The sequence below is a fragment of the Streptomyces sp. NPDC017520 genome, assembly GCF_044329855.1.
GTDB lineage: Bacteria > Actinomycetota > Actinomycetes > Streptomycetales > Streptomycetaceae > Streptomyces.
On record NZ_JBIRKB010000001.1, the window covers coordinates 112,827 to 169,058 of the forward strand.

A 56,232-nucleotide genomic window follows, 5' to 3' on the forward strand; every position below is an offset into this window, starting at 1 on the left:
CTGGCCCGTCACCGTCACCAGGTGCGTCGTGCTCATCGGGCTGTCCAGGAGCATCAGAACGCTCGCCCGCCCGGCACCGAGCAGCTTGGCCAGTGCCTCCGGAGCGACGGTTCGCTCCTGCTCCGCCAGCGTGCCCGAGCAGGGGTACACCACGGCGTTGCGGTGGACCGCGCCGAGGGAGTCCGGACGGTCCGTGGAGATCCACCCCCTGCGCGCCGTGACCGGCACGAAAAGCAGCTGCGCGCCGATCAGTTGCCGGGGAGGGAAGGCGCGGGTGTTGATCTGCAGCCGGTTGCTGCCCAGCCATCGCATCTCCGGATGCATGCCGTCCAGAGCCGCCGCCCAGCCCAGTCGGCTCAACTGCCGTGCCCGCGCGACCACATCGGCCTCGATGACGCGCCGCCGTCGCGGCCAGTCGGGAGCCACGGCCTCCCGCCACACCCACTCCAGCAGGTCGGCGATGCGCTCCGGTAGATCGGCGCGCAGCAACGGCGCCGGCAGGGGCCCCCGGTGAGCGATCTCCAGGTCGGTGCGCGCGGTGTCGCCCGGCGTCCGGCGGATCCGCGCCAACTCGTCGTGGAACTCCGCAGCCGCACCGACCGGCCCCGGCCCCGGCCCCGGCCGCGGAACGCGGCCTCCGGCCACTGGATAGGGCCCTCGCCCGACAGGTCGTCGGGCCCCTTGCCCGACGGGTCGTCGGGCCCCTTGGACCGCAGGTCGCTGGAGTAGTCCTCCAGCGGCGAGAGGCCATGGTCGAGGCGGGTCTCCGACGGACCGCGGACCGCGGACCCGTTCGCCCCGCCGCTGCGAACGCCGTCCCGCGTCCAGCCGTCCGGCAGCGAAATCCGCGGCCGTTCACCGCCCTGCTGCGAGAGGAAACCCTCAGGGCGCAGGGCCCGGCGTCCGCCCTCGAAGCACGAGCGCTTTGCGCCAGGCGGCCTTGAAGTGGCGTGAACAGATATTGCCCGTCCCGTCACGCCATGCGCACTGTGGAAGTGCGGGAGCGCTCCCACACCCTCGACTCCGCCGGTTTCTCCGGCTCCACCGAAGGAAGAGATCATGAATTGTCATGTACGCAACACACGTCCGTGGCGCACTCTGACGCTTGTCCTGAGCACCGTCGCAGCGGTGCTTCTCAGCATGACCGCCTGGAGCGGCACAGCCATGGCTCACGGGTCGGTCGTCGACCCGGCATCACGCGCCTACGACTGCTGGCAGCGCTGGGGCAGCGACTTCCAGAACCCGGCCATGGCACAGCAGGACCCGATGTGCTGGCAGGCGTGGCAGGCCAACCCGAACGCCATGTGGAACTGGAACGGCCTGTACCGCAACGGCTCCGCCGGCAACTTCCAGGCGGTCATACCGGACGGACAGCTGTGCAGCGGCGGTCGGACCGAGGGCGGTCGCTACAACGCGATGGACACCGTGGGCGCATGGAAGACCACGAACATCACCGATGACTTCACCGTCAAGCTGTACGACCAGGCCAGCCACGGCGCGGACTACTTCAAGGTCTACGTCAGCCGACAAGGCTTCGACCCAACCACCCAGGCGCTGCGCTGGAGTGACCTCGAACTCGTCGCGCAGACCGGCAGGTACGGGCCCAGCCAGAACTACTCGATCCCCGTGAGCACGTCTGGCTACACCGGTCACCACGTCGTCTACACGATCTGGCAGGCATCGCACATGGACCAGACGTATTTCCTGTGCAGCGATGTGAACTTCGGTTGACCTCTCCGCTCACCGGGTGTTCCCGCCGGACGCCACACGCCCGGCGGGGCTCCCCTGTCCCGACGCCCCCTGAGGTCCCGCCGCGTCCTGACGTCCTGCCGCCCCCCCTGACGTCCTGCCGCCCCCCCCCTGACGTCACGCCGCCCCCTCGCATTCCGCCGCCCCCTCGCGTACCGCCGCCACCGCCGTGCAAGCGTCCTCGATTCCGGAGCCGACATGTCGCGACACCGCTGGACCGGGCAGTTCCTGCTGGTCCTCCTGTTGACCACTCTCACCGCGTTGCCCGCCGCCGCCCAGTCCCTCGCGGCAGCCCCTCCCGCGACGGCGACCACCACACCGACCGACGCGGTGGCGAACTCCGCCTCCGTCCCCCTTCCCTCGCTCCGCGCGACCACCACCCAGGTCGCCTCCGGACTGAGACGGCCGACCGCCGTCGTCGCACCCGATGACGGCACGGACCGCTTGTTCATCACCGAGAAGTCCGGAACCGTACGTGCCTACCACCCCCGTACCGGCCTCGCCCAGGAGCCGCTCATCGACATCACGTCGGCCGTGGACGAATCGGGCAACGAGCGCGGCCTGCTCGGCATCGCCGTGCCGCCCGACTACGACGACAGCCGCAGCGTGTACCTGGCGTACACGGCACTGCCCGACGGTGCGGTCACCCTTGCCCGCTACCGGCTCGACGACTCCCGCCTGGAGGTCCTGCTCTCCCAGCCGCACTCCGAGTTCAGCAACCACAACGGGGGCCAGCTGGCGTTCGGCCCGGACAGCCACCTGTACTGGAGCATCGGTGACGGCGGCGGTTCCGCGGACCCCCTCCGTGCCGGGCAGCGGCTGGACACCCTGCTGGGCAAGATCGTGCGCATCGACGTGAGCCGCAGTTGCGGCCGGCTGCCCTACTGCGTGCCCGAAGACAACCCCTTCGTGGACACTCCCGGCGCCCGCGACGAGATCTGGCTGTACGGGCTGCGCAACCCGTGGCGCTTCTCCTTCGACAGCGTCGACGGCTCGATGTGGATCGGCGACGTCGGCCAGGGCCGGTGGGAGGAGGTCGATCACATCAGGCCCGGACAGGGAGGTCTGAACCTCGGCTGGTCCTGCTACGAGGGACTGGAGAAGTTCAGCGGCGGGGACTGCGACGCCGGCGAAACGTACACCGCGCCGGTCTTCACCTACTCCCCGTACACCGGCGGCTGTTCGGTCATCGGCGGTCACGTCTACCGGGGCCGGAGCCACGCCGACCTCGTAGGCGGCACGTACATCGCCACCGACTACTGCTCCTCCACCGTCTGGGCGCTGCGCCCCGATGGCGAAGGCGGCTACGAGCAGGCCGAGATAGGAGAGATGCCCACCCAGGTGACGGCGATCGGTACGACCGTCGACGGGGAGCTCTACGCGGTCAACGACCTGCCGGGCGGCCTGCACCGCGTGTCCTTCGCCCAGGAGGAACCCACCTGCCGAGTGCAGCCCACCGTGCGGGCATGGGGCACGGGTACGACGGTCGACCTGACGATCACCAACACCGGCAGCACGCCGGTGAACGGCTGGACGCTGAAGTTCCCGCTGGCCCTCGGGCAGACCGTGACCTCCGACTGGAACACCGACCTCACCCAGGGAAGCAACACGATCGCGGCCACCAACACCTCGCACAACGCCACGATCGCCCCCGGCGCGAGCATCACCCTCGGCTATCTCGCCGCCCATACCGGCGACTCGTCGCCACCGCCGCGCTTCACGCTCAACGGGGACGCCTGTGCGGTCGGCCGCTGAGATCAGCTGCTGCGGCAGGTTTTCGTCAGCGCGGTCCTGGAGGACCATGAGCGACTCGGCTTCGGGACCAGGGACCCGCCCGAGGCCGCGCTCAAGGACACGATGGCCCACACGGAGCAGTCGACCGAACGGGCCGCGCTGATCGAACTCGCGCTCCGAGCTTGGGATAAGCGGCGCTTGGGCCCCCAAGGCGTCCTGAGCTGCGCTCTCCCACGAGACGGCCGAGATGGCCATGGCCTGGGGAGGCCGCACCTGTCCGCTGTTGTCCGTTCTGCTGGGCACGGTTGGGGCACGAGGATAGTGGCGCGGCGGGCCTTGCCAGCGGGCGTGCCCGGGGTGGGCCGGCGCGTCAGAGAGGGACGATGCGGACCTGGTCTCCGCAGAGCTTGGTCATGTCGTCGCTGTCGGAGGTCAGGATGGCGGCGGGTTTCGGCTGGCGCAGGGCGACCTCGGCGACCGTGGCGTCGATGGCGTACTTGTGTCCGTGCAGCCCAGCACCTCTGAGCAGCTCCGCTGCCGCCTTCGCTGCCTGTTCGGTGACGGGCTCCACCTTGACGCGGGACAGGGCCCAGTTCAGGCGAGGCATGTTGGTGCGGGAGTGGCTGACTTCCACAATGGTGTTGGCCCCGATGACCAGGTCGGCTCCCATGTCGTGGAAGACCTGAAGCATGGCGAGCAGCTTGCGGTCCTGAGTGATCCAGGCGGAGAGCCCTTCGGAATCCAGGACGACGGTTTCGACGCGCTCGCTCACGCGGCGTCCGCGCCCGTGGAGGTGCCGGTGGGTCCGAAGATCTTCGCGCGAGCCTCGGCGAGCTCCTCGTCGCTGAACGGCCCGTGCTCCTCCTCATGCCGACGGAGGTCCTCGCCCAGGAGCTGGTGCCGGATCTGGCGGGCCACGGCCTCCGCCACGTAGCCGGAGACGTTGTCCGTGAGCTTGCGGAGCTCCGCCACCTGGTCGCTGGGGAGCGTGACGGTGATGCGAGTGGTTGAGGGCATAAGTCAAAGCATACTGGAGTATGCGCATGATGGCTCGGGTCTCAGGCCCCCAGCCGTGACGCCCGCGGTGGCATGATCCGGGTGGATACATGGGGGCGGTCGCTCTCCGGCCGTCCGTAGCGAGTGAGGCTCCGGGCCGGTGCCGCTGGACGGCAAGCAGCAGGCCCCCTACGGCTTGATGTTCTGGTTCACGTGGAACAGGTTGCTGGGGTCGTAGGCCCTCTTGACCTCTACGAGGCGTTCGTAGTTGCCCCGGTAGTTGGCCCTGATCCGGTCCTGGTCGTCCTCGGCCATGAAGTTGATGTACCCGCCTTCCTCCGAGTGCGGAGCGGTGGCCTGGTAGTAGTCACGCACCCAGGCGGTGTTGGCCTCGTTGTCGGCAGGGTCCGGCCACATTCCGGCGATGACGGTGGCGAACGTGGCATCCCGGTAGGCGAAGGCCGTGTCCTGCGATGCCACGCGGTGGCAGGCCCCGTTGATCGGGTAGATGTGCACCGTCGAATTCATGGCGGGTAGCCGAGGCCCGTGATCGAGGTGTGCTGTGATCGCCGCATCACTGAGCTCTGTCACGAAGTTGGCCTTCCAATAATGCTGCAGGCCAGGCGGCACCAGCGCGTCGAACGCGCTGTTGAGCGCGGAGTACGGCATCGGGCCTACGTGCTCGGCAACCACCGGTGCGATATCGCGGAACCGCTGGACGGCGCGCTCTCCCTCATCCATGGGGCCGGCCCAGCACGCGACGATCAGGATGAAGGTGTCGCCGTGCCGGTTCTCAGGTATGAACGGCAGAGGTGGGGCGATCTGGAAGGCGGGGAAGCCGCCGAGTTCCTCCGGGGCGTCGGCGATGATTTCGCGGAACGAACGCAGAACCGTGCCGGCATCCTCCAACTCGTACAGGATGGGCCCGCCATAGATGTTCTCGACCGGACTGAGCCGGAACTCGAACGATGTCACCGCGCCGAAGTTGCCGCCGCCGCCGCGGATGGCCCAGAAGAGGTCGTCGTGTTCTTGCTCGCTCGCGACGAGTAGCTTGCCCTCCGCAGTCACCACATCGGCCGAGATCAGGTTGTCGCAGCTCAGGCCCAGGCTGCGGGTGAGGTATCCGATGCCGCCACCGAGGGTGAGTCCCGCGACGCCGGTGGTGGAGACGATCCCGCCCGTGGTCGCCAGACCGAACGCGTGCGCCGCCGCGTCGAAGTCGCCCCAGGTCGCTCCGCCGCCCACACGCGCGGTCCGTCGCTGGGGATCGACGCGGACGCCTCTCATGCCGGACAGATCGGCCACCACGCCGTCGTCGCAGGTCCCGAAGCCGGGCACACTGTGCCCACCACCACGCACCGCGAGGTCCAGGTCGTTGTCACGTGCGAAATCGACCGCATTCATGACATCGCCCGCATGGGCACACTGCACGACGGCAGCCGGTCGCCTGTCGATCATGGCGTTGTAGACCTTGCGCGCCTCGTCGTAGCCATCGCTGTCAGGAGTGACTACCGGCCCCCGTACGCGTTCCCGCAACCGTTCGATCGATGAGCTGTTCACCAACCTCACTCCTTGCGCGTCGGTGCCGCGAACTCCCGAGACACCCAGCCCTCAGCACCGAGATCGGCCCATGCTCCCCCGGTCACTCTCCGACCCGGCTGTGCCTGGCCTGGTTCCCTTCCACGCTACGCCCATGAGTCGGATGCTCAACTCGACAGCTTCGGGAACATCCACGCGGCACCAACGGTAGGGACCAGGTCGACGGCATGGGTGACTCGGAGGGCCTGGCCGCCCGGCACCCCCGGTGGCCGGTCTCGTAGGTCCAGCATCAGAGGTAAGTGAGCGATCCGCCCTTCTGCGGCACCCGTGGCCGGAGTTGAGCGTGATCGCTGAGGGCCCGCGGCCGTGTACTCGCCATGAGGGGCGAGGGGCGGGCGCGGATCCAGGCGGGGCGCCCCGGGCGCGCAGGGCGAGCGTTCCGGGGTGATGGCGTGTCTCAGGGGGCGAGCAGGGCGTCGAGCATCTTCCGTGCAACCAGGGTCAGTTCAGCCGGGTCCGGTGCCGGGCGGCTCGCGGCCGGGGCGCCGGCGAGGCGGTCGTACAGCAGGCCGTCGGTCCAGGCGACGAGCAGGTCCGCCGCCTGTGCCGGGTCGGGGGCACCGAGCGACGTCAGCAGCGCGGCCGCCCTGGAGCGTGCGGCCCGGCCGGCGGTCTCCAGGTCGGCGCGGAGCTCCGGGCGGCGGGTCGCCTCCAGGCTCAGCTCGAAGCGGGCCAGCTGCCGGTTGCGCTCCACGGTGAGCCAGTGGTGCAGCAGTGCGGCCAGAGCCTCGGCGGCCGAGTCCGGGTCCGGGGTGCCGTACTCCGTTTCCCAGCGGTCCGCATCGGCGACCGTCAGGGCGGACAGGCGGAGGTAGCAGGCGCCGATCAGGGCGGATCGCGTGCGGAAGTAGTACGACGTGCTGCCGGCGGGCAGCCCCGCCGCCGTGTCGACCGCGCGATGGGTCAGGCCTCGCAGCCCGGCGGCGGCCACGGTGGCGATGGCCGTGTCGGCGATCAGGTCCCGGCGATCGGGGAGGGGAGTAGACATGCTCGGCACTCTATAGGTGTAGAGTGCCGAACATGACCCTCTACGAATGTAGAGGGTGTTGGTGGGGGCGGGAGGCGGTCAGTATGGGTGTTCGTCATGCTGTTGTGGCCGGAGGGGGGATCGGAGGCCTGGCCGCAGGGGTGGCGCTGAGCCGCCGGGGGTGGCGGGTGACCGTGTGCGAGCGGGCTCCCGTCCTGGCGGGTATCGGTGCCGGCATCGTGCTTGCCCCCAACGCCCTGCGCGCCCTGCACTCAATCGGCCTGGGGCCTGAGGTGTCGGTGGGTGAGCCCCTGGTCGGTCCGCTCGGGCTCCGTACCCCCGACGGCGCATGGCTGAGCCGGGCCCAAGCCACGGCCTCCCGCTACGGTCTTCCCTCGCGGGCCGTGCATCGCGGCTTCCTGATTGACGTCCTCGCCGCCGCCCTGCCGCCCGGCGCGCTGTGCCTGGGCGTCTCGGTGAGCGGTGTGGACGACGCCGGGGGCGCGGTGGTGGTGCGTACGTCGGCGGGGGACCTGCGCGCCGATGCAGTCGTGGCGGCCGATGGGCTGCGCAGCGTGCTCCGCGGGCAGCTCTTCCCGGGCCACGCCGGTCCGCGCCACGCCGGTGAGACCGGCTGGCGGGCAGTGCTGTCCGACGTCGCCCTGCCCGCGTTGCCGGCTGCCGAGACCTGGGGGAGAGGGGAGCGGTTCGGGATCGTCCCCCTCGGCGACGGACGGGTCTATGTGTACGCGACCGCCGTCACCGGCCCCGGTACCCGGCCGACCGACCACTCCGCAGAGCTGAGCCGGCGCTTCGGCGCCTGGCACGATCCGATACCCGTACTGCTGGAGCATCTGGAGCGTCGTAGGCCCGCCCCTGTGTGCATACTCCACCACGACCTCTACGAACTCGCCCCGCCGCTGCCCCGGTTCAACTCCGGCCGGGTGGCCCTGCTCGGTGATGCCGCCCATGCGATGACGCCCAACCTGGGCCAGGGTGGCTGCCAGGCCATCGAGGACGCGGTCGTCCTGGCCCACCTCCTCGCGGGCGATCCCGACGTACCGGCCGCGCTCGCCGCCTACACGGAGGCCCGACACGGGCGCACCACGCGGATCAGCCGCCACTCCCGACGCATGGGGGACCTTGCCCGGCTCTCCCACCCTCTGGCGGTGTCCGCCCGGAACCTCGCCGTACGCGCCACGCCCTCGGCGGTCACGAGGAGAGGGCTGGACACCCTCCTCGGCTGGCAGCCCCCACCCGGTCCGGCCCCGGTTCCCGGTCCGGCTCCGCACCCATCCTCCGCCCCCGCCACACACCCGTCCGTCGATACCGAGGAGCAGTCATGAGCAGGGAGATTCCCACCCGGACTTCCGCCGGAGCGGACCCGGTGCGGCTCTTCAGAGCAGGCGCCTACGGATTCGTTCTCCTCGGGGTCGGCCACCTCGCTCTCTCCGCCGCCGAAGCCTCGGCCACCATGACACCGGAGCGACGAGCGGCCGACACGGCCCTGCGGGAGTCCAGCTTCGCCCTGCTGGGCCTGGACCGCACCGCCCTTGACGTCACCCATGGCATGAGCATCGCGATGGCGCTCTTCGCCGTCGCCTGCGGCCTGCTCATGCTCGCCGCCGTCCGTCATGCCCCCGCCCTCGTCCAGCGGCGTACCGTCTTCGGAGGGATCGCCCTGCTGGTCTCCCTGACCGTTCTGGCAACATCGCTCCTTCTGCTGCCAGTTCCACCGATCGTCATCCTCACCGTCACCAGCTGTGCTTTCGCCCTCTCGCTGCGGAGGGCCGCCGCAGCTTGACGTACGGGCGGCCATGCACGGTCGGCACGCTGAGGCGCCGTGCGCCCTCAGGCACCGAGGCGGGCTCACACCCTTCCCGGGCACGCTGCCGGACCCCTCTTGGCCGGTGCCGTCGAGGACCTGCGGGCAGAAGCCCGGCTCGACGCTGCCCGCAGTCACGTTGCGGCACCTGCAACGCGCCCTAGACCAGGAACACGCCGTCCACGAGCGCCAGAAAGAGGTGGCGGGCAGGCTGGACCGGATGGTGCGAGCGGCCGGCCCGCAATAGAACGCGCGAAGAGTGCGAAAAGTGATCAGGTGGTGCGGAGGTAGTGCTCGACGCTGGGAAAGTCCAGACAACGACGAACTCCCAGGCCGATGACCTGGGAGTTCCTGGAAGAGCGGGTGACGAGAATCGAACTCGCGCTCTGAGCTTGGGAATCAACGGTTCTTGAACGGCTGTAGTGGCCCTGACCTGCATGTTTGAGTGGAGCGGTCGAGGTTGGTGTGGTCTCTGGCTACCGTATTTGTCCGCTGCTATCCGCTCCGAAGGGCACGGATGGGGCACGGGGGTGATCGATGCCGCTGTGGCGTGGGTGGAGAAGTGTCACCGCGCTGGACCAGGCGCCTGCCGTCGTGCCATTTCATCTCTGGCGATCTGGCGACGGGCAATCCGGTCGACCGTCATCGATCCGGAGCCGTGGTGCCGACGGTCGGCGGACCGTGTCCCATTGCGGTCACGAGCACGGCCCACCATGAGGTACTAAGGTACCGTGGATGCGGAGGTGGGATTTATGACCACGGCTTCGAAGCCGCCCCGGCAGTCGCCGCTCAAGGTGGACCCGGCGACGGACAAGTTGATCAGCCAGGGCGCACATTTCCTGGGCTTGACGAAGAAGGACCTGGTCGCGGAGGCGGTACGGGTTTACCTGGACCAACGGCGTGAGGATCTGCGTGAGGGCATGGTGGAGGCGCTCAGCGTCCTGGACGGCTCCCTGAAGTCGGACGTCATGCTCCTGACCGGTCTGACATCGGAGGAGATCGACGCGGTCGGCGGGATCGACGAATGACCGGCTCCGCCGCGACGCGGCCCGCCAGGCCCACCTTGCGATGCCTACGCGATGACCTCGGACTCCCCCTGCCAGCGGTGACCGACCCCCTGGACGAGATCGAGCACCCGATCCTGGCGAAGACCGCCGAGCAGTTCACGGCGGACGATGCCAAGCACGAGCGCATCCGCGCTGTCGATGACCAGGTGCTGTTCAAGGTGAAGGTCCAGCGCTGGCGCGGGGCGGTCTGGGTGGACGCCGATCTTCCGTGGCTGGTGGCGGCCGGCCACCGCGAGGACGGCTCCACCGACGACTTCTACGCAGCTCTCGAAGCCGACGGCAAGACCGCCCGAACCCGCTACAACGCCGGCAACGCCGAAGCGCTCAAGTCCGCCACGTACACCGCCCACTTGCTCCCCGCTCGCGAGGACCACGTTCGCTATCGCGCCGAAGCGGGAGTCCGTTTCGTGCGGCGACTCCGCACTGCGGTTCTGACCCTGAGCCGTGCCACCCTCCGGGACGGTCAGGAGCACACAGTGGATTTCGACACCTTCACCGTCGGCCTCCAGGTCCGCGCCGACGACGGCCACGAAACGTACCTCGCGGTGCGGATCACGGGTTCGGTCCCGCCGAACCTCACCACTTTGATCCTGCGCAACGTCCCCGGCTGCGAGGCCGACGGCTGGTACCCCGAATACACCCTGCCGGAGCGGGACCTGCTCCCCGCCGAACAAGCCTGGTCCAACCTGATGGACCCCCGCGAGGCCGCCCGAGTCCTCGACACAGAGCCGTAGCAGCCGGAACAAAACAAGGCCCTGGTCTCTGACCAGGGCCTTCATCATGGAGCGGGTGACGAGAATCGAACTCGCGCTCTGAGCTTGGGAAGCTCATGTTCTACCATTAAACTACACCCGCGAAGCATGCCGATCACCGGCGCTGCATCGTTCCACACTCTACCCCATGCCAGGCCCCCGGCGGATGAGCCGCGGGGCCTTCGTGCTGTGTGTCTGGTGGGGGAGGGGTTGTGGATGGGGGTGTGATGGGCGGGAGTTGGGGGCGTAGCGTGGGTGGTCGGAGTGCCGCGTGGAGTGGCATCCCGTTCATCCCCTAATGTGGCTTTCTCGTCCATATGTGGTTGGGGAAGGGACTTGATGGATCCGATGGAGCGCACCGTCGTCCGCTGTGCCGAAGGGCATGTTTTCGCTACCTCGTCGTTCCCGCTGCAGCAGCTCGGGGCCGACCGGATCGGGCCCGGGCGGTTGATCCGGTGTCCTCGGTGTGCCCGGTTGCGGCAGGCCGTGCCGGTGGCGTTCGAGAAGCGGTAGGGCGCAGGGGGTAGTGACAGTAGGGGGAGTGGGCAGCGGTAGGCCGTGGCGGTGGCAGTGGTCGCGGGACAGCCGGCTCGGGCAAGTGGTGGCGGTAGCCGTTGTGGGCACGTGCGTCGTGGTCGGCGGCTGTGGTGGCGGGTGCGAGAGGGTGCGTAGGTAGCGGGGCGGAGGTGTTCCGCAGGCGCGCGGGTGGTCCGGTTGGGGCGGGCTCGCGCGTTCTGCGTATCCTCGGGAGGTGCTTCTCTCAGACAAGGACATCCGGGCCGAGATCGACACCGGCCGAGTCCGTATTGATCCGTACGACCCTTCGATGGTGCAGCCGTCGAGCATCGACGTGCGGCTGGACCGCTACTTCCGGGTGTTCGAGAACCACCGGTACCCGCACATCGATCCTGCCGTCGAACAGCCCGATCTGACCCGTACGGTCGAGCCGGAGGGCGACGAGGCGTTCATCCTGCACCCCGGGGAGTTCGTGCTGGCGTCCACGTACGAGGTGATCTCGCTCCCCGACGATCTGGCCTCGCGGCTGGAGGGCAAGAGTTCGCTCGGGCGGCTCGGGCTGGTGACGCACTCGACGGCCGGGTTCATCGACCCCGGGTTCTCCGGGCACGTGACCCTGGAGCTGTCGAACCTCGCGACCCTGCCGATAAAGCTCTGGCCGGGCATGAAGATCGGGCAGCTCTGTCTGTTCAAGCTGACCTCGTCCTCCGAGTTCCCGTACGGCTCCGAGCGGTACGAGTCGCGGTACCAGGGGCAGCGGGGGCCGACGGCCTCGCGGTCGTTCCAGAACTTCCATCGGACCCAGGTGTGATCAACCATGGCTAGTGACGTGCGGGAGAACCTGACCTACGAGGGCTTCGGGCGGGCCGTGCGCGAGTTGGCGCAGGCCGTCGCCGACGACGGGTACGAGCCCGACGTCGTCCTCAGCATCGCTCGGGGTGGCGTCTTCGTCGCCGGCGGGCTCGCCTACGCGCTCGACTGCAAGAATATCCATCTGGTCAACGTGGAGTTCTACACGGGGGTGGGCACCACCCTGGACATGCCCGTCATGCTGGCGCCCGTGCCGAACGCGATCGACTTCTCGAAGAAGAAGGTCCTGATCGCGGATGACGTCGCTGATACGGGCAAGACGCTCAAGCTCGTCCACGACTTCTGCATCGACCATGTCGCCGAGGTGCGCAGCGCCGTCATCTACGAGAAGTCCCACTCCCTCGTGAAGTGCGAGTACGTGTGGAAGAAGACCGATCAGTGGATCAACTTCCCGTGGAGCGTGGAGAAGCCCGTCGTGCGGCGGGGTGGGCAGGTTCTCGACGCGTAGGCACCCCCGGTGGTCCGGTGGTCCAAGTGGTCCGGTGGCCCCTGCCCCCTCGTCACACAGCCCCGTGTCCGTGTACGGGAGAAGGCCCCCGAGTGCGTGCGCGTTCCGCGCTCCGGGGGCCTTCTCGTGCGTACGGGGCCTACTTACTAGATCGTGCCCAGCTTGATGATCGACAGCAGCGCGATCAGCTGGATTGCCGACGCTCCCAGCGCCTTCGGCCACGGCAGGTCGTGCGACTTGCTGACCATCGACGTGAACAGCGCCCCGGCCGCCAGCCAGGTCACCCAGCCCACGATCTGGACCAGGGAGTTCTCGCCGCCCAGGAAGAGGGCGAAGAGGAGGCGCGGGGCGTCGGTCATCGACATGATCAGCATCGACAGGCCCACCGTCGGCTGCCACGAGCCCGTGCCGCCGAGCTGGCGGGCCAGGGTGTGGGTCACCGCGCCGAGGACCAGGCCGCCGATGACGAAGCCGACGCCGGCGAAGAGGACGTACGGGATGACCGTCGAGATCGTCGCGTTGATCGCTTCTTCGCGCGCCTGGTCGAAGCCGAACAGCGCCAGCAGGCCGTAGACGAACGTGACGACCAGCGCCGGGCCCCAGACCGGGTAGTCCCGCATCTGCCAGAACGTCGGTCCCGGGCGCGCCACGATGCCGGTCAGCAGTTCCTTCCAGCGCAGGCGCGGGCCCGCTGGCGGCACGGGGGCGGAGCCGGCCTGGTAGGTGTTGCCGCCGTTGTACGGGTCCTCGTCGACGCGGAACGCCTGCGTGTGGCCCGGGTTGTTGGCGTACGGGTCATGGGGCGCGGGGTCCGCGTACGGGTCGCCGAAGTACTCCGGCTCGCCGTGGCCGCCGTGGCCGTGGGGGCCCTGGCCGTGTCCGGCCTGTCCGCCCGGTCCGGGGCCCGCGTAGCCGCCGCCCGCGTTGTACGGGGCGCCTTGCGGCGGCCCGTACGGCGGTGGCGCTCCGGCGTTGCCGGGGCTTCCTGCCGTCGGCCACGGCTGAGCACCGTACGGCGGCTGTGGTGCCTGCCCTCCGTACGGCTGCTGCCGCTGCTGCGGTTGTTGCGGGGTGCGGTTGTCCCGGCCGCGTCCGATCCTGAATCCAGCCACCCGTCGAACGTACCTGGTCCCCGGGGGTGGGGGGTGGGGGCCGGGGGAACCCGTCCGCCTTTGCGGCCGAGCTGTGACATCCCCTAGGGGCCGCACCTCGGGCCCCGGGAGGGAGAGTTCAGGGAAGGAACAGCGCCGTGGAGAAGGTGAGTGCCGGCCTGTCCGTGTTACCCGCCGTGTAGAGGGCGATCAGGTCCTGGCGCTCGCCCCGGTACGTCCGCACCACCGTGTCCTGCTTCTTGTCGGCGTCGTAGTCGCCGTGGTCCAGGAGGGTGGTGCGGGTGGTGCCCGTCGCGTTCAACGGCGCGCTGGGGAGTTCCTCCGCCCTGACCGCGTAGGCGCCGCCCGGCCGGGCCGGGCCCTGCGCGGAGCCGAGCAGCAGGGTGCCCCTGGCCGCCTGGCCGGGGGCGTGCGGGCGGGCGGCGGCGACGAGGTCGTCGTAGCCGTCCCCGTCGGTGTCGGGCCCGGGCTCGGGGGCGTAGAGGTACGGGCCGCCGTCGGGGAGCAGTTCCGCGCTGCGCGGGGCCCCGGCGCGGGTGAAGGGGCCGTGCAGGAAGGTGACCTGGCCGGTGCCGGCGGTGACCGCGAGGTCGGCCTTGCCGTCGCCGTCGAAGTCGCCGCAGACCGGTTGCTCGGGCCAGTCGTTGCCGAACCGGGCCTGCCGCGGGATGCGTACCGTGACCGCCTTGCCCGTCAGGCCCTGCGGGGAGCCGAAGAGGATCTGGAGGGGGACGGGCGGGGCGCCGACGCCGTTGTACGGGGGGTCGGTGGAGACGATCAGGTCGGTGAAGCCGTCCCGGTCCAGGTCGCAGGCCGACTCGGCGTCGAACGCGGCGGGCAGGGTGTCGCCGGACTTCGCCGCGTTCGCCCGGGCGCTCAGCAGTTGCCGGGCGGCCGGGTCCAGGGGGCGGTCGCGGTCCTCGGAGCCGTAGACGACGCCGATGCCCGCGTCGTCGCCCTGGCTTTCCCCGGGCGCCTTCACCAGGTCGTCCATGACCAGGTCTCGGTGGCCGTCGCCGTTGAAGTCGTACGGGACGCGGCTGCCGGATCCTCGCGGTACGGGGGTGCGCGCCGTGTCCGCCCGGGTCGGGGGGTGCGCCTTCGGCGGGGTGTCGCCGTTCTTGGCGCCGGACGCGGAGGCGGGTCCGGAGGTGGTGGCGGACGAGGGTGCGTCGGCGGACGAGAGTGCGTCGGTGGCCGAGGGGCTTTCGCAGGCGGTGAGGGAGAGCAGCAGACCGGCGCAGCCCGCGGCGAGGGCGGCCGTCGCCCTGGTGGTGACCGCTGCCTTCGGGTGCGTGGTGCGTGGGCGCACGGGGCCTCGTTCGTCGCTCGTTCGTTGTCCGGCGTGTGCTGCCGCCCGCCGCCCGCCGCCTGCTGTTCGCTGGCCGCCTTCGGCGTTCGCTGTCCGCCTTCGGCCGGCGCGGGGTTTCCGACCCGACCCGTGGCCGGGCGGCTCCGGGGCACATGATGCTCCAGATACGTCGTCGCGTACATGTCCGAGTTCACAGTTGGCCTGCGGCGGCCGTCACGTCCGGCGGGCGGGGCCGCTGTGCCCCACGAAGAAGCGGCCGGTCCTGCCCCCGAGGCAGGTCCGGCCGCTCATCGCGTCGACGCGTTACGTCACTTTGCCGGTTCGGGCTCCGGCGCGTCCACCTGCTCCGACTCGCCGGCCGGATCGGCCGGGGTCTTCACGGACTCCAGGAGGAGCTGCGAGACGTCCACGACCTGGATGGACTCCTTGGCCTGGCCGTCGTTCTTCTTGCCGTTGACGGAGTCGGTCAGCATGACGAGGCAGAACGGGCAGGCGGTGGAGACGATGTCCGGGTTGAGGGCGAGGGCTTCCTCGACGCGCTCGTTGTTGACGCGCTTGCCGATCCGCTCCTCCATCCACATCCGGGCGCCACCGGCGCCGCAGCAGAAGCCGCGCTCCTTGTGGCGGTGCATCTCCTCGTTCCGCAGCCCCGGGACCTTCGCGATGATCTCGCGCGGCGGGGTGTAGATCTTGTTGTGACGGCCCAGGTAGCACGGGTCGTGGTACGTGATCAGGCCCTCGACCGGGGTCACCGGGATCAGCTTGCCCTCGTCGATGAGGTGCTGGAGCAGCTGCGTGTGGTGGATGACCTCGTACTCGCCGCCGAGCTGCGGGTACTCGTTCGCGATCGTGTTGAAGCAGTGCGGGCAGGTCGCGACGATCTTCTTCGACGACTTGGGCTTCTTCGTCGTCGTGTCCTCATCGTCCTCGCCGTACGCCATGTTCAGCATGGCCACGTTCTCCTGGCCGAGCTGCTGGAACAGCGGCTCGTTGCCCAGGCGGCGGGCGGAGTCACCGGTGCACTTCTCGTCGCCGCCCATGATCGCGAAGTTGACGCCCGCGATGTGCAGCAGCTCCGCGAAGGCCTTGGTCGTCTTCTTGGCCCGGTCCTCCAGGGCGCCCGCGCAGCCGACCCAGTACAGGTAGTCGACCTCGGTGAGGTCCTCGACGTCCTTCCCGACGATCGGGACCTCGAAGTCGACCTCCTTGGTCCACTCGACGCGCGCCTTCTTGGCCAGCCCCCAGGGGTTGCCCTTCTTCTCCAGGTTCTTGAGCATCGTGCCCGCCTCGGACGGGAACGAGGACTCGATCATCACCTGGTAGCGGCGCATGTCGACGATGTGGTCGATGTGCTCGATGTCGACCGGGCACTGCTCGACGCAGGCGCCGCAGGTGGTGCAGGACCACAGGACGTCCGGGTCGATGACGCCGTTCTCCTCGGCGGTGCCGATGAGGGGGCGCTCGGCCTCGGCGAGGGCGGCCGCGGGAACGTCCTTGAGCTGCTCCTCGGTGGCCTTCTCGTTGCCCTCCATGTCCTTGCCGCCGCCGGCCAGGAGGTAGGGGGCCTTGGCGTGCGCGTGGTCGCGCAGCGACATGATCAGGAGCTTGGGAGAGAGGGGCTTGCCGGTGTTCCACGCGGGGCACTGGGACTGGCAGCGGCCGCACTCGGTGCAGGTGGAGAAGTCGAGGATGCCCTTCCAGGAGAACTGCTCGACCTGGGAGACGCCGAACACCGCGTCCTCGGCCGGGTCCTCCCAGTCGATCTCCTTGCCGCCCGACGTCATCGGCTGGAGCGCGCCGAGCGCGACGTCGCCGTCGGCGTTCCGCTTGAACCAGATGTTCGGGAATCCGAGGAAGCGGTGCCAGGCGACGCCCATGTTGGTGTTGAGCGAGACCGTGATCATCCAGATCAGCGAGGTGCCGATCTTGATCATCGCGGTGAGGTAGATGAGCGTCTGGAGCGTGCCGAGGCTCAGCCCCTCGAAGGCGAGGACCAGCGGGTACGACACGAAGTACGCGGCGTCGTAGCTCTCGACGTGGTGGATCGCGCCCTCAAGGCCGCGCAGCACCAGGATCGCGAGGCCGATGATCAGGATGATGTACTCGACGAAGTACGCCTGCCAGGCCTTCGAGCCCGCGAAGCGCGACTTGCGGCCGGCCCGGGAGGGCAGGTTCAGCAGCCGGATCGCCATCAGGGCCACGATGCCGACGACCGTCATCAGGCCGATGAACTCGATGTACATCTCGAACGGCAGCCAGCCGCCGATGATCGGCAGCACCCAGTCGGCCTGGAAGAGCTGTCCGTACGCCTGGAGCAGCGTGGGCGGCAGCGTCAGGAAGCCGATGGCGACGAACCAGTGGGCGAAGCCGACGATTCCCCACCGGTTCATCCGGGTGTGGCCGAGGAACTCCTTGACCAGGGTGATCGTCCGCTGCTTGGGGTCGTCGGTGCGGCTGCCTGCTGGTACCGGCTGTCCGAGACGGACGAAGCGGTAGATCTGCGCGACGGCTCGGGTGATGAGCGCAACGCCGACGACCGTCAGCACCAGCGACACAATGATCGCGGCGAGTTGCATTTCGGGGCTCCTCGGGCCTGCGAGAGCGGGATCCAGTTACTACTGCCCACTACTACTAAGCAGTAACTTAATTAGTCTGTGCTGACACTATCCACTTATTCCACCGTGCTGTAGCCGGGTCGTCGGTGATCTGCGTCGCTCAGGTGTGCCTTGGTCCGACGGGCCGTCCGGAGCCGCGTCCGCAGGGGACCGCGTACGGCTTCGGCGAGGATCGCCAGGTCGAGCACCACTCCATGGTGCTCTGCGTAGTGCTGGTCCAGCAGAGCGGGGTCGTCCCACGGCATGCCGGAGCGGGCGCGCACCTGCGCGAGGCCGGTGAGCCCCGGCCGCAGCTCCTGCCGCCACTGCCGGGCGCCGGGCCTGGTGGCCCGTGGGTCGCCCGGGGCCAGTGGCGCGGGGCCGACCAGGGAGAGGTCGCCGCGTACGACGTGGGGCAGGCGGGAGAACAGGTCCACCCGGAGCCTCCGGGTGGGCAGGGTGCGCAGCTCGAAGACCCGTCCGCCCAGGCCGGTCCGGGGCCGGCGGTCCCAGACGCCGCCCGGGGCGCGCCGCACGCTCAGGGCGAGGGCCGCCGCGGCGACGGCGGGGGCGGTCAGGACCAGCAGGGCGGTGCCGAGAGTCAGGTCCAGGACGCGTTCGGCGGGGGTGCGCGGGAGGAAGCGGTCCGCGAGCCGCCCGGCCCGGTCGGCGAGGCCGGCCAGGTGTGCCATGGGGGGCGAGGGGAACTGGCCCCTGACCGTCCCTGTCCCTGTCCCTGTCGGGTACGGGGGCGGGGGCGGGGGCGGGGGCGAGGGTAGGGGCTGGCGTGGGTGCGGGGCCGCGTACGGATGTGGGAGCGGGTGGCGCGGTGCCTCGACCTGGTGGACCCGGTGGCCCTGCTGGCCCTGCTGGCCCTGGTGGACCTGCTCGACCTGCTGGACCGGGTGGGCCTGTTGGATCTGGTTGCCCTGCTGGTCCTTCCGGCCCTTCCGGCTCTTCCGGCCCTCCTGGCTCTTCTCGTTTCTCTGGCTTCTCTGGCTTCTCTGGTTCTTCCGCCGTACGCGCGGCTTCCTCGCGTTCTGCATCGCGCCCGCCCGGGGTTCGAGGTTCGATGGTGTGACGATCCACGGTGAAACCTGCCGGTCGGTGACGGTTGCGACCGTCTCGCGGCAATTTGTGACAGAACGATCCCACGGTGAGACGGTGGGGTGGGTGGTGCGCGCGGGGTGTGGCGTGCGCGGGTGCGGTCGTGGGGTGGCCGAGAGGGGCGGGTGCGGAGTGGACGTGCCCTGGGTGTGCTCTCTGTGAGCACTTAAGTTGAGCGTAAGAGACTCAGGTCTGTTGACTCGGGCGTCGGCGTCATGCATTCTTGAGTCAGATCCACTCAAGTAGTCAGTTGGAGGAATTGAAATGGCACGTGCGGTCGGCATCGACCTGGGCACGACTAACTCCGTCGTCAGCGTTCTCGAAGGCGGCGAGCCCACCGTCATCACCAACGCCGAAGGCGCCAGGACCACGCCGTCCGTCGTCGCCTTCGCCAAGAACGGCGAGGTGCTCGTCGGCGAGGTCGCGAAGCGCCAGGCGGTCACCAACGTCGACAGGACCATCCGCTCCGTCAAGCGCCACATGGGCACTGACTGGAAGATCGACCTGGACGGCAAGAGCTTCAACCCGCAGCAGATGAGCGCCTTCATCCTGCAGAAGCTGAAGCGCGACGCCGAGTCCTACCTGGGCGAGAAGGTGACCGACGCGGTCATCACCGTCCCGGCGTACTTCAACGACTCCGAGCGTCAGGCGACGAAGGAGGCCGGCGAGATCGCGGGCCTGAACGTCCTGCGCATCGTCAACGAGCCGACCGCCGCCGCGCTGGCGTACGGCCTCGACAAGGACGACCAGACGATCCTCGTCTTCGACCTCGGTGGCGGCACCTTCGACGTGTCCCTCCTGGAGATCGGCGACGGCGTCGTCGAGGTGAAGGCCACCAACGGTGACAACCACCTCGGTGGTGACGACTGGGACCAGCGCGTCGTCGACTACCTGGTGAAGCAGTTCGCCAACGGGCACGGCGTGGACCTGTCCAAGGACAAGATGGCTCTCCAGCGTCTCCGCGAGGCCGCGGAGAAGGCGAAGATCGAGCTCTCGTCCTCGACCGAGACCACGATCAACCTGCCCTACATCACGGCGTCCGCCGAGGGCCCGCTGCACCTGGACGAGAAGCTCACGCGCTCGCAGTTCCAGCAGCTGACCGCGGACCTCCTGGACCGCTGCAAGACCCCGTTCCACAACGTCATCAAGGACGCGGGCATCCAGCTCTCCGAGATCGACCACGTCGTTCTCGTCGGTGGCTCCACCCGTATGCCCGCCGTCGCCGAGCTCGTCAAGGAGCTGACCGGCGGCCAGGAGGCCAACAAGGGTGTGAACCCGGACGAGGTCGTCGCCATCGGCGCCTCGCTCCAGGCCGGTGTCCTCAAGGGCGAGGTCAAGGACGTCCTGCTCCTCGACGTCACCCCGCTCTCCCTCGGCATCGAGACCAAGGGAGGGATCATGACCAAGCTCATCGAGCGCAACACCACGATCCCGACCAAGCGTTCCGAGATCTTCACGACGGCCGAGGACAACCAGCCGTCCGTGCAGATCCAGGTCTACCAGGGCGAGCGCGAGATCGCGGCGTACAACAAGAAGCTCGGGATGTTCGAGCTGACCGGTCTGCCGCCGGCCCCGCGCGGTGTGCCGCAGATCGAGGTCGCCTTCGACATCGACGCCAACGGCATCATGCACGTCGCCGCCAAGGACCTCGGCACCGGCAAGGAGCAGAAGATGACCGTCACCGGCGGCTCCTCGCTGCCGAAGGACGAGGTCAACCGGATGCGCGAAGAGGCCGAGAAGTACGCGGAGGAGGACCACGCCCGCCGCGAGGCCGCCGAGTCGCGCAACCAGGGCGAGCAGCTCGTCTACCAGACGGAGAAGTTCCTCAAGGACAACGAGGACAAGGTCCCGGCCGACGTGAAGACGGAGGTGGAGACCGCTGTCGCCGAGCTGAAGGAGAAGCTCAAGGGCGAGGACTCCGCCGAGATCCGCACGGCCACCGAGAAGGTCGCGGCCGTCTCCCAGAAGCTGGGCCAGGCGATGTACGCCAACGCCCAGGCCGATGGTGCGACCCCGGGCGCCGACGCCCCGGGCGACGGTCAGGCCAAGGCCGACGACGATGTCGTCGACGCCGAGATCGTGGACGACGAGAAGGACACCAAGGGCGGTGCGGCGTGACCGAGGAGACTCCGGGCTTTGAGGAGAAGCCCGACGTCCCCTCCGGCGCCACCCCTGATGACGCCGAGCCGAAGGCTGCCGACTCCTCCGAGGAGGAGGCGGCGGCCCCGGCCGGGGACCTCGACCCGACCGTCGGTCTGACCGCACAGCTGGACCAGGCACGCACCGCGCTCGGTGAGCGCACCGCGGACCTCCAGCGGCTCCAGGCCGAGTACCAGAACTACCGCCGCCGCGTCGAGCGGGACCGGGTCACGGTCAAGGAGATCGCTGTCGCGAACCTCCTGTCCGAGCTCCTGCCCGTCCTCGACGACGTCGGCCGCGCGCGGGAACACGGCGAGCTGGTCGGCGGCTTCAAGTCGGTGGCCGAATCGCTGGAGACCACCGTCGCGAAGCTGGGCCTCCAGCAGTTCGGCAAGGAGGGCGAGCCCTTCGACCCGACGATCCACGAGGCCCTGATGCACAGCTACGCGCCGGACGTCACCGAGACGACCTGCGTGGCGATCCTGCAGCCGGGGTATCGCATCGGCGAGCGCACCATCCGCCCCGCGCGGGTGGCCGTCGCCGAGCCGCAGCCGGGCGCCACGCCCGCCGCGGCCAAGGAAGAGAAGACAGACGACGAGGAGAGCGGTGGCACCGAGGAGGTCTGACGGCAACGCGTCTGACCACCACGGTGCCCACCGACCGGCCCGGCGGCCGGCCCACGGGCCGGCCGCTCGGCCGATCGTCCGGAAGGAGGGACGTCGATGAGCACGAAGGACTTCGTCGAGAAGGACTACTACAAGGTCCTCGGCGTCCCCAAGGACGCCACCGACGCCGAGGTCAAGAAGGCGTACCGGAAGCTCGCCCGCGAGTTCCACCCGGACGCCAACAAGGGTGACGCCAAGGCGGAGGAGCGCTTCAAGGAGATCTCCGAGGCGAACGACGTCCTGGGTGATCCCAAGAAGCGCAAGGAGTACGACGAGGCGCGCGCCCTCTTCGGCAACGGCGGCTTCCGCCCCGGCCCCGGTGGTGCCGGCGGCAACTTCAACTTCGACCTGGGCGACCTCTTCGGAGGCGGCGCCCCGGGCGGTGGACAGGGCGGCGCGGGCGGCGGCTTCGGCGGCGGGGGCGGTATCGGCGACGTCTTCGGCGGGCTGTTCAACCGCGGCGGCACGGGCACCCGGGTCCAGCCGAAGCGCGGCCAGGACATCGAGTCCGAGGTGACGCTCAGCTTCACCGAGGCGGTCGACGGGGCCACGGTCCCGCTGCGGATGTCCAGCCAGGCGCCCTGCAAGGCGTGCTCCGGCACCGGCGACAAGAACGGCACCCCCAGGGTCTGCCCGACCTGCGTCGGCACCGGCCAGGTCTCGCGCGGCAGCGGCGGCGGCTTCTCGCTCACCGACCCCTGTGTGGACTGCAAGGGCCGGGGCCTCATCGCCCAGGACCCCTGCGACGTCTGCAAGGGAAGCGGCCGGGCGAAGTCGGCGCACACCATGCAGGTGAGGATTCCGGCGGGCGTCTCCGACGGCCAGCGGATTCGGCTGCGCGGCAAGGGCGGCGCGGGCGAACGCGGCGGTCCGGCCGGCGATCTGTACGTCGTCGTCCACGTCGACGCCCACCCGGTCTTCGGCCGCAAGGGCGACAACCTCACGGTCACCGTGCCCGTCACCTACCCGGAGGCGACGCTCGGCGGCGAGGTCAAGGTCCCCACCCTCGGCGGCCCCCCGGTCACCCTGAAGCTTCCCGCCGGCACCCCCAACGGGCGTACGATGCGCGCCCGGGGCAAGGGCGCGGTGCGCAAGGACGGCACCCGCGGCGACCTGTTGGTCACCGTGGAGGTCGCGGTCCCCAGGGAGCTGGGCCAGGAGGCCAGGGACGCCCTGGAGGCCTACCGGAAGGCGACCGCGGACGAGGACCCGCGGGCGGAACTGTTCCAGGCTGCGAAGGGAGCTTGAGATGGACGGCCGTCGACGCAATCCGTACCAGCTGACCGATGAGACACCGGTGTACGTGATCTCGATCGCGGCCCAGCTCTCGGGCCTGCACCCGCAGACCCTGCGCCAGTACGACCGTCTCGGCCTGGTCTCCCCGGACCGTACGGCCGGGCGCGGCCGGCGCTACTCGGCCCGCGACATCGAGCTGCTGCGCACCGTGCAGCAGCTGTCGCAGGACGAGGGCATCAACCTCGCGGGCATCAAGCGGATCATCGAGCTGGAGAACCAGGTCGCGGCCCTCCAGCAGCGCGTCGCCGAGCTCTCGGCGGCGGTGGACGGCGCGGCGGTCGCCCTCCAGCAGCGCGAGGCCCAGGTGCACGCCTCGTACCGTCGGGACCTCGTGCCGTACCAGGACGTGCAGCAGACCAGCGCGCTGGTGGTCTGGCGGCCGAAGCCGAAGCGGCCGACGGACTGACCGGACACGGCTGACGTGAGTCGGCCGGACCCCGCGTGAGCCATGGGGCCGGGAGAGCGGATGACGCTCTCCCGGCCCCGTCGTCGTGTGTCCCCGCGTCGCCCGGTCGCCGCGCGTCCTCAGGTGGCCGAAAACCTCCGGAGTGCTGCGGCGGAATACGGTTGGCACCAAGTAGCCCGGCATATGCAGCAAGTTGACAGTGATCACCCCTGTCATGGGCACGTGTCACTGGCAAGCTTATGGGCGTCGGCGAGGGAAGCCGGCAGGACACCTGACGTACGGGGAGGAACACATGGGCGTCTGCGCGTTCACCGGGAGGATGGTCGGTACCGGGGGAATGATCCTGGGGCTGGTCGTCGGGGCGGCCGCCGTCCCGGCCCACGCCGGTACGGGGACGGAGACGGGGGCAGTGTCCCTGCACGGCGGGCCGGCCACGTTGCCCGGAGGGATCTCGCAAGCGCTCGCGGAGGGGAACGCCGCGGTCGCCGGGCTTCTCTGCGGCGTACCGCTGCCGAAGATTCACGGACCGGACAGGGGCAAGGCCAAGTGCGTCAACGGCTGGCAGTAGACGACCCCGTCGAGGTCGTGGCGGTCCGCGTCGGCGCGCACGCCGCGCCCGCCGGGACGGCCGTGCTCCGGCTCCTCGGGATGCTGCCCGCGCACTGGGAGTGCGCCCAGCGCATCGAGGAGGACCGGATCACGGTCCTGATCCGGGGCGGCGGGGAGCACGAGGTGCGGGAACGCTGCGCAGAGGCGCTGAGTGGCCGGACGCTGGAGGGGTGGACGCTGGAGGGACGGACGCTGGAGGGACGGCAGGCCCCGTAGGGCTCCGGACCGACGGGGCCTGAGCCCCGTAGGGCTCCGGACTGACGGCCCCTCACTTCTTCTTCCGTGTGCCGGGCCTCAGATCCAGCCTCTTTCGCGGGCCAGCAGGGCCGCGTGCGGGCGGCTGGTCGCGTCCAGGATGCGGAGGACGTCGGCGACGTGACGGCGGTACGTCCGTACCGAGATGTCCAGGTTCCGGGCGCCCGTCTCGTCCTTCGCGACCCGGCACATCTCCTCCATGACACGCTGCTCCATCTCCGAGAGCACGCCCGTCGGCGCGGGGCCGGTGTCGATGAGGGCGGCGAGGTCCGTGGCCTCGGTCCAGATCTTCTCGAACAGGGCCAGGATGTTGGAGACGAGGCCGGCTTGCTGGGTGACCAGTGCGCCGCTCGACGTGTCGGCCGGGTCCACGGGCACCAGGGCCGTTCGGCGGTCGTAGACGAGGATGCGCTCGGACAGGTCGTCCGCGGCCCGGATCGACGCGCCCTGGGCCCTGAGCTCACGGAGGTAGGCGACGGTGGGCGGGTGGTCGAGCGCCTCCCGCAGCACCACGCTGCGGATCCGCACGCCGCGGCGAAGACACCGCATGTCGAGCGGGCGTGCGTGCGCGATGTTCTCCGGGGTGAGCGCGGTGTACGGCTCGACGGAGAGGATCTCCTGCCGGGCGAAGAAGGCCAGGTCGTCGATCCGGTCGCGGATGTGCCGCAGGACTTCGAGCCGCTCCACGCCCTGTCCGGCGAGGGGGCGGGCCTGTTGTTCGGCAGTCAGGTCGGACACCAGATGCCGGGACCTGGTGACCTGGTGGAGCTGTTCGTGCAGCTCGCGCAGGCGCATCTCCGTGAGCCGCTCGATCGCGGTCTCCGGATCGGTCGCCGTCGCTCCGCCGTGTTCGTCGGTCCGCAGGAGGCACAGTTCGTCGAGCCGGGCGAGGGCCTTCTCCACCTCCTCACGCGGGCGGTGGAGGAGGATGTCGATGTCCTCGGTGCTGGTTCCTGGATTGCGCAGGAAGTACCGATAGACGCGTTCCTCCGTCGCGTCGATACCGAGTATGGACAGACTTCCGTCGCTCACTGCTGCCGCCCCCCGCGTGCCGCACAACAACTGTCGGCGCGCCGGCATGGGTCAGATGCCGGGCGCCCGTCGAACTGATGGCTGGGGCATGGGTCAGATGCCACGCAGCCGCCGAACTGGTGAGGGAAAGGGTAATCGAAGGGTAAAGGTGCAGGTAGTCCCGGTCGGGCGAGGAACGGACGCGGGGCGGACAACAGACTGACCACAGACGGACTACAGACCGACAACAGACTGACAACAGTGGATGATCACAACTAGGGGGCTGCTGTGACGACGATGATCGACCGACAGGTACTGGATTTCACCACGCTCACGGAGCGCGAGCGCGAGGTGCTCGCGCTGCTGGGCGGCGGAGAGCAGAACCGCTGGCTCGCCCGGAGACTCGGCATCACGGAACGGACGGTCCGGGCGCATACGTCGAGCATCGTGCGGAAGCTGCATCTGAAGTCCAGGTTCGAGGCCGCGATCGTGTCGAACCTGTACGCGGAGGACATCAGGGGCCTGCGTCCGTGACCTGACCCTCCGGTGCTCGGCCTCCGGGCGGAGTGCGACGGCCGAAGTCCCCTGCGGGAGGAATCGCTTCCCGCAGGGGACTTCTCGTGTGCCCGGCCCCGGAAGCGGCCGGGCCGCCGGCCGGGTCCTCAGCCGGGCAGGGCCGTGCTGACCGCGTCGACCAGCATCATCCACATGGGCTGGCCGCCGGTGCCGAACGCCGCGGACAGCGCGTAGCCGATGGCCGCGTCGAGCGGTTCGACGGTCCCGGCGTCCTCGCGCCACTCGGCGATCACCCGGCGGTCGCCGTCCGACGAGAAGTCCCCGAGGTGCTTCCCGTCCCGGGTCAGCCGGCTGCCGGGGATCGAGTCCGGGACGAGCCGGTAACGGGTGCCCGCGCAGCTGACGTCGACCCGGTAGGTCTGCCTCCGCAGCCTGCCCTTGGCGGGCTTTATCGTCGCGGGCTCTCCGTCCACGGTGATCGTGAGGTGCCGGGGGTCCCGGGTGCCGATGACGATGTGGTCGTCGACCTCGGCCTCGGGCGCGCGGACGATGGTGATCGTGGGAATCCGCTCGCCGCTCACGACGAGCTTCTCCCGCTGTTCGCCGAGGAGTTCGACGGCGATCTCGCCGTAGTGGTCGTCCTCCGTCGCGGCGGGCAGAGGCAGGGGAGTGGGAGTGGTGTCGGTCATCTGGATCCTTGAACCCTTCGGTCGTGCTGAGGGGGGTGTTCGGTGAGGACATGTTCGGCGTGCGGATGTTCGGTTCCGCCGGGGGCGGCGCACGGAATTCTCGCAGGGGCGCGGCAGCGGCCCGAGATGTTCGTGCTCAGCGAGGTGCGGGGGCGGCCGCGCTTGCGGGGGTCAACTGCGTAGCGGTGAGGTCCTGGTAGAGGGCACTGCGCTCCAGCAGCTCCTCGTGCCGTCCGTGATCGCTGACCCGGCCGTTCTCGAACAGGACCAGTCGGTCGGCCGAGGTGACCGTCGAGAGCCGGTGGGCGATGAGCAATACCGTGCAGTCCCGCGCCGCCTCCTCCACCGTCCTGCGCAGCGCCGTCTCGCTGAGCCCGTCGAGATGAGCGGTGACCTCGTCCAGGAGCAGGACCTGCGGGCGCCGCAGCAACGCCCGTGCGATCGCCAGCCGTTGGCGCTCGCCGCCGGAGAGCGCCAGGCCGCGGGAGCCGACAGCCGTGTCGAGACCGTCCGGGAGGGAGGAGACGAAGTCGTCGAGCAGGGTCCTGCGGAGCACGTCGGCGACGGCCTCGTCGCTCGCGTCGGGCGCGGAGTAGAGGAGGTTCTCCCGGAGCGTGCCGGCCAGCATCGGTGAGTCCTGCTCGACGTACGCGATGCGGCGCCGGAGTTCGGCCCGGGCAAGGGTGCGGATGTCGGTGCCGTCCAGCAGGATGCGGCCGGTCTCGCTGTCGTAGAACCTTTGGATCAGGGAGAACACCGTCGTCTTGCCGCTGCCTGACGGGCCGACGATCGCGGTGACCTTGCCCGCCGGTGCGATGAAGCTCGTGCCGTCCAGGACGGGGGTGCGCCCCTCGTAGGCGAAGGTCAGGCCGTCGACCGTGACCCGGGGCGGTGGGCCGGACGGCACCGGCGGCGTACCGTCCACGTCGTCCTCCGCCGCCATGGACCGCACCTCCTCGATCCTGGCCAGGGCGCCGAGTCCCTGCTGGAGGGCCGTGGTTCCGCCCACGAGCGAGAGGACCGGGCCGCCCAGGTTGAACAGGTAGAGCAGGAAGCCGATCAGCGCGGCGAGTTCGAGGGTGCCCATGGCGACCAGCGCGCCGCCGAAGCCGATGACGGCGAGGAAGGACGCCTGGACGATCAGCCCGGCGAGCACGGCGATCAGCGCGTGGTACCGGGCCCCCTTGAGGCCGGCCCGGTAGGCGCGTTCGGCGGCGTCGGTCGCCCGCTCGGTCTCCTTCGCCTCGGCGCCGTTGGCCTTCACGGTCCGGGCCGCTCCGAGCGACCGGTCGAGCGCGGCGCCGATCTCGCCGACGGAGGTCTGCGCCTCGGTGGTCACCCGCTTGATGCGGGGCATGACGACACCCATCGCGATGCCCACGACGACCAGCACGGCGGAGGTGATGCCGAGCAGCGGCAGGCTGACGATGCCCATCAGCACGATCGTGGCCAGGAGATGGATCGAGCCGTCCACGAGCTGGATGAGACCGCCCGTGGCCGCGTGCTGGACGAGCGTGCTGTCGGACGTGACGCGGGTCGTCAGGCCCCCCGGTTCGACACGGTCCAACTCCGCGGTGCGCAGGCGTACGAGGCGCGTTATGAGCCCGCGGCGGACCTGGAGCACGACCCGCTCGGCGGTCCGCTCGCTGAGCCAGGCCTGCACCCAGGTCAGCCCGATGGAGGCGACCAGCAGGCCGGACAGCAGGAGGAGGTCGTCCCGCAGTCCCTCGCCCGTCATGAGCTTCGCCAGGACCGACTGGATGACCAGCGGCTGGGCGAGGCCGGCGGCGCTGCCCAGGAGGGTCAGCGCCAGGACGGTGAGGAGGACGCCGCGGTGCGGACGCGCGTACGAGAGCAGCGCCCGCAGCGCGGGCCGCTCTGCCGGAGGCTGTTCTGCGTCAGGTGTGTTCACCCTCGTAGTTCTATCCCCTCCTTCGTGTGCGGGGAACTGTCGCTTGCGGCAATGCCGCAAGAGTCAATGGTGCGGGCCAGGTGTCGCGGTCCATTGTTCTTTCTGTCCGCAACGGACGCCGGGCATCGCGAGATGACTGGTAGTCAATTTCCTTTCATGGAGAGAAATCTGATGCAGAACGTCACCGAGCAGGACCTGTTCGACGGTTACACCGCCTACACCTCCGCCGAGGAACTGGGCCTGCACGACGGCAAGGACGCCGCGCCGGCCTTCAGCCCCACCATCCCGTGGGCGATCCGCGCCACGATCATCAGCGCGCGTTCCTCGCAGCAGTGCGCCGCCGCTCTCGGCTCGCTCGCTGCGAAGACCGTCGAGAACAAGTGCTGACCAGGCTCTCTTCGGAGTGAGCCGCGGGGTCCGGCCGGAGCGCACGCTCCGGCCGGGCCCCGGCCCCAACGCGCACACAGGAGGCGTCGTGGAGGAACAGCAACGGGACTTCGAGCGCGTTCTCGTCGTGGGGACGGGAGCCCTCGGCGTCGCCTTCCTGCCGTTCTGGATCAACTGGCTCGGGAATTCCTTTCCCGACGTGGAGAAGAGAGTGGCACTGACGCGTTCCGCGTGCCGGTTCGTCTCGCGGGACGCGGTGGCCGTGCTCTCCGGAGAAGAAGTATTCATCGACGACTGGAACGCGTTCTCCGGCGTCGACGTGCCGCATGTCGAACTTGCGGAATGGGCGGATCTGATCCTGGTCCATCCCGCCACCATGAATTTCGTCGGCCGGTACGCCCTCGGCGTCGCCGACACACCGCTGATGGTCGCGCTGCACACCACCCGGGCGCTGGTGGGCGTCGCGCCGTCGCTGCCGCCCGGTGCGCTCGCAAGCCCGGTCGTCCGGGAACACCTGGCGGTGCTGCGCGAGCGGCCCGGTGTGGTGCTCGCGCCGACGATCCCGGCGCGGAGCGCGCGTACGGGCGAGGTGGAGGACGGCGGCTCCGCCCCCCTGAACGAGTTGTACGACCTCTGCGTCGCGCGCCGGAAGGAGAGCGGGGGCGGCGGCGCTCCGGGCGGCGGCGCTCCGGGCGGCGCTCCGGGTGACGCGCGTGACGCGCGTGACGCGCGTGGCGACGGGGCCGGACCGGGGCAGGGCCGCCCCGACGCGGCCGGGAACCGGGGCCAGGGCCGGGGCCGGGAGCGGGCGGCGTGACCGGGGCGGATTCCCTGGCCGGGGCGGACCCCCGGGCTGGAACGGACCCCCGGGCCGGTACGGGCCCCCTGGCTGGGTCGGACCCTCTGGCCGGTGCCGTCCCCCTGGCCGGGGCGGGCCCCCTGGCCGGGGCGGGCCCCCTGGCCGGGTCAGACCCCCGGGCCGGTGCCGTCTCCCTGGCCGGGGCGGGCCCCCTTGCCGGAGCGGCTGTCCTCGTGGCGGAGCACGGTACGGGCCTCCAGGTCACCCGTGTGTACGAGGACCAGGACGGCGGCTTCCTGTGGTGGCACGGCCCGGGGCACCGTCACGCCGGTCCGCTGCGCGCACCCCTCGGGCTGGTCCCGCTCGTCCCCGGCCGGGAAGCCGGCGCGGGGGCCGCGCTGCTGTCCACCGGGCAGACGCACGGAACCGGGCTGCTCCACCGGGCCGCCGGCTCCGTCTCGGCCGCCGCCTGGCTGCGGGACCCCCGCCCGCAGGCCGGGCGGCTCGTCGCCCACTCCCTCACCGCCGCCGCCCGGGCCCTGCGGGCCCTGCACGGCGTCCCCCTGCCGCAGGGCCTGGAGCCGGCCCCGCCGCCGGGGCTGCGGCGGCTGCGGGAGTGGGCGAGCGGGACGGTTCCGCTCGTCCCCGCCGCGGAACGGCTCCGGCGACATGCGCTGGAGGTGTGGGGCAGCGCCCGCACGGCGCGGCTGCTCGACTGGGCGGACGACGCCGAACGGCCCACGGGCGTCGGGGCGTCGGCCGTGCTCCTCCACGGCTGGGCCTCGACCGGTGCGCTCGTACCGCCGAGGAGCCGCGGCCGGGTGGCGCTGCTGACCGGCCAGGACCTCGGCGCCGGGCGCCGGGAGCTGGACCTGGGCTGGATGCTCGGCGACCTCGTCGAGCTGGCGTGGTCGTCACCGCTCTACCGCGTCGCGCACGACCGTGCCGGGGCTCGGGAGGAGGAGGGCACGGGGCTGCCGTCCGCGGCCGTCCTCCAGCAGGTGTTCCTGGGCGTGTACGGCGACGGCGTGCACGGCGGGGTCGGCGAGGGCGGCGACGGCGTGTACGGCGAGGGCGTCGACCGCACCGGCGGCGGAGGTCCGGGGTACGACCCGGCGGCCGTGGGGCGCTGCGCCGTGCTCCGCGTCGTCACGCACATGCGGGACTTCGCCACGTACTGCGAGTGGAGCGACGAATTGCTGGACTACCTCGCCTTCACCGCCGAGTTGATCGATGAGGAGGGCCGCCGGGCGGTCCCCCGAGGAGTGTCATGACGACCACGACGAACGAACCGCCCGCGCTGATCCGCTACCGGCCGACCGGCCTCGACGCCGCGCCGGAAGTGAACGCGCTGCTGGAACGGCTGGGCCTCGGCCCCTTCGCTCCGGACGGGCTGACCGCCTTCGGCGGCCGCAACGACAATTGGGCCGGGACGACCACCCGCGGCCAGCAGGTCTTCGTCAAGACGGTCGCCCGGTCCCCCGACGGCAGCCGTCCCGAGATCGACCGCGCGCTCGCCTTCGAGGCGTCGGCCGCACGGCTCCCGGCCGGCTCGCCGCTGCGTACGCCCGAACACCTCGGGACCGACCGGGCCGCCGCCGTCAGCGCGTTCCGGCTGCTGCCCGGGGCCCGGTCGGGCTCGGAGGTCGCGCTGGACGGCGACTTCGACGAGGAGCTGTGCCGGGAGGCGGGGCGAGCCGTCGCCACCCTGCACGCCATGGAGCCGGTGGGCGGCCCGGCGAGCACGGGGCAGGCCGCGGCCGTCGGCGTGCCCGGGGTGGCCGGTCCGTCCGGCGGCGTGGCAGAGGTGGTGATCGACACGGGCGAGGCCCCCCTGCCGCCGATGCGCTGGCTGCGGGCGTTCCCGTGGAGCGAGGTCCAGGACCGCAGCATGGCGCAGATCGCCGCCTGGAAGCTGGTCCAGGACGACACCGAGGTCGTCGGCGCGCTCCACCGGCTCCGGGAGCGGGAACGTACGGCGCCGCACACCCCGGCCCACTGCGATCTGCGTTTCGACCAGTTCATCGTCCACGGGGGCTCGCTCTACCTCTGCGACTGGGAGGAGTTCAGGTGGGCCGATCCGGCCCGGGACGTCGGAGCGTTCGTCGGCGAATGGCTCTTCCAGGCCACCTACTCCGTCTTCGCGCCGACGGGCGAGGCCGCCGCCGGGGACACCGTCGCGCTCGGCTTCGACCTCACCCACCAGGAGATCGTCGAACGCGGCACCGCCGGGCTGCGCCGCCACCTTCCCCGTGTCGCGGCCTTCTGGGAGGGCTACACCGGCTGCCGGACCCCGGACCCGGAGCTGGCGGAGCGGGCCGCCGGGTTCGCGGGGTGGCACCTGTTCGACCGGCTCATCGCCACCGCGCAGGCGCACGCCGTCCTCAACCCGGTCGCGCGCGCCGCCGCCGGGATCGGACGGACCCTCCTGCTGAATCCGGCCGGGGCCGTCCCCACCCTCCGCCTGACCGCTCCCGCCCCCGCCCCACCACGCCGCACCGTCACGCCCCGGAGCCCCCGATGATCCTCGACCGTCCGCTGCCCCTCTCCGCCGGGCCGTCCCCGGCACCGCGTCTCACCGCCGCGCTCGGCCTCGTCTCCGTACGGGCCGACGGTCTCGCGGCGGAGGTCGCCGGGCGGAAACTGACCGCCGACAGCCCGCGCGACCTGCGGGGCCGGCTCACCAACGCGCTGTACGAGGAGTTCCACGCCGGGAACGGAGCGCACCGCAGGGACGCGGACGCCCCGCCCCGCAGGTCGCTGCGCGACTCCGCGCTGGAGCGCCGCCTCACCGAGGCCGTGCCGCACGCCAGGACCCCGGTCACGGGGCGGCTGGTCGAGGTCACGGACGGCGGCGAACTGGTCGTACGGCTGCCGGAGATCACCGCCCGGATCGGCGCCGACCGGCTCGTCACCCCCGGTACGCCCGCCCCCGGCGAGCTGGTCGAGGTCGCGCTGGAGGCGGCGCGGCCCGCTCTCTCGCCCGGCTTCTTCTACGTCATGGGGTCGCGGGCCCTGCCGTCGCCCGCGGGCCCGGTCCGCCGCCTCTTCCTGCACGCCCGCGACGCGGACGGGGCCGTCGCGCTGTGGGCCGCCGCGCTGGCCGCGCTGGAGGGGGCGGGGGCGCGCTACCACGCCAAGGTCCTGTCCGACGAGGACGACTACCCGCGCCGCGACAGCGTCGTCGTCTATCTGCACGGCGACCACGCACCGGCGGAACGGGCCGTGGTGGCCGCCGTCCGGGACCTGCCGGGGCTGGGCGCCGACACCTCGCTCTTCACCGCCCGGCTCGCCCCCGGCGTCGCCGCCGCGTGGGACCCGCGGGACCCGCGCCCCGGACACGACGGCATGAGCTTCGGGCAGCACCGCAGCTTCGCGTTGGCCACCGCGCTCGTCGACCACGCCCTGGAAGGGGCCGACGGGACCGAAGGGGCCGGAGGGGCCGGAGGGACCGACGACCTCGCCGGCCACGTCGTACGGGCCTTCCACGCGGCGGGCATCGACCCCGCGCACCCCGAGAACAACCTGGCCGTGAAACCCGCGAATTCCGAGCGTCCCGGGGGCGACCTCGCCGCGAACACCACGACCACGGCCACGACTACGACCACGACCACGACCACGACCACGACCGCTGGAGTGTGAGCCCGATGACCACCGCCGTAACCACGGACACCACGACCGCCGCCGACGCGTCGGAAGCGGCCGACGACGCCGGAACCCTCGCCGGGGCGGGCGGCTTCGGGGCGGCGATCACCACCGCCTACAGCGACGCCCTCGCCGGGGTGTACGACGAGATCTACCCGAGCACGCCCGACCTCGACGACATCGGTACGTACCTGCTGACCCTCACGACGCCCGGCGCGAGCGTCCTCGAACTCGGCGTCGGCACCGGCCGGGTGGCGCTCCCGCTCGCGGAGCGCGGCTTCGACGTCCACGGCGTCGAGTCCTCGGAGGGGATGCTGGCCCGTCTCGCGGAAAAGGACCCCGAGGGCCGGGTCACCCCGGTCCACGGCGACTTCTCCGGCCTCGATCTCGGCCGCACCTTCGACGTCGTCCTCGCCCCCTTCAACGTGCTGTGCTGCGCGATGGCGGTCGACGAGCAGATCGCGCTGACGCACGCGATGGCGCGGCACGTGGCGGCGGACGGGCACGTGGTGATCGAGACGTTCGACCCGAGCGACTACCACGTACAGAAGAAGAACGAGGTCAACACCTATCCGATCGGCGCGCGCGGGGCGCTCATCGAGTCCGTGGGCGTGCTGCCCGCCTCGCAGAACATGATGCTCCAGAGCACGCTCTTCCTGGACGGCGACGCCCCCCGGTCCGCCACCACCGTGATGCGCTACGTGTGGCCCGGGGAGCTCGACCTGCTGGGCGCCATCGCCGGTCTGGAGCTCGTCGGCCGGTACGCGGGCTGGCGCGAGCAGCCCTTCGACGGGGGCGACAGCCGGAAGATGTGCGTGTCCGTGTTCCGGCCGCTGGCATGAGTCCGCACGCCGTGACCGCCGCCGCCCCGGACGCCGCCGCGGGGCGGGTGAGCGTGCTCGCCAACGGACTGCGGGTGTGCGCGGAGGCGGTCCCGCAGTACGGGCGCGGCCTCGCCGCCGTCGCCCTGACCGTGGCGGCCGGCGGTGACGACGACCCCGTCGGGCGGCACGGTACGGCGCATCTCGTCGAGCACCTGATGTTCCCCCGCTCCGGCCCGGCCGCCGGCGACGGGGAGGGCCACGCGGCCCTGGTCGAGGGGGCGGGCGGGGTCTGCAACGCCGAGACCCACCGCGACCACACCGTCTTCCACACCACGGTCCCGGCCGACCTGCTGCCGGCCGTCCTGGCGGCGGAGGCACGCCGCCTGCTCGGCTTCGCGCCCACCCGGGACGTGATCCGCACCGAGACCGCCGTCATCGCCGAGGAGATCCGCGGGGCGGGGACCGGCGGCCGGTACTGGGAGGCGGCGCTGGACGGGCTCTACCCCGGGAGCAGGGACAGCTTCGGTACGGCCGCCGAGCTCGACGGCATCGGCGCCGACGAGGCCGAACGCTTCCAGCGCACCTATTACGTGCCCCGGCGGATGGTCCTGTCGGTCGTCGGGGACATCGATCCCGCGCGCGTCACAGCGGCGGCGCACGAACTTTTCGCCCCGCTCGGGTCGTCGGCCGCGCACGAACCTTTCGCCCCGCTCGGGGCGTCGGCCGCGCACGAACTCCTCGCCCCGCTCGGGTCGTCGGCCCCGCACAGCCCCGGAGCGCCCCCCGCGCGGCCCCGGCCGGCCGCTCCGGCCCCCGGCCCGCTCCCGGAGATCCGTACCGTGCCCCTGCCCGCCCCCGCGCCCGGTGTGGCGGTCGGGCACCGGCTTCCCGACCCGCTCGCCGAACGCCGCGCGTATCTCGCCCAGGTCGTTCTGGCCCAGGTGCTCGGCCGGTCCCGGCTGCCGGCGGTGGCGCGGTCGGCGCGGGACGGGCATCACCTCACCTCCGCGACCGTCACCTGCGGCTACCACGGCCAGTGGCTCGCCTCGGCCGCCCCCGACCTGACCCTCGCGGTGCTCGGCCGGGCGCCCGGCACCGACGTGGACGCGGCGGCCGGCGTCTGGCGGTCCGTCCTGCGGACGCTCGCGGACCGGCCGCCCTCCGAGGCCGAGCACCGGCGGGCGGTGAACTCCCTGCTGGTCGCCGTCCACCGGCAGACCGACTCGCTCCCCACCCGCGCCGTCGCCCTCGGCCGTGCCGCCCTGCTCCTGCCGGGATCCGCCGGGCCCGACGGGCTCCCCGACGAGCTGCGGGCGACCACCCCCGCCGAGGTGGCGGACGCGGCCCGCGCCCTGCTGGAGGGACCCACCACCGTGACCGAACTCGTCGCCCGGGAAGGCAGCGCCGGATGAACCGCACCACCGCAGCCGTCCTGCCCACCGGACTGCGCGTCCTCGCGACGCACGCCCCCGCCGCCCCGCTCGCGGAGCTGCGCCTCGTCATCCCCTACGCGCGCGCCGAACCGGGCCTCGCCGCCGCCCAGGAGCTCCTCGCCGCCTGCCTCGGGACGGGCAGCCGGGACCGTACCCGTCAGGAGATCGCCGACAGGGCCGCCGACCTCGGCGCCGAGTTCAGCACCGTCGTCACCGCCGAGTCCCTGATCCTCTCGGTCAGCGTGCTCGCGCCGGGTCTTCCCGGTGCGCTCGACCTGCTGGCCGAGCTGCTGGTGCGCCCGCGGTACGAGGCGGGGGAGGTGGCCCTCGCCCAGCGCCGGGCGGCCGCCGCTCCCCGCGCCCCCGCGAGCCGCGTACGGCTGCGGCGTGCCGCGCTCGCGCACGGCTTCGGGCCGCACCCGCTGTCCTCCCGCTCCGGTGGTACGGCACCGCTTCTGGACGTCGTCTCCCTGCCGTCCGATGCGCTCGGAGCCCTGCACACGCGTGCCGTCGTGCCCGGCGGGTCGTCGCTCGTCGTGCTGGCGGGCGCCGAGCCGGACACCGTGCTGCGCCTCGTCAGCGAGCGGCTCGCGCCCTGGACGGGTGGCCCGTCGGGTCTCACCCTCCCGCGCTTCACACGTCCGGACCCCCGGCCGGGCCGGGTCAGGCTCGACGTCGTCGAGGGCGGCGGCGGGAGCGGTGGTGACGGCGGTGGTGACGGCGGTGGTGGTGGTGCCGGCGGTGAAGGCGGCGACCGTACGGCCGACCCCGGCGGCCAGGCGCTCGTCCTGGCCGTCGGGCCCGCCGTCCCCACCGCCGACCCGGATCACGCCCCGTTCCACCTGGCTCAGTTGCTGCTGGGCGGCTACGCCTCCGCCCGGCTCGGCCGTCGGGTCCGGGACCGGCACGGCCTCGCGTACGCGGTCTCCGCCCGCGTCCGCGAGAACGGGGCGGGCTGCTGGCTGGAGATCGAGTGCGCGGGAGCACCGGGCAGCGCGGACCGGATCTCCGGCGAGATCACCGGGTGCCTCCGGGAGCTCGCCGCCCGGGGCCCGTCCTCGGCGGAGGTGGACCGCGCCCGCGCCTACGCGACCGGCTTCACCCGCTTCGCCCTGGCGACCCGCGCCGAGGAGGCGAGTGCGCTGGCGGGTTTCGCCGCGGCGGGGCTGGAGCCGGACTGGCTCGACGGCTACCGGGACCGCCTCGCCGCCGTCACCCCCGCGCAGGTGGTGGCGGCCGCGCGCCGGCTGGACCCCGGCCGGGCGGTCATGGCGACGTACGAGCCGGATGCCGTACAGGCCCCGGCCCGGCCCCCGTACGGCCTGCCCGCCTCCGCCCGGGACGTGTCCGCCGAGCCCGACGGTCCTTCGACGCCCGGCGGGTCCCGAGAGATGCCTGATGGGTCCGGTGGGAAGCCCGCCTCCGCCGGGGACGTGTCCGCCGAGCCCGACGGCCCTTCGGCGCCCGGTGGGTTCCGCGAGATGCCCGATGGGTCCGGTGGGACGCCCGGCGGGTCCCGAGAGATGCCTGATGGGTCCGGTGGGACGCCCGGTGGGTCCCGCGAGACGCCTGCCGGGCCCGGTGAGATGCCCGAACTCCGCGATCAGAAGGGTGGCCCCCGGTGAACCCGGCCGTTCTCTACCCGCTCCAGCCCGACCACCCCGAACTGGTCGCCCCCTTAGCGGCGCTCGTCCGGCGCTCGGGGGCCCGACGCCTGTGGATGTGCCAGTCCTTCCAGGCCGAGACCCACCAGACGCTGGCCTACCTGGCGGGCGCGGGGCACACGGTCCCGGTCGGGACGAGCGTGACGTTGCTTCCGCTGCGTCATCCCTACGAGGCGGCGCTCCAGGCCCGGTCGCTGGCGCTGCTCACCGGTGAGCCGGTCGTCGCGGGTTTCGGCATCGGCAACCCGGGCTTCGTGGCCGGGCTGACGGGGCGCACCTACGACAGCCCGCGCACCGCGGTCCGCGACTACCTGAGGTCGGTACGCGCTCTCCTGGACGGCGAGCCGGTCGCGACCAGCGGCCCGTACCACCACCTCCACGGCACGTTGCCGGAGCTTCCGCACGCTCCGCGGGTCGAGGTGGGTGCGGGGGTGCTCCGGCCCGGCATGGCGCGTACCGCCGGTGAGGTGGCGGATGTCGCCGTCACGTGGATGACGCCACCCGCCTATGTGGCGGGCACGCTGCGCCCGGCGCTCCAGGAGGGCGCGGCGGTGGCGGGCAGGCCACGGGCCCCCCGCCTCGCGACCTCCGTCCACGTCGTCGTCGACCGGCCCGGCCGCGACGTCCGTGGCATGGCGCTCGCCGCGACCGCCGGCCATGTGGCGACGCCGCACTACGCGGCGATGCTCCGTGCCGCCGGACTGGACCTGGACCCGCACGATCCGGCGGGCACCGTGGACGCCCTGCTGCGCAACCGGGTGCTGGTGGCGGGGAGTCCCGAGGAGATCGCCGGCACGCTCGACGAGTACCGGTGCGCCGGCGTGGACGAGGTGCTGCTCAACCCCACCGGGGTCCTGCTCGGCGAGGGTGTGCACGCGGCCGTGGCGGATCTCGAGGAGATCATCGGCTCCTGCCGCAGCTTCCTGCCGGACAGCCAGCAGGAAGCTGCGTCCGCCGGGCCGCCGGAGCGGCCCGGCGGCTGATTGGCTGAAGTCCCACGGGCGGAGACCCGGCAGGCGCGGTGCGATGCCGCCCGGCGGGCCGGCGGCTCCGGTCCGTGGCCGCCGCAATTCCGTGGCCGCCGAGTTCAGTGGCCGCCGCGTTCCGTGGCCGCCGCGTTCCGGGGCCGCGTGACCCGTAGAGCCCTTGGCCGCCCTTGGCCGCCCACCCCCTCCCCACGAGGACGGAACCCCCATGACCGAACAGCAGGACGGGACAGAACACGTGCGACCAGAACATCCGCCCCGGGCAGGCGGCAGCGTCGTCTTCTCCAACGTGACGAAGACGTTCGGCGACCAGAGGGCACTCGACGACGTCAGCTTCACGCTGCGGCCGGGCAAGGTCACCGGTCTGCTCGGCCCCAACGGCGCCGGCAAGAGCACGCTGCTGCGGATCCTGCTCGGGCTGGCCCGCCCCGACGCGGGGACCGCGCAGGTCCTGGGCGGGGAGCCGCTGTCCGCTCCGGAGCGGGCCCGGCGGGTCGGCGTGGTCATGGACGCGATCGGCTTCCACCCGCGCGTGACGGTCCGCCGCCAGCTGGAGATCTCGGCCCGCTCACTGGGGCTGCCGTCCTCGCGCATCGCCGAGGTGATCGACCAGGTCGGTCTCGACGGCGCGGAGCGCAAGCGGGTGAAGGCGTGCTCCACCGGTATGCGACAGCGGCTCGCGCTCGCCGTCGCGCTGCTCCCCGACCCCGGACTCCTCGTCCTGGACGAGCCGTTGAACGGTCTCGATCCGGACGGGATTCGCTGGATGCGCCACCTCGTCGAGCGCTCCGCCGCCGAGGGGCGGACCGTGCTGATCGCCAGTCACCTGCTGTCCGAGGTCGAGCAGAGCGTCGATGACGTGGTCGTGCTGCGCCGCTCGGTGCTGTTCACGGGTTCCCTCCAGGAGCTGGTGCGGCGCGGCGGGGGACGCCTGGAGGACGCCTACTTCGCACTCGTCGAGGGCGCGGCCGCCGCGTCCCGTCCGGAGGTCACCCATGCCTGAGGTCCTGCGTAACCAACTCTCCGCGGAACTGCTCAAACTCCGCTCGGGCGTGGCGCTCACCGTGCTGCTCCTGGTCGCCCTGGCCTTCTGCGCGCTGGGGCAGGTCGGCCTCGTGTACGCGGAGGCCGACCCCGCGTCCGCCGGGGCGGGGCTCACCGGGAGCGTCGTCGGCCTCGGCGCGTCCGCCGCCCTCTTCGCGGGGCTCTTCGGCGCCCTGCACGTCACCAACGAGTTCAGTTCCGGTGCGATCGGCCGCACGGTCCTGTACGCGCCCGGACGTTCCTCGGTCGTCGCCGCCAAGCTGCTGGCCTCGGCCCTGTCCGGTCTGCTCTTCGGCATCGCGGCGGTCGTGGGCTCCTTCGCCGTCGGCTACGCGGCCCTCGCGGCCAGGGACGCCGAGCTCGCCGTGGACGGGGCGACCTGGACGACCGCCGCCGCCGTCCTGACCATCTGCACCCTGGCCGGCCCGTGGGGCGCGGCGGTCGGGTTCGTCGTGCGCAGCCGGCTCGCCGCGGTTCTCGGCCTGGTCGTGTGGGGCACCCTCGGCCAGGTGCTGGTCCTGGGCCGGCTTCCGGAGCTGGGCCGCTTCCTTCCCGAGGGGGCGCAGTACGCCCTGCTCGGTGACACGTCGGCCTTCCCGGAGGCCCTGGCGGCCCCGTTCGGTCTGCTGCTGATCGTGGGGTGGACGGCGGCCGCGTCCCTCGTGGGCGGCCGGTTCTTCATCCGCCGCGACATCTGAGGTTCCGGCACGCGTACGGCCGGACGTACCGCTGGCTGTACGGCTGGCTGTACGGCTGGCTGTACCCCGGCTGTGCCCCTGGCTGTGCCCCCGGGCTGCGCCCCGGGCAGTCCTTGAGTTCTAGTGGTCGTCGGGGGCGCGGTCACGCTCCCGGCTCGGGTCTGAGCGCGTGATCGGGGCCCGATTCCAGGATTCCGGATCGTGCGATCAAGTAGCCGAGCTGGGCCCGGCTGTTGCTGCCGAGCGCGACGCTGAGTTTGGCGATGTGCGACCGGCAGGTGCGTACGTTCATGCCGAGGCGGCGCGCGATCGCCTCGTCGACGTGGCCCTCGACGAGCAGTTTGGCGATCGAATGTCTCACCCCGGAAATGCCGTCCGTCGTGGAGTCGTACGGAATCTGTTCCTGGAGGGGTACCGCGCGGTGCCAGAACTGCTCGAAGACCTTGGCGAGGTACTCCACGATGCCGGGGTGTCGCAGCTCAAGGGCTACGGTGCGGTCGTCGGTCGCCGGTATGAAGGCGACGGTGCGGTCGAAAATCATGAGCCGCTCTATCAGCTCCTCAAGTGTTCGGATCTCCACCTTGCTCTCGGCCATTCGGGCCGCGTAATTGAGGGTTCCATGGCTGTGGCGGACGGTGTGCTGATACAGCGTGCGCATGCCCACGCCACGTTCCGTGAGCATCTTGCCGCGTTCCATGGCGATGGTGAGCGCGTTCTCGCTGCGCCCGCCGCCCGGCTGAATGGTGAGGACCTCCGAACGGCACTCGGCGAGGGCGAGTTCGATCGAGGCGTTGATGCGGCCGATGCCTTCGAGGACCGTAATGGCGTGTGTGGTCGGCGGAGCCTGGGCACTGATCGCCATGAAGGGTTCGAACGCCTCGGTGAGCTCCACCGAGAGCCGCCTTCGCTCCTGGATCTCCCGCTCGATCGGGTGGAGCCGCTGCGTGAGCGCCGCGGACGGCGGCACCGGCCGCAGCCAGGTGGGGTCGTCGGGATCGGGATGGAGCAGGGCGAATTCCAGCAGACACGGGGCGTCCTCCGCCTCGACGCGAGCTATTTTGCCCACACTCAGCGCACTGGCGTAGACCCGTGCTCCCTCGTCGCACAAGGCACTAACCGAGTGGGGATGTACCGCTTTAGTGCTGTCTGTGGTCAATTCTCCACCCCCCAGGAACATGAATCAGCAGGAACATGATGCATCGCTTCTGTGGCGTTGACGTGCCTGGATGGGCCATCGTCTTGTTCTGCGGGGGAGAGGAAACCTTGGAAGTGAGGACGAAGCCCATCATGAGTAACAAAACGCTTCGCTCGGTGCTTGCTGTTGCCTTCTCCGTTGGGCTGACGACCGGGGCGCTGAGTGTTCTTGACCTCGTTGAGGGCGGCGTGACCCACGGTACGGCCGGCGCACAGGTGCAGGCCGCTCCGCCTCCGGACCTGGCCTGGGACTCCATGCCCGCACGGACGACGGGGGCGGAAGCAGCCCCCGGGTCGCTGTCGGAGGACGCCCCTGTCACACGGGGTCGGGTATGAGCACCCCGCCGGACGACCGGACCTTCCGGCGCGAAATGGCAACCGCCTATCGCTCAGGGTGGCATTTCATCGATCTGCTCACGGCACTCCCCCGCCGTGGCGACTCGTTGATGGTCACCCTGTTCGGAGAGCCGATCGTCGTGGTGATGGAAGAGGACGAGGACGTCCGCGCCTATCGCTGTCTCCGTCGGCCGCGCGGTGCGCCGCAGCCGGTCCGTTGTGCCGTCAGGTACGGCATGATCTTCGTCAATCTCGATCAGCGGGACCATGAGCTGTTCGACGCAGAACCACTTTCCGCCACCCCCCGCAGTGCCTGAGCGATTCCCCCGTCGTCACCTATCGCTCCGGCGCTTCCCCCACACAGCGGCGCCACCGTGACCTGAACACGGTGGCGCCGTTGTGCTGTTCCCGTACGGGGCCGGCTTCCGGGGGAGCCGTGGGTCAGGCCTTGCCGAGCGCCCGGTCGAGGGTGATCTCGATGACGACCCGGGTCGGGTTGATCCGCGGGGCGCGGCCGTAGCGCGCCTCGTGACGGGCTTCCGCGTCCGCGATGGCCTCCGGCTCCGTGCGGACGACCGCGAGGCCCTCCAGGGTCGCCCAGCGGGCCCTGTCGATCTGGCAGACGGCCACGCGCGCCCCGCCGGGGCCGGCGGCCCGGATGTTGGCGACCTTGCGGCTGCCCCCGTCGGTGATCACGCGCGCCACCCCGGCCTCCGGGTCGTACGTCACGCACACCGGCACCACGTGCGGCGTGCCGTCCGGGCGGGGCGTTGTCAGGGTGGAGAGGTGGCTCTCGCGCCAGAACGCGACATATGCGGGAGTGGGGTCGTGTACGTCTGCCATGGGGGCAGCGTACGAGGGCCGTCGCCGGGGGTCCCCAGCGCGTGCGCGCCGGGGTCCCCAGCGCGTGCGCGCAGTGCCTTGAGTGGAATAGACTCAACTTTGTGTACGTTGTTCACGTCAACACGACAACCGGGCGCGAGGAGGAGTGACCACACGTGGACGCCGAGCTGACCAACAAGAGCCGGGACGCCATCAACGCGGCCACCAGCAGGGCCGTGAAGGACGGGCACGCCGATCTGACGCCGGGGCACCTGCTCCTCGCGCTGCTGGGAGGTCAGGAAAACGAGAACGTCACTGACCTGCTCGCCGCCGTCGAGGCCGACCAGGCGGCGGTTCGGGGCGCGACCGAACGGCTGCTCGGGGGGCTGCCCAGCGTCACCGGCTCCACCGTCGCCCCGCCGGCGCCCAACCGCGAGCTGCTGGCCGTCATCCAGGACGCCGCCCAGCGGGCCGAGGAGCTGGGCGACGACTACATCTCCACCGAGCACCTGCTGATCGGTATCGCGGCCAAGGGCGGCCGTGCCGGTGAGATCCTCGACGGGCAGGGCGCCAGTGCCAGGAAGCTGCTGGCCGCATTCGAGACGAGCAGGGGAGGGCGCCGGGTGACCACACCCGACCCGGAGGGCCAGTACAAGGCCCTGGAGAAGTTCGGTACCGACTTCACGGCCGCCGCGCGCGAGGGCAAGCTGGACCCGGTCATCGGCCGTGACCAGGAGATCCGCCGCGTCGTGCAGGTGCTGTCGCGCCGGACGAAGAACAACCCCGTGCTCATCGGTGAGCCCGGCGTCGGCAAGACCGCCGTCGTCGAGGGGCTCGCCCAGCGCATCGTCAAGGGCGACGTTCCCGAGAGCCTCAAGAACAAGCGGCTCGTCTCGCTGGACCTCGGCGCGATGGTCGCCGGCGCGAAGTACCGCGGCGAGTTCGAGGAGCGCCTGAAGACCGTCCTCTCCGAGATCAAGGAGAGCGACGGCCGGATCATCACGTTCATCGACGAACTGCACACCGTCGTCGGCGCGGGCGCCGGCGGCGACTCCGCCATGGACGCGGGCAACATGCTCAAGCCGATGCTGGCCCGCGGCGAGCTGCGCATGGTCGGCGCGACCACGCTCGACGAGTACCGCGAGCGCATCGAGAAGGATCCCGCCCTGGAGCGGCGCTTCCAGCAGGTGCTGGTCGCCGAGCCCTCCGTCGAGGACACCATCGCGATCCTGCGCGGGCTCAAGGGCCGCTACGAGGCCCACCACAAGGTGCAGATCGCGGACTCGGCGCTGGTGGCCGCCGCCACCCTCTCCGACCGCTACATCACCTCCCGCTTCCTCCCCGACAAGGCCATCGACCTCGTCGACGAGGCGGCCTCCCGGCTCCGTATGGAGATCGACTCATCGCCGCTGGAGATCGACGAACTCCAGCGCTCCGTCGACCGGTTGCGCATGGAGGAACTGGCCCTCAAGAACGAGTCCGACCCCGCCTCCAAGCAGCGGCTGGAGAAGCTGCGCCGCGACCTCGCCGACAAGGAGGAGGAGCTGCGCGGCCTCAACGCCCGCTGGGAGAAGGAGAAGCAGGGCCTCAACCGGGTCGGTGAGCTGAAGGAGCGCCTCGACGAGCTGCGGGGCCAGGCCGAACGCGCCCAGCGCGACGGCGACTTCGACGCGGCTTCCAAGCTGTTGTACGGGGAGATCCCGGGCCTGGAGCGGGAGTTGGAGGAGGCCGCCGAGGCGGAGCAGGAGGCCTCCAAGGACACCATGGTCAAGGAGGAGGTCGGCCCGGACGACATCGCGGACGTCGTCGGCGCCTGGACCGGCATCCCGGCCGGACGGCTGCTGGAGGGCGAGACCCAGAAGCTGCTGCGGATGGAGTCCGAGCTGGGCAGGCGGCTGATCGGGCAGAGCGAGGCCGTGCAGGCCGTGTCCGACGCCGTACGCCGTACGCGGGCCGGGATCGCGGATCCCGACCGGCCCACCGGGTCGTTCCTCTTCCTCGGCCCCACCGGCGTCGGCAAGACCGAGCTGGCCAAGGCGCTCGCGGACTTCCTGTTCGACGACGAGCGGGCCATGATCCGCATCGACATGAGCGAGTACGGCGAGAAGCACAGCGTCGCCCGCCTCGTCGGCGCCCCGCCCGGCTACGTCGGCTACGAGGAGGGCGGCCAGCTCACCGAGGCCGTCCGCCGCCGCCCGTACAGCGTCGTGCTGCTGGACGAGGTCGAGAAGGCCCACCCCGAGGTCTTCGACGTCCTGCTCCAGGTCCTCGACGACGGCCGGCTCACCGACGGCCAGGGCCGCACGGTCGACTTCCGCAACACCATCCTCGTCCTCACCTCCAACCTCGGCTCCCAGTTCCTGATGGACCCCCTGGTCAAGCCCGAGGTCAAGAAGGAGCAGGTGCTGGAGGTGGTGCGGTCCTCCTTCAAGCCGGAGTTCATCAACCGGCTCGACGACCTGGTGGTCTTCTCCGCCCTGTCCGGCGACGAGCTCGCGCACATCGCCGGGCTCCAGATCGAGCGGCTGGCGAAGCGCCTCGCCGACCGCAGGCTCACTTTGGAGGTCTCGCCGGAGGCGCTGGCCTGGCTCGCGGAGGAGGGCAACGACCCGGCTTACGGGGCGCGGCCGCTGCGCCGGCTCATCCAGAGCGCGATCGGCGACCGGCTCGCCAAGGAGATCCTGTCCGGCGAGGTCCGCGACGGCGACACCGTACGGGTGGAGCGGGCCGAGGACGGGCTGATCGTCGGCCCCGCCGCGTGACGACTGCTCACAGGGGGTCGCAGTCTGTTGACAGACGCCCGGCGGACCCCGTCGCCGCACGCTGTCTGTCAGCTTGTGGCGGATCGGGGCCGCCCGGGCTTGCCATGCCCCGCCCGCCATGGGGGAGGATGGCCGTACTCGTCACGAAGGGAAATAACGGTGAGCATCGATCCGTCCTCGATTCCTAATTTCGGGGGCCAGCCCGAACCGCAGGCGGCAGGACCGGAGGGCCCCGTCGTCCCTGACCAGGACCTCGTCAAGCAGCTCCTCGACCAGATGGAGCTGAAGTACGTCGTCGACGACGAGGGCGACCTCGCGGCGCCGTGGGAGGAGTTCCGGACGTACTTCATGTTCCGGGGCGAGGACGAGCAGCAGGTCTTCTCGGTCCGCACGTTCTACGACCGCCCGCACGACCTCGACCAGCGTCCCGTCCTGCTGGACGCCATCGACGACTGGAACCGCCGCACCCTGTGGCCCAAGGTCTACACCCACGCCCACGAGGGCGAGGAGGGTGAGGCGGGTTCCGTCCGGCTGATCGGTGAGGCGCAGATGCTCATCGGCACCGGCGTCAGCCTGGAGCACTTCGTCTCCTCGACGGTGAGCTGGGTCCGCGCCTCGATCGAGTTCGACAAGTGGCTCGTCGAGCGCCTCGGCATCCAGCCCGCCGAGGGCAAGACGGAGGGCGAGGAGCCCGCGGGCGCCTGAACCCACGGTCCACGGCAGCGGCCCGGGCAAGCGGTCACCATGACCGTCGCCCGGGCCGTCCGCGTACTCAGCCCAGCCGGGCCAGGCGCTCCACCGCCTCCTCCAGGACCTCGTCCTTCTTGCAGAAGGTGAAGCGGACCTGGCTGCGGCCCGCCTCCGGATCGTCGTAGAAGACCGAGACCGGCACGGCCGCCACCCCGCAGCGTTCCGGGAGCGCGCGGCAGAAGGCGCCCGCGTCCTCGTCGCCGAACGGAGAGATGTCGGTGGTGATGAAGTACGTCCCCTCGGGCTCGTAGACCCGGAAGCCCGCGGCGCGCAGCCCCTTCGCCAGCAGGTCCCGCTTGCGGCGCATGCCCTCCCGGAAGTCGGTGAAGAAGGCGTCGGGCAGGGCGAGCGCCTCGGCGATCGCGTACTGGAACGGGCCTCCGCTGACGAAGGTCAGATACTGCTTCGCCGCGCGGACGGCGGCCACCAGCGGCGCGTCCCCGGTGACCCAGCCGATCTTCCACCCGGTGTACGAGAACGTCTTGCCCGAGGAGGAGATCGACACCGTGCGCCCGCGCATCCCGGGGAGCGCGGCGATCGGGTGGTGCGCCCCCGCGAAGACCAGGTGCTCGTACACCTCGTCGGTGACCACCAGCAGATCGTGCTCCACCGCGAGGGCCGCGATCCCGGCCAGCTCGTCGGGGGTGAGCACCGCGCCGGTCGGGTTGTGCGGGGTGTTCAGGAGCAGGAGGCGGGTGCGCGGGGTGATCAGGGTGCGCAGTTCGTCGAGGTCCGGGCGGAAGTCCGGGGCGCGCAGGGTGAGCGGTACGCGCTTCGCGCCCGCCATGGCGATGCAGGCGGCGTACGAGTCGTAGTACGGCTCGAAGGCGATGACCTCGTCGCCCGGTTCGAGGAGGGCGAGCAGCGAGGCGGCGATCGCCTCGGTGGCGCCGGTCGTCACCAGGACCTCCGTCTCCGGGGACCAGGTCAGGCCGTAGAAGCGTTCCTGGTGGGCGGCGACGGCGGTGCGCAGCTCCGGGACGCCGGGGCCCGGCGGGTACTGGTTGCCGTGCCCGGCGCGCAGCGCCCGGACCGCCGCCTCCCGGATCTCCTCGGGGCCGTCGGTGTCGGGGAAGCCCTGGCCGAGGTTGATGGAGCCGGTCCGCACCGCCAGCGCGGACATCTCCGCGAAGATCGTCGTGCCGAACGCGGCGAGGCGGCGGTTGAGCAGTGGCCGCCCCTCTGCCGGGGTTCCCTGGGTCGCTCGTCCCTGTGTCATGGGCGCCATCCTGGGCCGAAGCTCTGGAGTTGCTCAAGTCCGCTTTGGCGTGCGGAGGAGTGGGGAATCCCCCTGTCACACAACAACGGGGAAGCGACGGGGGACCTCGCTTCGGGGGAAGAAAGGCGGGTGGGGAGCATGAGCGTCCTCATCGCGGTGCTGGTCGCCGTGGTCGTCATCGGTGCGCTGCTGGCCGGTCTGCGGGTCACCGGGGGGAGCAAGTCGTCGAACTCGCGCAACTGGCGCCGGCGCTCCACGAACGGGGCGTCGGCCGGCGGCGAGAGTCTCGGCGGTGGCGCCGGTGGCGCCTGGTGGGCGGGTGGCACCGACTCCGGCAGCGGTGGCTCCGGCGGGCACTCCTGCGGCGGCGGCTCGTCGTGCGGGGGCGGTGGCGGCGGCTGCGGCGGGGGCGGCAGCTGACCGGGCCGCCGGTGCACCGTCACCGAACGTGACCTGACGCCGGGCGTCCGGGGGGTGAACTCCCTCCGGACGCTCTTTTGTTGAGCGACGCGGACGTTTTTGGCTGAACAAGTGAACCGGTGGGCCCCCGAGGGGATGGAAACCACGGCAAGTTGGGCGAAAGCGCTGTGAGTGGGCCTACTTCGTGATTCCCTCGTTGAAGAGAACAATCAGCCCTCGGACCCCAGTCGGACCAGATCGGGCGCTCCCCACCTCCCACGTGCTGCAACTCGGGGCGTCCTGCTGTCCATGTGTCCATGTGTGTTTGCGGAGCCCACCCATGCTCACCACCCTCCAGACGGCCTATTCCGATACTCGCGCCGCCGACCTGGCCTGGATGCTGGGACGGGAGCCGCTGCCCGCCCTGGCAGTCCTCGATCTCCAGCTCGGCGGCGCCCAACTCCAGTTGAGGCTGCTCGGCGCCTCCCACCAGGTCCTCCTCCAGGAGGACCGCGGCGTCTGCTCCGAGACCGTGGCCTGTATGCCCGGCAGCAGCACCCCCCTGCCCCTCGGCGTCGCGAAGCGGATCGGGGACTGGGAGTACGAATTCGCGGCGCGCGTCGAGACGCTGACGCAGGGCCAGTTCGCCGGGCGGGCGCAGGAGTTGCTCGCCCTGGTGAGCGACCACCCGCACGGCCTGGCGGGCACCTTCCCCGGCAGCCCGCACGCCTTCACCGCGATGCTCGCCCAGCGCACCGAGGGCCAGGTGCGATGGCGCACCTGGCACGCGTACCCGCAGGAAGGGCAGTTGGTGGTGACCCGGACCAGGGTGGGGGTGCGGATTCCCGCGCCCGCGGCCTGACCGGCAGGGGCACTTGCACCCGTGTGGGTGACAGGTTGCGACTCTGCGGTGACGTAGCGTTCGCATCATGATCGACCAGCAGATGCCGCTGCGAGGGGGCGCGGCGCGGCTTCCCGTACGGCCGAGGACCGGCCGGTTCCTCGTGCTGGCCGTGGTCTTCGTCTGCGCCGCCTGCGGTCTCGTCTACGAGCTCGAACTGGTTGCCCTCGCCTCCTACTTGATCGGCGATTCGGTCACGCAGGCGTCCGTCGTGCTCTCCGTGATGGTGTTCGCGATGGGTATCGGATCCCTTCTCGCGAAACGTTTGCGCTGCCGCGCCGCCGTCGGTTTCGGGCTGGTCGAGGCGGCCCTCGCGCTGATCGGCGGCTCCTCCGCGCTGGTGCTCCACGCCTCGTTCGCCTGGCTCGGCGAATCGCAGTACGCGCTGGTCGGGTTCTCGCTGGCGATCGGGGTGCTGATCGGCGCGGAGATCCCGCTGCTGATGACGTTGATCCAGCGTGTCGACCGGCAGGACGCGGGCGGTGCCGTCGCCGATCTCTTCGCCGCCGACTACGTGGGCGCGCTGGTCGGCGGGCTCGCGTTCCCGTTCCTGCTGCTGCCGGTGCTGGGGCAGTTGACCGGTGCGCTGTTCACCGGCGCGGTCAACGCTGCGGCGGGCGGCGCGCTGGTCCTGTGGGTGTTCCGGCGCGACCTCACCTCCCGTTCCCGGTGGCTGCTCCTCCTGGTCAACGGCGCGGTGATCGCGGTGCTGGCCACGGCCACGGTCCTGGTCGACGACTTCGAGCGGGCGGCGCGGCGCGCGGTGTACGGGGACCAGGTGCGGGTCGCCGTGCAGACCGGGGTGCAGGAGGTCGTCCTGACCGGCGCCGACCGCGGTTCCCTCGCCCTCTATCTGGACGGCCGGCTGCGGGTCAGCGCCCGCGACGAGTACCGCTACCACGAGGCGCTGGTGCACCCCGCGATGAACGGGCCCCGCGCCCGCGTGCTCATCCTGGGCGGCGGCGACGGTCTGGCCGCCCGCGAGGCGCTGCGTTACGAGGATGTCCGCTCGGTCACCGTCGTCGAGCTGGACCCGGCCGTCACCCGACTGGCCCGCACGGACCCCGCGCTCTCCGAGCTGAACGACCACGCCTTCCGCGACCCCCGCGTCTCCGTGGCCGGGGCGGACGCGTTCACCTGGCTCCGGGCCGACCGCGGACGCTACGACGTGGTGATCTCCGACCTTCCGGACCCGGGCATCACCGCCAGCACGAAGCTGTACTCCGCCGAGTTCTACGGGCTGGTCGCGGAGGCCCTGGCCCCGGACGGGCGGCTCGTGGTGCACGCCGGTCCGCTGGGCGCCCGGCCGGGGACCTTCTGGACGGTGGAGGCCTCGGTGCGCGCGGGCGGCCTCGCGACCCGCCCGTACCGCGTCACCGGCCGGTACGCGGGCCTCGCCGCGAGCCCGGGCCGGGGCGGCGGCGGGGACCGGGAGCGGGAGGACTGGGGCTTCCTCCTCGCCGGACCGGGCGTGGCTCCGCGGCTCGCGCTGGCCGCCGGCGGGCCCGTACCGCGGTCGCTGGGCGGCCGGGAGCTGCGCGAGGGGGCGCGGGCGGCGGACGAAGCCCGGCTTCCCGGGCTGGTTCCCTCGACGCTGATCCACCCTCGGTACTGGGAAGACGCGTGAGCCCGCCTGCGCGCCCTCGGCTTTCGGCGGGCCGAAGCGGCTGACGTTCGGGGCCGGGGCCGATTAGGCTCGGTTTCCATGGAGCATGAGGTGTTCGTTCCGGTTCCCGTCCCGACCCTGCTGCGCACGCTGGGCGATCCCGCCCGGGTCGCTCGCTGCGTCCCCGGCCTCCAGCAGGACGCCGACGCGTCGGCGTCGCCCCTGGCGGGCCGGCTGAAGCTGCGGGCCGGCGGCCACACCATCACCTACCGGGGCGAGCTGCTGCTCACCGGCCCGGAGAGAGACCGCTTCTCCGTCACCGGGAAGGGCGTGGAGGCCCGGGGCGCCGGTGCGGTCGAAGTGGCCCTGACCATCGGCCTCACGGCGACGGACGGCGGGACGACGATCGCCTACAGCGGCACGGCGAGCGGGGACGGGCGGCTCGTCGAGCTGGCGGAGGGCGCGGCGCTCGCGGCGGCCCTCCGGCTGCTGGACCGCTTCACCCAGCAGCTGGTGACGGAGTCGCTGGCGGCGCGGGAGGACGGGGACACCGAGGCCGACGCGGGCACGGACGCGGACACGGAGGCCGACACGGGCACGGACACGGGCACGGACGCGGACACGGAGGCCGACACGGACACGGAGGCCGATGCGGGCACGGACACGGATGTCGACGCCGATGTGGACGACGTCGTGGCCGCGGAGGGGCTTGAGGGCGACGAGAGCGACGACGGCCCCGGGTCCGTGTTCGACTCGCCCGTGCCGCCGCCCTCGCTCGACCCCGTCGCGGGCGTGGAGTTCACCGTTCCGGACGAACCGCCCGCCGAGGCCGCGCACGCCCGCCGCACCATGATCGGGCGCAGCGCCGAGGAGGTCGACCACGCGCCCCCTCGGGGCCGCTACGCCCCCGTGCCCTCCCCGGAGGCGGGCGGTGCGAGCACGACTCTGCGGTGGGTCGCCCCCGCCGCCGCCCTCGCGCTCGCCTCCGCCGTGGTGCTGAGCCGGGCGCTGCGACGCCGGAGGTAGCGGGCGCCGGAGGTAACGGGCAGCGGAGGCGATGCCCACCGGAGGCGATGGTCACCGGTGGCGATGGTCACCGGTGGCGATGGGGTCATCGGTGGCAACGGGCGCCGGAGGCGGGGACGGGCCAGTAGGGTCGTCGGGTGAGCAGGAGCGAAGAGAACGTCAGGCTGGCCGTCGGCGAGGCCGAGTTGACCATCGACCCCGGGCATGGCTGCCGGATCAGCAGCCTGCGGATCGGGGGCGTCGAACTGCTCCGCCAGGGCGAGCGGTACGGCTGTTTCCCGATGGTGCCCTGGTGCGGGCGCACCGGGAATGGGGAGTTCCGCAACGGCGACGAGGTCCACCGGCTGCCGTTGAACTCCCCGCCGCACGCCATCCACGGCACCGGCCGCGACACCTCCTGGGAGCCGGCGTTCACGGCCGCCGACCTGGAGGAGGGGCGGGCCGCGTTCTATTACGACCTCGCCGAGCCCTGGCCGTACCGGGGCCGGGTGACGCAGACGTTCGAGCTGACCGGGGACGCGCTGACGCTGGGTCTCGCCGTCGAGACGTCACGCGACTCCTTCCCGGCCCAGGCCGGCTGGCACCCCTGGTTCCACCGCACCCTCGACGGCGTGGCCGCCGAGCTCTCCTTCGACGCCGCCTGGCAGGAGGAGCGCGGCGCGGACCATCTGCCCACCGGCCGGCGCATCGACCCCCTGCCCGGTCCGTGGGACGACTGCTTCGGCATGCCCGACGGCGTGGACGTGAAGCTCACCTGGCCGGAGCGGCTGGAGCTGACGGTCAAGAGCCGCAGCGAGTGGGTGGTCGTCTACGACGAGCAGGACGAGGCCGTCTGCGTCGAGCCGCAGTCCGGGCCGCCGAACGGGCTGAACACCGTGCCCCGGCTGGTGACCCCGATCGACCCGCTGGAGATGTCGACGACCTGGAGCTGGACGCGGCTCTGAGCCGGTGCCCGGTTCTGAGCCAGTGCCCGGCGGTGGGCCGGTGCGGTACCGCTTACCCTCGTGGACATGACTGACGTACGCGCTGACCTGCTCCAGCAGATCAAGGACAAGGCCGTGGTGCACGGCAAGGTGACCCTCTCCTCGGGGCTGGAAGCCGACTGGTACATCGACCTGCGCCGGATCACGCTGGACGGCAAGGCCGCGCCGCTGGTCGGCCAGGTCATGCTCGACGCCACCGCCGAGCTGGACTACGACTGCGTCGGCGGGCTGACCCTGGGCGCCGACCCGGTCGCCACCTCGATGCTGCACGCCTCCGCCGCCCGGGGCAGGAGCCTGGACGCGTTCGTCGTCCGCAAGGCGCAGAAGGCACACGGGATGCAGCGCCGCATCGAGGGCACCGACGTGAAGGGCCGCCGCTGCCTGGTCGTCGAGGACACCTCGACGACGGGCGGTTCACCGCTGACCGCCGTCGAGGCGGTGCGCGAGGCGGGCGGCGAGGTCGTCGCCGTCGCCGTGATCGTCGAGCGCGGTGCCGCCCCGGCGATCGCCGAGGCCGGTCTGCCGTACGTCCACGTCTACTCGGTGGCCGACCTCGACCTGGGCTGAGCCCTGGGGCCTCCTGTTTCACGTGAAACAGGGTCCGCCGAGTGGAGCCGGATGAGGAGTCTGGGAAGATGGGGGCGACGATGACGTCGCCCCCAGGTCAGGGACTCAAAGCCTGCACACCCGCACATCCCAAGGAGCGGTCAGATGCCCATCGCAACCCCCGAGGCGTACGCCGAGATGCTCGACCGGGCAAAGGCGGGCAAGTTCGCCTACCCGGCCATCAACGTCACCTCGTCCCAGACCCTGCACGCCGCCCTGCGCGGCTTCGCGGAGGCCGAGAGCGACGGCATCGTCCAGATCTCCACCGGCGGTGCGGAGTTCCTGGGCGGCCAGTACAGCAAGGACATGGTCACGGGCGCGGTCGCCCTGGCGGAGTTCGCGCACATCGTCGCCGCGAAGTACGACGTCACCATCGCGCTGCACACCGACCACTGCCCCAAGGACAAGCTGGACGGTTACGTACGTCCGCTGCTCGACGTCTCCGCGGAGCGCGTCGCCAAGGGCCTGAACCCGCTGTTCCAGTCCCACATGTGGGACGGGTCGGCCGAGACCCTCGCCGACAACCTGGCCATCGGCCAGGAGCTGCTGGCCAAGGCCGCCGCCGCGAAGATCATCCTTGAGGTCGAGATCACCCCGACCGGCGGTGAGGAGGACGGCGTCACGCACGAGATCAACGACGAGCTGTACACGACCGTCGACGACGCGCTGCGCACCGCCGAGGCGCTCGGCCTGGGCGAGAAGGGCCGCTACCTGCTGGCCGCCTCCTTCGGCAACGTCCACGGCGTCTACAAGCCGGGCAACGTCGTGCTCCGTCCCGAGCTGCTGAAGGACCTTCAGGCGGGCGTCTCCGAGAAGTACGGCAAGCCGGCCGGCAGCCAGCCGTTCGACTTCGTCTTCCACGGCGGCTCGGGCTCCACCGCCGAGGAGATCGCCACCGCGCTGGAGAACGGCGTCGTGAAGATGAACCTCGACACCGACACCCAGTACGCCTTCACCCGCCCGGTCGTGGACCACATGTTCCGCAACTACGACGGTGTCCTGAAGGTCGACGGCGAGGTCGGCAACAAGAAGACCTACGACCCCCGTACCTGGGGCAAGGCCGCCGAGGCGGGCATGGCCAAGCGCGTCACCGAGGCGTGCGGCCACCTGCGCTCCACGGGTACGAAGCTGAAGTAACCACCCCGTCCGCACGGACGTACGGTGTCGGGCCCGGTCCTCCTTCCAGGGGGCCGGGCCCGTTGCCGTTCCGGAAGAGAGAGAAGAGGCCCCGCTGTGGGTGCGACTTACGATTTCGACACCGTCGTCGACCGCCGGGGCACCTGGTGCGTCCAGTGGGACGGGGTCGCTGACCGGTTCGGGGTCGACGGGCTGCTGCCGTTCACCATCTCGGACATGGACTTCGCCACGGCCCCCGAGGTCCTGGCCGCGCTCCGGGACCGCCTGGAACACGGGGTGTTCGGCTACACCACCTGGCAGCAGGACGACTTCCGCTCGGCGATAGCCCACTGGTACGCGACCCGGTACGGCACCACGATCGACACCGGGCAGCTGGTCTACGGCCCGTCCGTGCTCAACCAGCTCTCCCAGCTGCTCCGGATGTGGACGGGAGAAGGGGACGGCGTCGTCGTCCACACCCCCACGTACGACGGCTTCCGCAAGGCGATCACCGGGCTCGGGCGCGAGCTGCGGGGGGTGCCGGTGGGGGACGAGGAGGCGCTGGAGCGCGAGCTGTCGCGGGCGGACGCGAAGGTGCTGGTGCTCTGCTCGCCGCACAACCCGACGGGGCGGGTGTGGACGGCCGGCGAGCTGGCCCGGACGGCGGAGCTCGCGGAGCGGCACGGGGTGGCGGTGATCAGCGACGAGATCCACGCGGACTTCGTGCACGAGGGGGGCGTGGGGCGCGTCCATGTGCCGTGGACGCGGGTGGCGGGCGCCGGGCGCTGGGCGCTCGTCTCCTCCGGATCGAAGGCGTTCAACTTTCCGGCGCTGACCGGTTCGTACGGGCTGATCGGCGATCCGGCCGACCGGGCGGAGTTCGTGCGCCGGATGGAGACGGGGGAGGGGCTGGCGTCGCCGGCCGTTCTGTCGTTGACCGCGCACATCGCGGCGTACCGGGAGGGGGCGGCGTGGCTGGACGCGGTACGGGCGTATGTGGCGGCGAACCTCGGGTACGTCGCGGACCGGCTGGGCGAGGCCTTCCCCGAGCTGGGGTGGGCGCTGCCGGAGGCCGGGTACCTGGCCTGGATCGACCTGCGGCCGCTGGGGGTGGACGACGCGGCTCTGCAGCGGGTGCTGGTGGAGCGGGAGGGCGTGGCGATCATGGGGGGCGCCGTTTACGGGGCGCCCGGGTTCGTCCGGCTGAACGTGGGGTGTCCTCGGGAGAAGGTGGTGCGGGGGGTGCCGGCGTTGGTGCGGGCGGTGGAGGCCCTGCGGTAGGGGTGGCCCCGGGGGCGTTGCCCCCCCTGGGCCCCCGTTGCGGGGGCGCTGCCCCCGCGCCCCCGCTCCTCAATCGCCGGAGGGGCTGGAATGCCGCCCCGGGCGCGTGGAGTGCGGGGGTGCCCACCGCACTGGTGTTCCTCAATCGCCGGACGGGCTGATGTGCCCCGGTCCGTCGCATGCGGGTCGGGGTGAGTCGGGGCAAGCTGCTTCCATGGTTGCTGCTGCCCCCGCGCCCGGCGAGATCCGGGTCGCCTCGTCCGTCGGGCGGTGGGTCGTTCTGACCACCGTGCTCGGCTCCAGCATGGCGATGCTGGACTCCACGGTCATCAACGTGGCCCTGCCCCGCATCGGCGAGGACCTCGGCACCGGCATGGCCGCGCTCCAGTGGACCGTCAACGCGTACATGCTCACGCTCGCCGGGCTGATCCTCCTCGGCGGGGCGCTCGGGGACCGGTACGGACGGCGGCGGGTGTTCGTGGTGGGGGTGGTGTGGTTCGCGGTGGCCTCGTTGCTCTGCGGGATCGCGCCGAACGCGGGGGTTCTCGTCGCCGCCAGGGCCTTGCAAGGGGTCGGCGGCGCACTGCTCACCCCGGGGTCCCTCGCGCTCATCCAGGCGAGCTTCCATCCCGACGACCGGGCCCGGGCCGTGGGGCTCTGGTCGGGGTTCGGTGGGGTCGGGGCGGCCGTGGGGCCCTTCGTGGGCGGGTGGCTCGTCGACGGGCCCGGGTGGCGGTGGGTCTTCCTGCTCAATCTGCCGCTCGCCGCGATCTGCGTGCCCGTCGCGCTCCGGCACGTACCGGAGTCGCGGGATCCGGCGGCGCATGGCCGGTTCGACGTGCTGGGGGCCGTCCTCGGGGCGCTGGCGCTCGCCGGGGTGACGTACGCCCTGATCGAGGCCCCGGGGCGGGGCGCGTCGCCGGTGGTGATCGGGTCGGCCCTCGCCGGGGTGGCCCTCGGAGTGGCGTTCGTCCTGGTCGAGCGGAGGCGGGCGGATCCCATGCTGCCGCCGTCGATCTTCCGCTCCCGGCTGTTCACCTCCGTGAACCTGGTGACGTTCTGCGTCTACGCGGCCCTCGGCGGCTTCTTCTTCCTCTCCGCGATCCAGCTCCAGGTGGTGGCCGGCTACTCGGCGCTGGGGGCCGGTACCGCGCTGCTGCCGACCACGGTCCTCATGCTGCTGTTCTCCGCCTGGTCGGGGGAGCTGGGCCGGCGGATCGGGCCCCGTGTCCCCCTCACCGTGGGGCCGCTGCTGGCCGCCGCCGGGATGCTCCTGATGCTGCGGGTGGGGCCGGGCACCCCGTCCGTCGGTTCGTACGTCAGTGAGGTGCTGCCCGCCGTCCTGGTGCTCGGCGCCGGGCTCGTCGTGGTCGTCGCGCCGCTCACCGCGACCGTCCTGGCCGCAGTGGACGCCGGGCGGGCGGGGCTGGCCAGCGGCATCAACAACGCCGCCGCGCGGGCCGCGGGGCTCATCGCGGTGGCGGCCCTGCCGCTGCTCGCCGGGATGGGGCCCGAGGCGTACCGGGACGCGGGCGAGTTCGCCGCGACCTTCCGGCGGGCGATGCCGATGTGCGCCGGGCTGCTGGTGGCGGGCGCGGTCATCGC

Annotated in this window: 54 protein-coding genes and 1 tRNA gene (2 of these 55 running past the window's edge); 39 read left to right on the top strand and 16 right to left on the bottom strand. The window is 71.5% G+C overall.

Features of this window, described 5'->3' with window-relative positions:
• Positions 1-645, bottom strand: partial view of an ArsR/SmtB family transcription factor gene (locus tag ACH4KB_RS00520; RefSeq protein WP_398062201.1) — the 5' portion only. Its footprint begins 135 nt before the window's first position; the window shows 645 of its 780 coding nt (coding positions 1-645); it begins with the start codon at positions 643-645; the stop codon falls past the left edge of the window.
• A 414-nt stretch (positions 646-1,059) separates the two neighbouring features.
• Between ACH4KB_RS00520 and ACH4KB_RS00525 the strand changes: the two genes are divergently transcribed.
• Together ACH4KB_RS00525 and ACH4KB_RS00530 are read left to right on the top strand one after the other, a co-directional pair.
• Positions 1,060-1,731: a lytic polysaccharide monooxygenase gene (locus ACH4KB_RS00525; protein ID WP_398062203.1), complete on the top strand. Its 672-nt coding sequence runs from the start codon at positions 1,060-1,062 to the stop codon at positions 1,729-1,731.
• Between the two features lie 216 nt (positions 1,732-1,947).
• Positions 1,948-3,504, top strand: coding sequence for a PQQ-dependent sugar dehydrogenase (locus ACH4KB_RS00530; RefSeq protein ID WP_398062205.1), 1,557 nt, complete (start codon positions 1,948-1,950; stop codon positions 3,502-3,504).
• Positions 3,505-3,853: 349 nt separating this feature from the next.
• On the opposite strand, the gene ACH4KB_RS00535 is transcribed toward ACH4KB_RS00530, so the two are convergent.
• From ACH4KB_RS00535 to ACH4KB_RS00550, 4 genes are all read right to left on the bottom strand, one after another.
• Positions 3,854-4,255, bottom strand: coding sequence for a DNA-binding protein (locus tag ACH4KB_RS00535; RefSeq protein WP_398062207.1), 402 nt, complete (start codon positions 4,253-4,255; stop codon positions 3,854-3,856).
• On the bottom strand, positions 4,252-4,500 hold the full coding sequence (locus ACH4KB_RS00540) for a hypothetical protein (RefSeq protein ID WP_398062209.1): 249 nt from the start codon (positions 4,498-4,500) through the stop codon (positions 4,252-4,254). Before ACH4KB_RS00540 ends, ACH4KB_RS00535 begins: the two co-directional genes overlap by 4 nt.
• Before the next feature lie 168 nt (positions 4,501-4,668).
• Positions 4,669-6,048: an FAD-binding oxidoreductase gene (locus tag ACH4KB_RS00545; protein ID WP_398062211.1), complete on the bottom strand. Its 1,380-nt coding sequence runs from the start codon at positions 6,046-6,048 to the stop codon at positions 4,669-4,671.
• A 427-nt stretch (positions 6,049-6,475) separates the two neighbouring features.
• On the bottom strand, positions 6,476-7,066 hold the full coding sequence (locus ACH4KB_RS00550) for a TetR/AcrR family transcriptional regulator (protein WP_398062213.1): 591 nt from the start codon (positions 7,064-7,066) through the stop codon (positions 6,476-6,478).
• Positions 7,067-7,149: 83 nt separating this feature from the next.
• Between ACH4KB_RS00550 and ACH4KB_RS00555 the strand changes: the two genes are divergently transcribed.
• The 4 genes from ACH4KB_RS00555 (at position 7,150) to ACH4KB_RS00570 (ending at position 10,671) form a co-directional block, all read left to right on the top strand.
• Positions 7,150-8,391: an FAD-dependent monooxygenase gene (locus ACH4KB_RS00555; RefSeq protein ID WP_398062215.1), complete on the top strand. Its 1,242-nt coding sequence runs from the start codon at positions 7,150-7,152 to the stop codon at positions 8,389-8,391.
• Positions 8,388-8,849 (top strand): hypothetical protein, encoded by a 462-nt coding sequence (locus ACH4KB_RS00560; RefSeq protein ID WP_398062217.1) that lies wholly within the window; start codon positions 8,388-8,390, stop codon positions 8,847-8,849. The genes ACH4KB_RS00555 and ACH4KB_RS00560 overlap by 4 nt, the downstream gene beginning before the upstream one ends.
• A gap of 773 nt (positions 8,850-9,622) precedes the next feature.
• Positions 9,623-9,898: a hypothetical protein gene (locus tag ACH4KB_RS00565; protein WP_030595208.1), complete on the top strand. Its 276-nt coding sequence runs from the start codon at positions 9,623-9,625 to the stop codon at positions 9,896-9,898.
• Positions 9,899-9,975: 77 nt separating this feature from the next.
• Positions 9,976-10,671 (top strand): hypothetical protein, encoded by a 696-nt coding sequence (locus ACH4KB_RS00570; protein WP_398062219.1) that lies wholly within the window; start codon positions 9,976-9,978, stop codon positions 10,669-10,671.
• Positions 10,672-10,718: 47 nt separating this feature from the next.
• Here ACH4KB_RS00570 and ACH4KB_RS00575 read toward each other — a convergent pair.
• Positions 10,719-10,792 (bottom strand) — tRNA-Gly (locus ACH4KB_RS00575).
• A gap of 648 nt (positions 10,793-11,440) precedes the next feature.
• Between ACH4KB_RS00575 and dcd the strand changes: the two genes are divergently transcribed.
• Both dcd and ACH4KB_RS00585 read left to right on the top strand, forming a co-directional pair.
• Complete coding sequence (dcd, locus tag ACH4KB_RS00580) at positions 11,441-12,016, top strand: dCTP deaminase (protein WP_007452873.1); 576 nt, start codon at positions 11,441-11,443, stop codon at positions 12,014-12,016.
• A gap of 6 nt (positions 12,017-12,022) precedes the next feature.
• Complete coding sequence (locus ACH4KB_RS00585) at positions 12,023-12,523, top strand: phosphoribosyltransferase (RefSeq protein WP_398062220.1); 501 nt, start codon at positions 12,023-12,025, stop codon at positions 12,521-12,523.
• 146 nt (positions 12,524-12,669) lie between these two features.
• Here ACH4KB_RS00585 and ACH4KB_RS00590 read toward each other — a convergent pair whose 3' ends face one another.
• The 4 genes from ACH4KB_RS00590 to ACH4KB_RS00605 all read right to left on the bottom strand — a co-directional run bounded on the left by ACH4KB_RS00590 (position 12,670) and on the right by ACH4KB_RS00605 (position 18,233).
• A complete protein-coding gene (locus tag ACH4KB_RS00590) occupies positions 12,670-13,635 on the bottom strand; it encodes a Yip1 family protein (protein ID WP_398062222.1) in 966 nt (321 codons plus the stop codon).
• 118 nt (positions 13,636-13,753) lie between these two features.
• Entirely contained in the window at positions 13,754-14,947 is a 1,194-nt protein-coding gene (locus ACH4KB_RS00595; protein ID WP_398062224.1) for an FG-GAP repeat domain-containing protein, read from the bottom strand.
• A gap of 308 nt (positions 14,948-15,255) precedes the next feature.
• Complete coding sequence (locus ACH4KB_RS00600) at positions 15,256-17,523, bottom strand: heterodisulfide reductase-related iron-sulfur binding cluster (RefSeq protein ID WP_398062226.1); 2,268 nt, start codon at positions 17,521-17,523, stop codon at positions 15,256-15,258.
• Between the two features lie 95 nt (positions 17,524-17,618).
• A complete protein-coding gene (locus ACH4KB_RS00605) occupies positions 17,619-18,233 on the bottom strand; it encodes a sugar transferase (RefSeq protein ID WP_398062228.1) in 615 nt (204 codons plus the stop codon).
• 159 nt (positions 18,234-18,392) lie between these two features.
• Here ACH4KB_RS00605 and ACH4KB_RS00610 point away from each other — a divergent pair, with 159 nt between their 5' ends.
• The 7 genes from ACH4KB_RS00610 (at position 18,393) to ACH4KB_RS00640 (ending at position 23,979) form a co-directional block, all read left to right on the top strand.
• Positions 18,393-18,635: a hypothetical protein gene (locus ACH4KB_RS00610; protein WP_398062230.1), complete on the top strand. Its 243-nt coding sequence runs from the start codon at positions 18,393-18,395 to the stop codon at positions 18,633-18,635.
• Positions 18,636-18,912: 277 nt separating this feature from the next.
• Positions 18,913-20,766 carry a molecular chaperone DnaK gene (dnaK, locus tag ACH4KB_RS00615; protein ID WP_398062232.1) on the top strand — a complete coding sequence of 618 codons (1,854 nt, stop codon included), beginning with the start codon at positions 18,913-18,915 and terminating at the stop codon, positions 20,764-20,766.
• The gene (gene grpE, locus ACH4KB_RS00620) at positions 20,763-21,413 is read left to right on the top strand and encodes a nucleotide exchange factor GrpE (protein WP_361873196.1); all 651 of its coding nucleotides are present in this window, start codon (positions 20,763-20,765) and stop codon (positions 21,411-21,413) included. Before dnaK ends, grpE begins: the two co-directional genes overlap by 4 nt.
• A gap of 96 nt (positions 21,414-21,509) precedes the next feature.
• Positions 21,510-22,700: a molecular chaperone DnaJ gene (gene dnaJ, locus ACH4KB_RS00625; RefSeq protein WP_398062234.1), complete on the top strand. Its 1,191-nt coding sequence runs from the start codon at positions 21,510-21,512 to the stop codon at positions 22,698-22,700.
• A gap of 1 nt (position 22,701) precedes the next feature.
• Positions 22,702-23,154, top strand: a complete 453-nt coding sequence (locus ACH4KB_RS00630) for a heat shock protein transcriptional repressor HspR (protein ID WP_018960890.1) — start codon at positions 22,702-22,704, stop codon at positions 23,152-23,154.
• 292 nt (positions 23,155-23,446) lie between these two features.
• A complete protein-coding gene (locus tag ACH4KB_RS00635; RefSeq protein WP_398062236.1) occupies positions 23,447-23,722 on the top strand; it encodes a hypothetical protein in 276 nt (91 codons plus the stop codon).
• Positions 23,701-23,979 (top strand): hypothetical protein, encoded by a 279-nt coding sequence (locus tag ACH4KB_RS00640; RefSeq protein ID WP_398062238.1) that lies wholly within the window; start codon positions 23,701-23,703, stop codon positions 23,977-23,979. The genes ACH4KB_RS00635 and ACH4KB_RS00640 overlap by 22 nt, the downstream gene beginning before the upstream one ends.
• Positions 23,980-24,057: 78 nt before the next feature.
• On the opposite strand, the gene ACH4KB_RS00645 is transcribed toward ACH4KB_RS00640, so the two are convergent.
• Complete coding sequence (locus ACH4KB_RS00645; protein ID WP_398062240.1) at positions 24,058-25,050, bottom strand: helix-turn-helix transcriptional regulator; 993 nt, start codon at positions 25,048-25,050, stop codon at positions 24,058-24,060.
• A gap of 276 nt (positions 25,051-25,326) precedes the next feature.
• Here ACH4KB_RS00645 and ACH4KB_RS00650 point away from each other — a divergent pair, with 276 nt between their 5' ends.
• Positions 25,327-25,563 (top strand): helix-turn-helix transcriptional regulator, encoded by a 237-nt coding sequence (locus ACH4KB_RS00650; protein WP_398063308.1) that lies wholly within the window; start codon positions 25,327-25,329, stop codon positions 25,561-25,563.
• A gap of 128 nt (positions 25,564-25,691) precedes the next feature.
• Here ACH4KB_RS00650 and ACH4KB_RS00655 read toward each other — a convergent pair whose 3' ends face one another.
• A complete protein-coding gene (locus tag ACH4KB_RS00655; protein WP_398062241.1) occupies positions 25,692-26,234 on the bottom strand; it encodes a hypothetical protein in 543 nt (180 codons plus the stop codon).
• Positions 26,235-26,370: 136 nt separating this feature from the next.
• Positions 26,371-28,146 (bottom strand): ABC transporter ATP-binding protein, encoded by a 1,776-nt coding sequence (locus ACH4KB_RS00660; protein WP_398062243.1) that lies wholly within the window; start codon positions 28,144-28,146, stop codon positions 26,371-26,373.
• Between the two features lie 171 nt (positions 28,147-28,317).
• On the opposite strand from ACH4KB_RS00660, the gene lxmA reads away from it, so the two are divergent.
• The 11 genes from lxmA (at position 28,318) to ACH4KB_RS00715 (ending at position 39,626) form a co-directional block, all read left to right on the top strand.
• Positions 28,318-28,533 (top strand): lexapeptide family class V lantibiotic, encoded by a 216-nt coding sequence (lxmA, locus tag ACH4KB_RS00665; RefSeq protein WP_018960897.1) that lies wholly within the window; start codon positions 28,318-28,320, stop codon positions 28,531-28,533.
• An 88-nt stretch (positions 28,534-28,621) separates the two neighbouring features.
• The gene (locus ACH4KB_RS00670; RefSeq protein ID WP_398062245.1) at positions 28,622-29,350 is read left to right on the top strand and encodes a flavoprotein; all 729 of its coding nucleotides are present in this window, start codon (positions 28,622-28,624) and stop codon (positions 29,348-29,350) included.
• Positions 29,347-30,606, top strand: a complete 1,260-nt coding sequence (locus ACH4KB_RS00675; protein WP_398062247.1) for a hypothetical protein — start codon at positions 29,347-29,349, stop codon at positions 30,604-30,606. The genes ACH4KB_RS00670 and ACH4KB_RS00675 overlap by 4 nt, the downstream gene beginning before the upstream one ends.
• Positions 30,603-31,856 carry a phosphotransferase gene (locus tag ACH4KB_RS00680; protein ID WP_398062249.1) on the top strand — a complete coding sequence of 418 codons (1,254 nt, stop codon included), beginning with the start codon at positions 30,603-30,605 and terminating at the stop codon, positions 31,854-31,856. The genes ACH4KB_RS00675 and ACH4KB_RS00680 overlap by 4 nt, the downstream gene beginning before the upstream one ends.
• Positions 31,853-32,974 carry a T3SS effector HopA1 family protein gene (locus ACH4KB_RS00685; RefSeq protein WP_398062251.1) on the top strand — a complete coding sequence of 374 codons (1,122 nt, stop codon included), beginning with the start codon at positions 31,853-31,855 and terminating at the stop codon, positions 32,972-32,974. Before ACH4KB_RS00680 ends, ACH4KB_RS00685 begins: the two co-directional genes overlap by 4 nt.
• A 5-nt stretch (positions 32,975-32,979) precedes the next feature.
• Entirely contained in the window at positions 32,980-33,819 is an 840-nt protein-coding gene (locus ACH4KB_RS00690; RefSeq protein ID WP_398062253.1) for a class I SAM-dependent methyltransferase, read from the top strand.
• Complete coding sequence (locus tag ACH4KB_RS00695) at positions 33,816-35,213, top strand: M16 family metallopeptidase (RefSeq protein ID WP_398062255.1); 1,398 nt, start codon at positions 33,816-33,818, stop codon at positions 35,211-35,213. The genes ACH4KB_RS00690 and ACH4KB_RS00695 overlap by 4 nt, the downstream gene beginning before the upstream one ends.
• On the top strand, positions 35,210-36,859 hold the full coding sequence (locus ACH4KB_RS00700) for a M16 family metallopeptidase (RefSeq protein ID WP_398062257.1): 1,650 nt from the start codon (positions 35,210-35,212) through the stop codon (positions 36,857-36,859). The genes ACH4KB_RS00695 and ACH4KB_RS00700 overlap by 4 nt, the downstream gene beginning before the upstream one ends.
• A complete protein-coding gene (gene lxmJ, locus ACH4KB_RS00705; RefSeq protein ID WP_398062259.1) occupies positions 36,856-37,881 on the top strand; it encodes a F420-dependent peptide dehydroalanine reductase LxmJ in 1,026 nt (341 codons plus the stop codon). The genes ACH4KB_RS00700 and lxmJ overlap by 4 nt, the downstream gene beginning before the upstream one ends.
• A gap of 211 nt (positions 37,882-38,092) precedes the next feature.
• Positions 38,093-38,887 carry an ABC transporter ATP-binding protein gene (locus ACH4KB_RS00710; RefSeq protein WP_398062261.1) on the top strand — a complete coding sequence of 265 codons (795 nt, stop codon included), beginning with the start codon at positions 38,093-38,095 and terminating at the stop codon, positions 38,885-38,887.
• Positions 38,880-39,626: an ABC transporter permease gene (locus ACH4KB_RS00715; protein WP_398062263.1), complete on the top strand. Its 747-nt coding sequence runs from the start codon at positions 38,880-38,882 to the stop codon at positions 39,624-39,626. The genes ACH4KB_RS00710 and ACH4KB_RS00715 overlap by 8 nt, the downstream gene beginning before the upstream one ends.
• Positions 39,627-39,768: 142 nt before the next feature.
• Here ACH4KB_RS00715 and ACH4KB_RS00720 read toward each other — a convergent pair whose 3' ends face one another.
• Positions 39,769-40,803 (bottom strand): helix-turn-helix transcriptional regulator, encoded by a 1,035-nt coding sequence (locus ACH4KB_RS00720; protein ID WP_398062265.1) that lies wholly within the window; start codon positions 40,801-40,803, stop codon positions 39,769-39,771.
• A 349-nt stretch (positions 40,804-41,152) separates the two neighbouring features.
• Between ACH4KB_RS00720 and ACH4KB_RS00725 the strand changes: the two genes are divergently transcribed.
• Complete coding sequence (locus tag ACH4KB_RS00725; protein WP_003967571.1) at positions 41,153-41,473, top strand: hypothetical protein; 321 nt, start codon at positions 41,153-41,155, stop codon at positions 41,471-41,473.
• 124 nt (positions 41,474-41,597) lie between these two features.
• Here ACH4KB_RS00725 and ACH4KB_RS00730 read toward each other — a convergent pair whose 3' ends face one another.
• Positions 41,598-41,999, bottom strand: a complete 402-nt coding sequence (locus tag ACH4KB_RS00730) for a pyridoxamine 5'-phosphate oxidase family protein (RefSeq protein WP_398062267.1) — start codon at positions 41,997-41,999, stop codon at positions 41,598-41,600.
• Between the two features lie 155 nt (positions 42,000-42,154).
• Between ACH4KB_RS00730 and clpB the strand changes: the two genes are divergently transcribed.
• Positions 42,155-44,740 carry an ATP-dependent chaperone ClpB gene (clpB, locus tag ACH4KB_RS00735; protein WP_398062269.1) on the top strand — a complete coding sequence of 862 codons (2,586 nt, stop codon included), beginning with the start codon at positions 42,155-42,157 and terminating at the stop codon, positions 44,738-44,740.
• Between the two features lie 159 nt (positions 44,741-44,899).
• Positions 44,900-45,445, top strand: a complete 546-nt coding sequence (locus tag ACH4KB_RS00740; protein WP_398062271.1) for a YbjN domain-containing protein — start codon at positions 44,900-44,902, stop codon at positions 45,443-45,445.
• A 67-nt stretch (positions 45,446-45,512) separates the two neighbouring features.
• Here ACH4KB_RS00740 and ACH4KB_RS00745 read toward each other — a convergent pair whose 3' ends face one another.
• The gene (locus ACH4KB_RS00745; RefSeq protein WP_398062273.1) at positions 45,513-46,709 is read right to left on the bottom strand and encodes a pyridoxal phosphate-dependent aminotransferase; all 1,197 of its coding nucleotides are present in this window, start codon (positions 46,707-46,709) and stop codon (positions 45,513-45,515) included.
• A 138-nt stretch (positions 46,710-46,847) separates the two neighbouring features.
• Here ACH4KB_RS00745 and ACH4KB_RS00750 point away from each other — a divergent pair, with 138 nt between their 5' ends.
• The 9 genes from ACH4KB_RS00750 to ACH4KB_RS00790 form a co-directional block, all read left to right on the top strand.
• On the top strand, positions 46,848-47,129 hold the full coding sequence (locus ACH4KB_RS00750) for a hypothetical protein (RefSeq protein ID WP_398062275.1): 282 nt from the start codon (positions 46,848-46,850) through the stop codon (positions 47,127-47,129).
• Positions 47,130-47,448: 319 nt separating this feature from the next.
• On the top strand, positions 47,449-47,970 hold the full coding sequence (locus ACH4KB_RS00755) for a DUF2617 family protein (protein ID WP_398062277.1): 522 nt from the start codon (positions 47,449-47,451) through the stop codon (positions 47,968-47,970).
• A 67-nt stretch (positions 47,971-48,037) separates the two neighbouring features.
• Positions 48,038-49,636 carry a polyamine aminopropyltransferase gene (locus tag ACH4KB_RS00760; RefSeq protein WP_398062278.1) on the top strand — a complete coding sequence of 533 codons (1,599 nt, stop codon included), beginning with the start codon at positions 48,038-48,040 and terminating at the stop codon, positions 49,634-49,636.
• Positions 49,637-49,714: 78 nt separating this feature from the next.
• Positions 49,715-50,641: an SRPBCC domain-containing protein gene (locus ACH4KB_RS00765; RefSeq protein WP_398062280.1), complete on the top strand. Its 927-nt coding sequence runs from the start codon at positions 49,715-49,717 to the stop codon at positions 50,639-50,641.
• Positions 50,642-50,778: 137 nt separating this feature from the next.
• Entirely contained in the window at positions 50,779-51,585 is an 807-nt protein-coding gene (locus tag ACH4KB_RS00770; RefSeq protein WP_398062282.1) for an aldose 1-epimerase, read from the top strand.
• Positions 51,586-51,651: 66 nt separating this feature from the next.
• Positions 51,652-52,191: an orotate phosphoribosyltransferase gene (pyrE, locus tag ACH4KB_RS00775; RefSeq protein WP_398062284.1), complete on the top strand. Its 540-nt coding sequence runs from the start codon at positions 51,652-51,654 to the stop codon at positions 52,189-52,191.
• A 144-nt stretch (positions 52,192-52,335) separates the two neighbouring features.
• Entirely contained in the window at positions 52,336-53,367 is a 1,032-nt protein-coding gene (gene fbaA / locus ACH4KB_RS00780; protein WP_007452913.1) for a class II fructose-bisphosphate aldolase, read from the top strand.
• 96 nt (positions 53,368-53,463) lie between these two features.
• Complete coding sequence (locus tag ACH4KB_RS00785) at positions 53,464-54,627, top strand: MalY/PatB family protein (protein ID WP_398062287.1); 1,164 nt, start codon at positions 53,464-53,466, stop codon at positions 54,625-54,627.
• 214 nt (positions 54,628-54,841) lie between these two features.
• Positions 54,842-56,232 carry the 5' portion of a DHA2 family efflux MFS transporter permease subunit gene (locus tag ACH4KB_RS00790; protein ID WP_398062289.1) on the top strand. The gene runs 196 nt beyond the window's last position, so 1,391 of the gene's 1,587 nt are visible here — the first part of the coding sequence; it begins with the start codon at positions 54,842-54,844; the stop codon falls past the right edge of the window.

Bases quoted from the DNA above. Each gene is read 5' to 3' on its own strand.
- ACH4KB_RS00525 (WP_398062203.1), top strand. From the start codon at position 1,060: ATGAATTGTCATGTACGCAACACACGTCCGTGGCGCACTCTGACGCTT.
- ACH4KB_RS00530 (WP_398062205.1), top strand. From the start codon at position 1,948: ATGTCGCGACACCGCTGGACCGGGCAGTTCCTGCTGGTCCTCCTGTTG.
- ACH4KB_RS00540 (WP_398062209.1), bottom strand. From the start codon at position 4,500: ATGCCCTCAACCACTCGCATCACCGTCACGCTCCCCAGCGACCAGGTG.
- ACH4KB_RS00550 (WP_398062213.1), bottom strand. From the start codon at position 7,066: ATGTCTACTCCCCTCCCCGATCGCCGGGACCTGATCGCCGACACGGCC.
- ACH4KB_RS00555 (WP_398062215.1), top strand. From the start codon at position 7,150: ATGGGTGTTCGTCATGCTGTTGTGGCCGGAGGGGGGATCGGAGGCCTG.
- ACH4KB_RS00560 (WP_398062217.1), top strand. From the start codon at position 8,388: ATGAGCAGGGAGATTCCCACCCGGACTTCCGCCGGAGCGGACCCGGTG.
- ACH4KB_RS00565 (WP_030595208.1), top strand. From the start codon at position 9,623: ATGACCACGGCTTCGAAGCCGCCCCGGCAGTCGCCGCTCAAGGTGGAC.
- ACH4KB_RS00585 (WP_398062220.1), top strand. From the start codon at position 12,023: ATGGCTAGTGACGTGCGGGAGAACCTGACCTACGAGGGCTTCGGGCGG.
- ACH4KB_RS00600 (WP_398062226.1), bottom strand. From the start codon at position 17,523: ATGCAACTCGCCGCGATCATTGTGTCGCTGGTGCTGACGGTCGTCGGC.
- ACH4KB_RS00605 (WP_398062228.1), bottom strand. From the start codon at position 18,233: ATGGCACACCTGGCCGGCCTCGCCGACCGGGCCGGGCGGCTCGCGGAC.
- dnaK (WP_398062232.1), top strand. From the start codon at position 18,913: ATGGCACGTGCGGTCGGCATCGACCTGGGCACGACTAACTCCGTCGTC.
- dnaJ (WP_398062234.1), top strand. From the start codon at position 21,510: ATGAGCACGAAGGACTTCGTCGAGAAGGACTACTACAAGGTCCTCGGC.
- ACH4KB_RS00630 (WP_018960890.1), top strand. From the start codon at position 22,702: ATGGACGGCCGTCGACGCAATCCGTACCAGCTGACCGATGAGACACCG.
- ACH4KB_RS00635 (WP_398062236.1), top strand. From the start codon at position 23,447: ATGGGCGTCTGCGCGTTCACCGGGAGGATGGTCGGTACCGGGGGAATG.
- ACH4KB_RS00650 (WP_398063308.1), top strand. From the start codon at position 25,327: ATGATCGACCGACAGGTACTGGATTTCACCACGCTCACGGAGCGCGAG.
- ACH4KB_RS00655 (WP_398062241.1), bottom strand. From the start codon at position 26,234: ATGACCGACACCACTCCCACTCCCCTGCCTCTGCCCGCCGCGACGGAG.
- lxmA (WP_018960897.1), top strand. From the start codon at position 28,318: ATGCAGAACGTCACCGAGCAGGACCTGTTCGACGGTTACACCGCCTAC.
- ACH4KB_RS00680 (WP_398062249.1), top strand. From the start codon at position 30,603: ATGACGACCACGACGAACGAACCGCCCGCGCTGATCCGCTACCGGCCG.
- ACH4KB_RS00685 (WP_398062251.1), top strand. From the start codon at position 31,853: ATGATCCTCGACCGTCCGCTGCCCCTCTCCGCCGGGCCGTCCCCGGCA.
- ACH4KB_RS00690 (WP_398062253.1), top strand. From the start codon at position 32,980: ATGACCACCGCCGTAACCACGGACACCACGACCGCCGCCGACGCGTCG.
- ACH4KB_RS00695 (WP_398062255.1), top strand. From the start codon at position 33,816: ATGAGTCCGCACGCCGTGACCGCCGCCGCCCCGGACGCCGCCGCGGGG.
- ACH4KB_RS00700 (WP_398062257.1), top strand. From the start codon at position 35,210: ATGAACCGCACCACCGCAGCCGTCCTGCCCACCGGACTGCGCGTCCTC.
- ACH4KB_RS00710 (WP_398062261.1), top strand. From the start codon at position 38,093: ATGACCGAACAGCAGGACGGGACAGAACACGTGCGACCAGAACATCCG.
- ACH4KB_RS00715 (WP_398062263.1), top strand. From the start codon at position 38,880: ATGCCTGAGGTCCTGCGTAACCAACTCTCCGCGGAACTGCTCAAACTC.
- ACH4KB_RS00720 (WP_398062265.1), bottom strand. From the start codon at position 40,803: ATGTTCCTGGGGGGTGGAGAATTGACCACAGACAGCACTAAAGCGGTA.
- ACH4KB_RS00725 (WP_003967571.1), top strand. From the start codon at position 41,153: ATGAGCACCCCGCCGGACGACCGGACCTTCCGGCGCGAAATGGCAACC.
- ACH4KB_RS00730 (WP_398062267.1), bottom strand. From the start codon at position 41,999: ATGGCAGACGTACACGACCCCACTCCCGCATATGTCGCGTTCTGGCGC.
- ACH4KB_RS00745 (WP_398062273.1), bottom strand. From the start codon at position 46,709: ATGACACAGGGACGAGCGACCCAGGGAACCCCGGCAGAGGGGCGGCCA.
- ACH4KB_RS00750 (WP_398062275.1), top strand. From the start codon at position 46,848: ATGAGCGTCCTCATCGCGGTGCTGGTCGCCGTGGTCGTCATCGGTGCG.
- ACH4KB_RS00755 (WP_398062277.1), top strand. From the start codon at position 47,449: ATGCTCACCACCCTCCAGACGGCCTATTCCGATACTCGCGCCGCCGAC.
- ACH4KB_RS00760 (WP_398062278.1), top strand. From the start codon at position 48,038: ATGATCGACCAGCAGATGCCGCTGCGAGGGGGCGCGGCGCGGCTTCCC.
- ACH4KB_RS00765 (WP_398062280.1), top strand. From the start codon at position 49,715: ATGGAGCATGAGGTGTTCGTTCCGGTTCCCGTCCCGACCCTGCTGCGC.
- pyrE (WP_398062284.1), top strand. From the start codon at position 51,652: ATGACTGACGTACGCGCTGACCTGCTCCAGCAGATCAAGGACAAGGCC.
- fbaA (WP_007452913.1), top strand. From the start codon at position 52,336: ATGCCCATCGCAACCCCCGAGGCGTACGCCGAGATGCTCGACCGGGCA.